The organism is Lysobacter sp. S4-A87, from assembly GCF_022637455.1.
GTDB lineage: Bacteria > Pseudomonadota > Gammaproteobacteria > Xanthomonadales > Xanthomonadaceae > Lysobacter_J.
In genome coordinates, this window is record NZ_CP093341.1 from 856733 (window position 1) to 913318 (window position 56586).

The 56586-nt window shown below is 67.3% G+C and carries 54 protein-coding genes and 2 tRNA genes (2 of these 56 only partly in view); 16 read left to right on the forward strand and 40 right to left on the reverse strand.

What is annotated here, in order from left to right:
* On the forward strand, positions 1–1021 hold the 3' portion of the coding sequence (locus tag MNR01_RS03820) for a HAMP domain-containing sensor histidine kinase (protein ID WP_241919657.1). It extends 254 nt beyond the left edge of the window; only the last 1021 of its 1275 coding nucleotides appear in the window; the start codon falls outside the window, past its left edge; the stop codon is at positions 1019–1021.
* Positions 1022–1164: 143 nt separating this feature from the next.
* Here MNR01_RS03820 and pnp read toward each other — a convergent pair whose 3' ends face one another.
* The 26 genes from pnp to tpiA form a co-directional block, all read right to left on the reverse strand.
* Entirely contained in the window at positions 1165–3273 is a 2109-nt protein-coding gene (pnp, locus tag MNR01_RS03825; RefSeq protein ID WP_241919658.1) for a polyribonucleotide nucleotidyltransferase, read from the reverse strand.
* Positions 3274–3455: 182 nt separating this feature from the next.
* Complete coding sequence (rpsO, locus tag MNR01_RS03830) at positions 3456–3716, reverse strand: 30S ribosomal protein S15 (RefSeq protein ID WP_115858221.1); 261 nt, start codon at positions 3714–3716, stop codon at positions 3456–3458.
* A 198-nt stretch (positions 3717–3914) separates the two neighbouring features.
* A complete protein-coding gene (truB, locus tag MNR01_RS03835; RefSeq protein ID WP_241919659.1) occupies positions 3915–4886 on the reverse strand; it encodes a tRNA pseudouridine(55) synthase TruB in 972 nt (323 codons plus the stop codon).
* Between the two features lie 195 nt (positions 4887–5081).
* Positions 5082–5459: a 30S ribosome-binding factor RbfA gene (gene rbfA / locus MNR01_RS03840; RefSeq protein ID WP_241919660.1), complete on the reverse strand. Its 378-nt coding sequence runs from the start codon at positions 5457–5459 to the stop codon at positions 5082–5084.
* Between the two features lie 5 nt (positions 5460–5464).
* Positions 5465–8071, reverse strand: coding sequence for a translation initiation factor IF-2 (gene infB / locus MNR01_RS03845; RefSeq protein WP_241919661.1), 2607 nt, complete (start codon positions 8069–8071; stop codon positions 5465–5467).
* A gap of 94 nt (positions 8072–8165) precedes the next feature.
* Positions 8166–9653, reverse strand: a complete 1488-nt coding sequence (gene nusA, locus MNR01_RS03850; protein ID WP_241919662.1) for a transcription termination factor NusA — start codon at positions 9651–9653, stop codon at positions 8166–8168.
* 62 nt (positions 9654–9715) lie between these two features.
* The gene (gene rimP / locus MNR01_RS03855; protein ID WP_241920518.1) at positions 9716–10318 is read right to left on the reverse strand and encodes a ribosome maturation factor RimP; all 603 of its coding nucleotides are present in this window, start codon (positions 10316–10318) and stop codon (positions 9716–9718) included.
* A 433-nt stretch (positions 10319–10751) separates the two neighbouring features.
* The gene (locus tag MNR01_RS03860; RefSeq protein WP_241919663.1) at positions 10752–11693 is read right to left on the reverse strand and encodes a fimbrial protein; all 942 of its coding nucleotides are present in this window, start codon (positions 11691–11693) and stop codon (positions 10752–10754) included.
* Positions 11694–12017: 324 nt separating this feature from the next.
* Positions 12018–12094, reverse strand: a tRNA-Met gene (locus MNR01_RS03865).
* Between the two features lie 87 nt (positions 12095–12181).
* Positions 12182–13636 (reverse strand): NADH-quinone oxidoreductase subunit NuoN, encoded by a 1455-nt coding sequence (gene nuoN / locus MNR01_RS03870; protein ID WP_241919664.1) that lies wholly within the window; start codon positions 13634–13636, stop codon positions 12182–12184.
* Positions 13637–13647: 11 nt separating this feature from the next.
* Complete coding sequence (locus MNR01_RS03875) at positions 13648–15144, reverse strand: NADH-quinone oxidoreductase subunit M (RefSeq protein ID WP_256451872.1); 1497 nt, start codon at positions 15142–15144, stop codon at positions 13648–13650.
* Between the two features lie 50 nt (positions 15145–15194).
* Positions 15195–17375: an NADH-quinone oxidoreductase subunit L gene (nuoL, locus tag MNR01_RS03880; RefSeq protein ID WP_241919665.1), complete on the reverse strand. Its 2181-nt coding sequence runs from the start codon at positions 17373–17375 to the stop codon at positions 15195–15197.
* Between the two features lie 19 nt (positions 17376–17394).
* Entirely contained in the window at positions 17395–17721 is a 327-nt protein-coding gene (nuoK, locus tag MNR01_RS03885; RefSeq protein WP_241919666.1) for an NADH-quinone oxidoreductase subunit NuoK, read from the reverse strand.
* Entirely contained in the window at positions 17718–18353 is a 636-nt protein-coding gene (locus MNR01_RS03890) for an NADH-quinone oxidoreductase subunit J (RefSeq protein ID WP_241919667.1), read from the reverse strand. The genes nuoK and MNR01_RS03890 overlap by 4 nt, the downstream gene beginning before the upstream one ends.
* Positions 18354–18363: 10 nt before the next feature.
* Positions 18364–18852, reverse strand: a complete 489-nt coding sequence (gene nuoI / locus MNR01_RS03895) for an NADH-quinone oxidoreductase subunit NuoI (RefSeq protein WP_200604913.1) — start codon at positions 18850–18852, stop codon at positions 18364–18366.
* 9 nt (positions 18853–18861) lie between these two features.
* Positions 18862–19932, reverse strand: a complete 1071-nt coding sequence (nuoH, locus tag MNR01_RS03900) for an NADH-quinone oxidoreductase subunit NuoH (protein ID WP_241920520.1) — start codon at positions 19930–19932, stop codon at positions 18862–18864.
* A complete protein-coding gene (gene nuoG, locus MNR01_RS03905) occupies positions 19929–22157 on the reverse strand; it encodes an NADH-quinone oxidoreductase subunit NuoG (RefSeq protein WP_241919668.1) in 2229 nt (742 codons plus the stop codon). The genes nuoH and nuoG overlap by 4 nt, the downstream gene beginning before the upstream one ends.
* Positions 22154–23521 (reverse strand): NADH-quinone oxidoreductase subunit NuoF, encoded by a 1368-nt coding sequence (gene nuoF, locus MNR01_RS03910; protein ID WP_241919669.1) that lies wholly within the window; start codon positions 23519–23521, stop codon positions 22154–22156. The genes nuoG and nuoF overlap by 4 nt, the downstream gene beginning before the upstream one ends.
* Positions 23522–23536: 15 nt before the next feature.
* The gene (gene nuoE, locus MNR01_RS03915; protein WP_241919670.1) at positions 23537–24064 is read right to left on the reverse strand and encodes an NADH-quinone oxidoreductase subunit NuoE; all 528 of its coding nucleotides are present in this window, start codon (positions 24062–24064) and stop codon (positions 23537–23539) included.
* Positions 24065–24092: 28 nt separating this feature from the next.
* Positions 24093–25379 (reverse strand): NADH-quinone oxidoreductase subunit D, encoded by a 1287-nt coding sequence (locus tag MNR01_RS03920; RefSeq protein WP_241919671.1) that lies wholly within the window; start codon positions 25377–25379, stop codon positions 24093–24095.
* A 17-nt stretch (positions 25380–25396) separates the two neighbouring features.
* On the reverse strand, positions 25397–26125 hold the full coding sequence (locus MNR01_RS03925) for an NADH-quinone oxidoreductase subunit C (protein WP_241919672.1): 729 nt from the start codon (positions 26123–26125) through the stop codon (positions 25397–25399).
* 1 nt (position 26126) lies between these two features.
* A complete protein-coding gene (locus tag MNR01_RS03930; RefSeq protein WP_158730667.1) occupies positions 26127–26699 on the reverse strand; it encodes an NADH-quinone oxidoreductase subunit B in 573 nt (190 codons plus the stop codon).
* The gene (locus MNR01_RS03935; protein ID WP_241920521.1) at positions 26690–27046 is read right to left on the reverse strand and encodes an NADH-quinone oxidoreductase subunit A; all 357 of its coding nucleotides are present in this window, start codon (positions 27044–27046) and stop codon (positions 26690–26692) included. Before MNR01_RS03935 ends, MNR01_RS03930 begins: the two co-directional genes overlap by 10 nt.
* A 160-nt stretch (positions 27047–27206) precedes the next feature.
* Positions 27207–27291, reverse strand: a tRNA-Leu gene (locus tag MNR01_RS03940).
* Between the two features lie 120 nt (positions 27292–27411).
* Complete coding sequence (secG, locus tag MNR01_RS03945) at positions 27412–27888, reverse strand: preprotein translocase subunit SecG (RefSeq protein WP_241919673.1); 477 nt, start codon at positions 27886–27888, stop codon at positions 27412–27414.
* 74 nt (positions 27889–27962) lie between these two features.
* Positions 27963–28715 (reverse strand): triose-phosphate isomerase, encoded by a 753-nt coding sequence (tpiA, locus tag MNR01_RS03950; protein WP_241919674.1) that lies wholly within the window; start codon positions 28713–28715, stop codon positions 27963–27965.
* A 97-nt stretch (positions 28716–28812) separates the two neighbouring features.
* Between tpiA and MNR01_RS03955 the strand changes: the two genes are divergently transcribed.
* Complete coding sequence (locus tag MNR01_RS03955) at positions 28813–29349, forward strand: DNA-deoxyinosine glycosylase (protein ID WP_241919675.1); 537 nt, start codon at positions 28813–28815, stop codon at positions 29347–29349.
* Positions 29350–29353: 4 nt separating this feature from the next.
* Here MNR01_RS03955 and MNR01_RS03960 read toward each other — a convergent pair whose 3' ends face one another.
* The 5 genes from MNR01_RS03960 to trpB all read right to left on the reverse strand — a co-directional run bounded on the left by MNR01_RS03960 (position 29354) and on the right by trpB (position 34762).
* Complete coding sequence (locus MNR01_RS03960) at positions 29354–30304, reverse strand: 2-oxoglutarate and iron-dependent oxygenase domain-containing protein (protein WP_241919676.1); 951 nt, start codon at positions 30302–30304, stop codon at positions 29354–29356.
* Positions 30305–30409: 105 nt separating this feature from the next.
* Positions 30410–31750 carry a phosphoglucosamine mutase gene (gene glmM / locus MNR01_RS03965; protein ID WP_241919677.1) on the reverse strand — a complete coding sequence of 447 codons (1341 nt, stop codon included), beginning with the start codon at positions 31748–31750 and terminating at the stop codon, positions 30410–30412.
* A complete protein-coding gene (gene accD / locus MNR01_RS03970) occupies positions 31747–32649 on the reverse strand; it encodes an acetyl-CoA carboxylase, carboxyltransferase subunit beta (protein ID WP_241919678.1) in 903 nt (300 codons plus the stop codon). Before accD ends, glmM begins: the two co-directional genes overlap by 4 nt.
* A gap of 81 nt (positions 32650–32730) precedes the next feature.
* On the reverse strand, positions 32731–33531 hold the full coding sequence (gene trpA / locus MNR01_RS03975) for a tryptophan synthase subunit alpha (protein ID WP_241919679.1): 801 nt from the start codon (positions 33529–33531) through the stop codon (positions 32731–32733).
* A gap of 4 nt (positions 33532–33535) precedes the next feature.
* A complete protein-coding gene (gene trpB / locus MNR01_RS03980; RefSeq protein WP_241919680.1) occupies positions 33536–34762 on the reverse strand; it encodes a tryptophan synthase subunit beta in 1227 nt (408 codons plus the stop codon).
* A 169-nt stretch (positions 34763–34931) separates the two neighbouring features.
* Between trpB and MNR01_RS03985 the strand changes: the two genes are divergently transcribed.
* Positions 34932–35819 carry a LysR family transcriptional regulator gene (locus MNR01_RS03985; RefSeq protein WP_241920522.1) on the forward strand — a complete coding sequence of 296 codons (888 nt, stop codon included), beginning with the start codon at positions 34932–34934 and terminating at the stop codon, positions 35817–35819.
* 40 nt (positions 35820–35859) lie between these two features.
* Here the strand turns inward: MNR01_RS03985 and MNR01_RS03990 are convergent, their stop codons facing one another.
* The 7 genes from MNR01_RS03990 to prmB form a co-directional block, all read right to left on the reverse strand.
* A complete protein-coding gene (locus tag MNR01_RS03990) occupies positions 35860–36495 on the reverse strand; it encodes a phosphoribosylanthranilate isomerase (RefSeq protein WP_256451866.1) in 636 nt (211 codons plus the stop codon).
* A complete protein-coding gene (truA, locus tag MNR01_RS03995; RefSeq protein WP_241919681.1) occupies positions 36492–37322 on the reverse strand; it encodes a tRNA pseudouridine(38-40) synthase TruA in 831 nt (276 codons plus the stop codon). The genes MNR01_RS03990 and truA overlap by 4 nt, the downstream gene beginning before the upstream one ends.
* A 57-nt stretch (positions 37323–37379) precedes the next feature.
* Complete coding sequence (locus tag MNR01_RS04000) at positions 37380–39245, reverse strand: FimV/HubP family polar landmark protein (protein ID WP_241919682.1); 1866 nt, start codon at positions 39243–39245, stop codon at positions 37380–37382.
* Positions 39246–39402: 157 nt separating this feature from the next.
* Positions 39403–40428 (reverse strand): aspartate-semialdehyde dehydrogenase, encoded by a 1026-nt coding sequence (locus tag MNR01_RS04005; RefSeq protein WP_241919683.1) that lies wholly within the window; start codon positions 40426–40428, stop codon positions 39403–39405.
* 108 nt (positions 40429–40536) lie between these two features.
* Positions 40537–41535, reverse strand: coding sequence for a D-glycerate dehydrogenase (locus MNR01_RS04010; RefSeq protein WP_241919684.1), 999 nt, complete (start codon positions 41533–41535; stop codon positions 40537–40539).
* Positions 41528–42631 carry a chorismate synthase gene (aroC, locus tag MNR01_RS04015; RefSeq protein ID WP_241919685.1) on the reverse strand — a complete coding sequence of 368 codons (1104 nt, stop codon included), beginning with the start codon at positions 42629–42631 and terminating at the stop codon, positions 41528–41530. The genes MNR01_RS04010 and aroC overlap by 8 nt, the downstream gene beginning before the upstream one ends.
* A gap of 107 nt (positions 42632–42738) precedes the next feature.
* Positions 42739–43683, reverse strand: coding sequence for a 50S ribosomal protein L3 N(5)-glutamine methyltransferase (gene prmB / locus MNR01_RS04020; protein ID WP_241919686.1), 945 nt, complete (start codon positions 43681–43683; stop codon positions 42739–42741).
* A 90-nt stretch (positions 43684–43773) separates the two neighbouring features.
* Between prmB and MNR01_RS04025 the strand changes: the two genes are divergently transcribed.
* A complete protein-coding gene (locus MNR01_RS04025) occupies positions 43774–44421 on the forward strand; it encodes an SCO family protein (protein WP_241919687.1) in 648 nt (215 codons plus the stop codon).
* A gap of 112 nt (positions 44422–44533) precedes the next feature.
* Entirely contained in the window at positions 44534–45376 is an 843-nt protein-coding gene (asd, locus tag MNR01_RS04030) for an archaetidylserine decarboxylase (protein WP_241919688.1), read from the forward strand.
* Between the two features lie 108 nt (positions 45377–45484).
* Here asd and MNR01_RS04035 read toward each other — a convergent pair whose 3' ends face one another.
* Positions 45485–47035 (reverse strand): transglycosylase SLT domain-containing protein, encoded by a 1551-nt coding sequence (locus MNR01_RS04035; protein ID WP_241919689.1) that lies wholly within the window; start codon positions 47033–47035, stop codon positions 45485–45487.
* Between the two features lie 235 nt (positions 47036–47270).
* Between MNR01_RS04035 and MNR01_RS04040 the strand changes: the two genes are divergently transcribed.
* From MNR01_RS04040 to MNR01_RS04060, 5 genes are all read left to right on the forward strand, one after another.
* Positions 47271–48815: a helicase HerA-like domain-containing protein gene (locus tag MNR01_RS04040; RefSeq protein ID WP_241919690.1), complete on the forward strand. Its 1545-nt coding sequence runs from the start codon at positions 47271–47273 to the stop codon at positions 48813–48815.
* Positions 48816–48982: 167 nt separating this feature from the next.
* Positions 48983–49405 (forward strand): hypothetical protein, encoded by a 423-nt coding sequence (locus MNR01_RS04045; protein WP_241919691.1) that lies wholly within the window; start codon positions 48983–48985, stop codon positions 49403–49405.
* 131 nt (positions 49406–49536) lie between these two features.
* Positions 49537–50049, forward strand: a complete 513-nt coding sequence (gene greB / locus MNR01_RS04050; protein WP_241919692.1) for a transcription elongation factor GreB — start codon at positions 49537–49539, stop codon at positions 50047–50049.
* A complete protein-coding gene (locus tag MNR01_RS04055; RefSeq protein WP_241919693.1) occupies positions 50036–50512 on the forward strand; it encodes a GNAT family N-acetyltransferase in 477 nt (158 codons plus the stop codon). The genes greB and MNR01_RS04055 overlap by 14 nt, the downstream gene beginning before the upstream one ends.
* Positions 50513–50637: 125 nt before the next feature.
* Positions 50638–51174, forward strand: a complete 537-nt coding sequence (locus MNR01_RS04060) for an outer membrane beta-barrel protein (RefSeq protein WP_241919694.1) — start codon at positions 50638–50640, stop codon at positions 51172–51174.
* Positions 51175–51255: 81 nt separating this feature from the next.
* Here MNR01_RS04060 and rimO read toward each other — a convergent pair whose 3' ends face one another.
* Entirely contained in the window at positions 51256–52605 is a 1350-nt protein-coding gene (rimO, locus tag MNR01_RS04065) for a 30S ribosomal protein S12 methylthiotransferase RimO (protein WP_241919695.1), read from the reverse strand.
* A gap of 218 nt (positions 52606–52823) precedes the next feature.
* On the opposite strand from rimO, the gene MNR01_RS04070 reads away from it, so the two are divergent.
* The 6 genes in view from MNR01_RS04070 to MNR01_RS04095 are tightly spaced (at most 47 nt apart) and all read left to right on the forward strand, a layout consistent with a single transcriptional unit that may run on beyond the window.
* On the forward strand, positions 52824–53492 hold the full coding sequence (locus tag MNR01_RS04070) for a dienelactone hydrolase family protein (protein ID WP_241919696.1): 669 nt from the start codon (positions 52824–52826) through the stop codon (positions 53490–53492).
* Positions 53489–53917 carry an HIT family protein gene (locus MNR01_RS04075; protein ID WP_241919697.1) on the forward strand — a complete coding sequence of 143 codons (429 nt, stop codon included), beginning with the start codon at positions 53489–53491 and terminating at the stop codon, positions 53915–53917. Before MNR01_RS04070 ends, MNR01_RS04075 begins: the two co-directional genes overlap by 4 nt.
* A complete protein-coding gene (gene pxpB / locus MNR01_RS04080) occupies positions 53914–54612 on the forward strand; it encodes a 5-oxoprolinase subunit PxpB (RefSeq protein WP_241919698.1) in 699 nt (232 codons plus the stop codon). The genes MNR01_RS04075 and pxpB overlap by 4 nt, the downstream gene beginning before the upstream one ends.
* Positions 54609–55568, forward strand: a complete 960-nt coding sequence (locus MNR01_RS04085) for a biotin-dependent carboxyltransferase family protein (protein ID WP_241919699.1) — start codon at positions 54609–54611, stop codon at positions 55566–55568. The genes pxpB and MNR01_RS04085 overlap by 4 nt, the downstream gene beginning before the upstream one ends.
* Before the next feature lie 30 nt (positions 55569–55598).
* Positions 55599–55763, forward strand: a complete 165-nt coding sequence (locus tag MNR01_RS04090; protein WP_199253068.1) for a DUF5668 domain-containing protein — start codon at positions 55599–55601, stop codon at positions 55761–55763.
* 47 nt (positions 55764–55810) lie between these two features.
* Positions 55811–56586: the 5' portion of a 5-oxoprolinase subunit PxpA gene (locus MNR01_RS04095; RefSeq protein ID WP_241919700.1), read on the forward strand. 22 nt of this gene lie beyond the right edge of the window; only the first 776 of its 798 coding nucleotides appear in the window; its start codon is at positions 55811–55813; the stop codon falls past the right edge of the window.

Consider the following 56586-nt stretch of genomic DNA (forward strand, 5'->3'; position numbering starts at 1 on the left):
GGCACTGCGCACGCTGGAACCGGGCGTGCACGACGACGTGATGCTCGACGGCATCGAACGCGTCGTACTGGTCCGTCAAGTGGAAGGCCGGCCGATCATGCTGGCCCTGGACATCACCGACCTGGAGCAGCGCGAGTTCGACATGTCGCTGACCGTCATCGGATCGGCGGTGACCATGATCGTGCTGCTGGGCGTTGCCATTGCCTGGAGCGTCAATCGACTGGTGCGACCGCTCAGCAACGTCGCCAAGGACATCGCCCGCCTGCAACCGGACCAGGCCGGCCAGCGCATCGAAGTGCCGGAGACGGCCAGTGGCGAACTGGTCGTGATCGCCGATGCACTCAACGACTACCTGCAGCGCAACGACCGCTTCGTCGAACGCGAACGCACCTTCATCGACAGTGCCAGCCATGAGCTGCGCACGCCCATCGCGGTGATCGCCGGCGCCACCGAGATCGCCCTGCAACAGGCCGATGTCCCGGCCGGCACGCGTGGCCAGCTCAACCGCATCCAGCGCACGGCCCGTGACGTCGAACAACTGATCTCGCTGCTGCTGGTCCTGGCCAAGGACCCGGCGCGCCTGGCCCGCATCAGCGACCGCGTCGAGCTGGACCAGCTGCTGCCGGAAATCGTCGACGACCACCGGCACCTGACACAGGACAAGGACCTGGTGCTGACGGTGTCGGCACTGTGGCCCTGCGAAATCCTCGCACCGTTGCCGATCGTGCAGGCTGCCATCGGCAACCTGCTGCGAAATGCGATCGAACACAGCGACCGCGGCGAGATTTCTATCCGCCTGGAAGCACCGGCGACCGTGGTCATCGACGACCCGGGCCACGGCATGACGCCCGAGGAGATCAGCGAGATCTACGCCAAGGTCGCCCGCGGCGGCGGTGAGCGCCATGGCGGCGGCATTGGCCTGGACCTGATCTCGCGCCTGTGCGAGCACCTGGGCTGGAAGCTCGACATCGCATCCGATGCCGGGCACGGAACGACGACGACCCTGCGTTTCGTGGCCTGACCCGAACCGGCGCGGCGCCCCTCATGCCCCGTAGCCATGGTTTGTAGCCCGGGTAAGCGAAGCGCACCCGGGGCTCCCGGAAACGCAAAGAAAAAGCGGGCCGAAGCCCGCTTTCTCAGATTCCAGCGATGCAGCAGTGCGGCTTACTCAGCCGGCACGCCCTCGCCTTCCTCGACGGCCTTGATCGACAGGCGGATACGGCCCTGCTTGTCGACTTCCAGCACCTTGACCTTCACGACGTCGCCTTCCTTGAGCTTGTCGGAGACCTTCTCCACGCGCTCGCTGGAGATCTGCGAGACGTGCACAAGGCCGTCCTTGCCCGGCAGGATCGTCACGAACGCACCGAAGTCCATGATCTTGGCGACCTTGCCTTCGTAGATGCGGCCCGGCTCGACGTCGGAGGTGATCTGCTCGATGCGTGCCTTCGCAGCCTGGGCGGCGGCGGCATTGACCGAAGCGATGACGATGGTGCCGTCGTCCTGGATGTCGATCTGCGTACCGGTCTCCTTGGTGATGGCCTGGATGGTCGAGCCACCCTTGCCGATCACTTCGCGGATCTTGTCCGGGTGGATCTTCATCGTCAGCAGGCGCGGCGCGAACTCGCTCAGCTCACCGCGCGGCGTGGTGATGGCATTGGCCATCTCGCCGAGGATGTGCAGGCGGCCGGCCTTGGCCTGGGCCAGTGCGACCTTCATGATCTCTTCGGTGATGCCCTGGATCTTGATGTCCATCTGCAGCGCGGAGATACCTTCCGAGGTACCGGCCACCTTGAAGTCCATGTCGCCCAGGTGATCTTCGTCACCCAGGATGTCGCTCAGGACGACGAAGTTGTCGCCTTCCTTCACCAGGCCCATCGCGATGCCGGCGACCGGTGCCTTGATCGGCACGCCCGCGTCCATCAGCGCCAGCGAGGAACCGCAGACCGATGCCATCGACGAGGAACCGTTCGACTCGGTGATCTCCGAGACGACGCGGATGGTGTACGGGAACTCTTCCATCGTCGGCATGACGGCGAGCACGCCGCGCTTGGCGAGACGGCCGTGGCCGATTTCGCGACGCTTCGGGCCCATCATGCGGCCAGCTTCACCGACCGAGAACGGGGGGAAGTTGTAGTGGAACAGGAAGTGTTCCTTGTACTCGCCCGAGACGGCGTCGATGATCTGGCCGTCGCGCGCGGTACCGAGCGTGGCAATCACGATCGCCTGGGTCTCGCCGCGGGTGAACAGCGAGGAGCCGTGCGTACGCGGCAGCACGCTCACCTTCGAGGCGATCGGGCGGACGGTGTCGAGGGCGCGACCGTCGATGCGGACCTTGGTGCTGAGCACCGAGTTGCGCATGGTCTGGTACTCGAGCTCGCCGAATTCCTTCGACAGCTCACCCGTGCTCCAGCCATCGGCTTCGGCGCGGCCGGCCAGCGACTGCAGCACGTCCTTCTTGATCGCCGAGATGGCGTCGCGGCGCTGCAGCTTGTCGCGGACCTGGAAGGCCTGCTCGAGCTGGGTGCCGACGGCTTCCTTGAGCGCGCCGATCAGGGCGTCGTTCTTGGCCGGAGCCTTCCAGTCCCACGACTTGGTGCCGGCTTCGACGACCAGTTCGTTGATGATGTTGATGACCTTCTGCATCTCGCGATGACCGAACATCACCGCGCCCAGCATCACGTCTTCCGACAGCACCTTGGCTTCGGACTCGACCATCAGCACCGCGCTCGAGGTACCGGCGACGACGAGCTCCAGCTCGGAGTCGGCCAGCTCGGACACGGTCGGGTTCAGCAGGTACTGGCCGTTCTTGTAGCCGACCTTGGCAGCGCCGATGGGGCCGTCGAACGGCGCACCGGTCAGGGCCATGGCAGCCGAAGCGCCGATCAGTGCCGGGATGTCGCCGTCGATCTCCGGGTTCATCGACATCACGGTGGCGATGATCTGGACTTCGTTGCGGAAGTCTTCCGGGAACAGCGGACGGATCGGGCGGTCGATGAGGCGGGAGATCAGCGTCTCCTTCTCGGTCGCACGGCCCTCACGCTTGAAGAAGCCACCCGGGATGCGGCCACCAGCGTAGAACTTCTCCTGGTAGTCCACGGTCAGCGGGAAGAAGTCCTGGCCTTCGCGCGCGCTCTTGGCAGCCACGGCGGTGACCAGCAGTACGGTGTCGTCCATCTTCACGAGGACGGCGCCGCCGGCCTGGCGGGCGATCTCGCCGGTTTCCAGCGTTACCTGATGGTTGCCGTACTGAAAGGTCTTGGTGATTTTTGCCACGTTGGGTTCCTATCGTTTCGATGCGTTCCGGTCGAGGCCCCTGCCCCGCTCCGGTCGGCCGACGGTGCGGCCTGGGATTCTTGGTGGTTCAAAAACGCATGCAGGCCGAGGTGGCCTGCAGGAAAACTTCGAAGCTCAAAAACAAACCGCGGCGCATCGCTGCGCCGCGGTAGGTAGTGCGTTTAGCGACGCAGGCCGAGTTTCTCGATCAGTGCCTTGTAGCGCTCGTTGTCCTTGCGCTTGAGGTAGTCGAGCAGGCTGCGGCGGCGGTTGACCATCTGGAGCAGACCGCGGCGGCTGTGGTGGTCCTGCTTGTGGACCTTGAAGTGGCCGGTGAGCTGCTCGATGCGTGCGGTCAGCAGGGCGACCTGGACTTCCGGCGAACCGGTGTCGTTGGCGCCGCGCTTGTTGTCTTCAATAACTTTGCTGGTGTCGATGGACATCGTTGAATTGCCTCGTAGATGCGTGGCCTGCAGAAAGAGAATCGGTCGCGGGGATTCCGCGCCAACGCACCGCCTGGCCCGCCGTTTTCTGGAATGGTGCTGAAGGGAATGCTGAAGTGCTTGAAAAGCGGCGAAATTGTATCAGTCCGCCCCGGCGATTGCGACCTGAATTGTGACAACCGACAAGCCTCCGGCCATTCAGGCCGACGGCGCCACCGGCTGTTCAGGCTCGCGCGTCGCGGCGGCCGCCCAGCGGAACAGGCGCTGCGGCGAAAGCTTGCCGCCCTCGCGCTGGGCCAGGCCCAGGCAGCGGCCGGTGAGCGAGGTGACCGCGACCAGCCCGTCTTCGCCCGTCTCGCAGTCGATGGTCTGGCCGTGGCCGAACCGCAGTGCAGCCTCTGCGTCGATCGCGACCCGCGGGAAGGAGCTCAGGCCTGCCTCGATCGGCAACAGGCAGCCATCGAGCACGGCCTCGCCCTGGGCGGCGATGTCGCGCAATGTTTCAAGCGTGAACATGCGCGGCTGGCTGAACGGATCGACCCAGAGCCGGCGCAGGCTGGCGACATGGGCGCCGCAGCCCAGCGCTTCGCCGAGGTCACGGACCAGGCTGCGCACGTAGGTGCCGGAGCCGCATTCGACATGCAGGTGCAGGCGCACGCCGTCGGGCCCCTGCTCGCGGCCAAGCAGGTCGAAGCGGTGCACCACGACATCGCGCTCGGGTGCTTCGATGGCTTCACCCCTGCGCGCCTTGGCGTACAGCGGCTCGCCGCCCTGCTTGAGCGCGGAGTAAATCGGTGCCCGCTGGCGGATAGCACCACGCAGCGGTGCCAGTGCCGCCTCGATGGCGGCGTCGTCGAGTTCGGGGACAGGGCGTTGCAGCAGCGGCGCGCCGTCGGCGTCATCGCTGTCGGTGGTCAGGCCCAGCACCGCGGTGGTTTCGTAGGCCTTGCTCGATCCCAACAGCAGGCCGGCGATCTTGGTCGCCTCGCCGAAGCAGATCGGCAGCAGGCCGGTGGCCAGCGGGTCGAGGCTGCCGGTATGGCCGCCTTTTTCCGCGCGGAACAGGTGGCGCACCTGCTGCAGGGCCTGGTTCGAGCTCAGGCCCTGCGGCTTGTCCAGCAGGACGATGCCGTCGAGCGCACGGAACACGGTACGGGGCTTTTTTCTCATCAGGTCCGGAATCGTGCGGGTCGGCCACTGGAATGCGCGTACGTTCCCGCGGATGCGGGCCGGCTGCAACTGGGGGGACTGGTCCCTTCCCCCCGCTGGCGGGAGAAGGTGCCCGAAGGGCGGATGAGGGGAGGCTTTCGCGCTTGCCCTCACCCCAACCCCTCTCCCGCACGCGGCAGAGGGGCTCAAGGCATCTCAGGTCTCTGCGTCGTCATCCGCCGGCGTCGGGCCAGCCTCATCACGCAGCAGATTGTCGATGCGCTCGCCACGATCGACCGAGTCGTCGTAGTGGAAGTGCAGCTCTGGCACGTGCCGCATCTTCACCGCGCGGCCGAGCTGGTAGCGCAGCTGCGGCGCCAGTTCCTTGAGCGCCTTGACGGCCTCGAGGGAACGCTCCTGCTGCAGCGCGGTGACGAAGACCTTGGCATGGGCCAGGTCACGGGTGATTTCGACATCGGACACGCTGACCGACGGCAGGCCGTGCTCGCGCACGGCCTGGTGCACGATCGTGCCCAGCTCCCTTCGGAGCTGGGCGGAAACGCGATCGGTGCGATGGAACGACTTGGTAGGCATGGCGATTACAGCGTGCGCTGGACTTCGATGCGCTCGAAGCACTCGATCTGGTCGCCAGGCTTGACGTCGTTGTACGCCTTCACGCCGATGCCGCACTCGGTGCCGTTACGCACCTCGTCGACGTTCTCCTTGAAGCGGCGCAGCGATTCCAGCTCGCCCTCGAAGACCACGGCGTTGTCGCGAAGCACGCGGATCGGCTTGTGGCGCTTGACCACGCCCTCAACCACCATGCAGCCGGCAACGGCGCCGAACTTCGAGCTGCGGAACACGTCGCGGACCTCGGCGGTGCCGATGATCTCTTCGCGGATCTCGACGCCGAGGATGCCCGAGGCCACCTGCTTCACCTGGTCGATCACGTCATAGATGATCGAGAAGTAACGCAGGTCGACGCCGTAGGAGTCGATCACCTTGCGGGCCGAGGCATCGGCGCGCACGTTGAAGCCGATCACGGTGGCCTTGGCGGTGGCCGCGGCGTTGGCGTCGGACTCGGTGATGCCGCCCACGCCGGAGCTGATCACATTGATGCGGATCTGGTCGTTGGACAGCGCAATCAGCGACTGGCGCAGCGCCTCGACCGAACCCTGCACGTCGGCCTTGATGACCAGGTTGAGGCTCAGCTGGCCCTCGCCCTTGCCCATCTGCGCCATGATGTCTTCCATGCGGTTGCCAGCGGCGGCGACCAGGCGCGACTCGCGACGCTTGGCGTCACGCTGCTGGGCGACGTCCTTGGCAAGGCGCTCGTCCTCGACCACGACGAAGTCGTCGCCGGCATCGGGCACGCCCGACAGGCCGAGCACCTGCACCGGGATCGACGGACCCGCGGACGGGACCTGCGAACCGGTTTCGTCGAACAGCGCCCGCACGCGGCCGTACTGCACGCCGCAGACGAGGTAGTCGCCCTTCTTCAGTTCGCCCTGCTGGACCAGCACGGTCGCGACCGGGCCGCGGCCCTTGTCGAGAGACGATTCGATCACCACGCCGGTGGCGCGGCCGGTGGCGACTGCACGCAGTTCGAGCACTTCGGCCTGGATCGAGATCGCATCGAGCAGGTTGTCGACGCCCAGGCCGGTCTTGGCGGAAAGCTCGACCATCTGGGTTTCGCCACCGAAGTCCTCGGCGACGACGTCTTCGCTGAGCAGCTCGTTCTTGACCCGCAGCGGATCGGCGTCGGACTTGTCGATCTTGTTGATTGCCACGATCAGCGGCACGCCGGCCGCCTTGGCGTGCTGCACGGCTTCCTTGGTCTGCGGCATGACGCCGTCGTCGGCAGCCACGACCAGCACCACGATGTCGGTCAGCTTGGCGCCGCGTGCACGCATCGAGGTGAAGGCGGCGTGGCCCGGGGTGTCGAGGAAGCTGATGACGCCCTTGTCGGTTTCGACGTGGTAGGCACCGATGTGCTGGGTGATGCCGCCGGCTTCGCCGGAGGCGACCTTGGTGCGGCGGATGTAATCCAGCAGCGAGGTCTTGCCGTGGTCGACGTGACCCATGATGGTGACGACCGGGGGACGCGCGATCTTGTCGCCCTGCGTCTCTTCGACGTGGGCCAGCAGTGCGTCCTCGGCGGAACCAGCATCGGCCTTGACCACGTTGTGGCCGAGTTCCTCGGTCACCAGCGCGGCGGTGTCATGGTCGATCGACATGTTGATCGTCGCCATCACGCCCATCTTGAACAGCGCCTTGACCACGTCGCCGCCCTTGAGCGCCATCTTCTGCGCGAGGTCGGCAACGGTGATCGTCTCGCCGATGGCGACGTCGCGCACGATCGGCGCGGTGGGGCGGGTGAAGCCGCTACCGGACCGGCTCTGCTCGCTCTGACGGCGCTGCGGCTTGGACTTGCCACGCGCATTGGTGGTGCGACGCGCGCGGTCGGAGGCACTGAGGTGCATCTGGCCGGCGAAGCGGTTGGTGCGGTCGTCGTCTTCGACGCCGGCGACCATCGCGTGCGAGCCGCGGGTCTTGTGCGCCGGAGCGCCACGGGCAGGTTCGGCGGCCCGCGGTGCGGCCGGCTTGGCCGGCGGATGGCCGTGACCGTGCGTGCTCGGCGGCTTGCGGACGGCAGCCGGCGCATCCTCGTCGGCGACGAGGACGCTGGCGTCGGCGAGCTTCGCCTTCTGCTCTTCCTCGGCCTTCAGGCGCGCTGCTTCTTCCGCCTGGCGACGGGTCGCCTCGACCGCGTCGGCACGACGCTTGTCGTCGGCAGCCAGCTTCTCCTGCTCGGCAAGATTGCGCTGCTTGGATTCCTCCAGCTTGCGCAGGATCTCGGCGCGCTCGTCGCCTGGCGACTGGCCTTCGCTGGGCTTGACCAGCGTGACCTTCTTGCGCACGACCACGTCGACCGTGGTCTTGTTCTTGCCACCGCCCACAGTGATTTCCTGTTTGCGGCTGCGATTGAGGGTGATCTTCTTCGCAGCGTCGTCGCTGGCTTCGACCTTTTCGGTCTTGCCATGGGCGCGCTTGAGGAAGCCGAGCAGCTTGACTTTCTCGATACTGGTCACGACCTGGTCGGGGCCGCTGAAAGTCATGCCGGCCTCGGCCAGCTGCTCCAGCAACTTCTCGACCGGCGTGTTCACCAGTTCGGCCAGCTTGCGGATGGTGGTTTGCTGCGACATTCGGATTCCGTGTCCTCGTGGCGCGGGACGAGTCCCGCGCGTGTGGGCGTCATTCTAGACCTGCGGCACTGGGCCGGTCAGATAGACGCGGTATTCATTCAAACCAGTGCTTGCGCGCTTCCATGATCAGGGCGGCAGCACGGGCTTCGTCGATACCTTCGATATCGGTCAGCTCGTCAGTCGCCATGTCGGCCAGGTCATCACGGGTCACCACGCCACGCGCGGCAAGCGCGAAGGCGGTGGCCTCGTCCATTCCATCCAGCTCCAGCAGATCGGCTGCCGGCTGGTGCTCGTCGAGCTCTTCCTCGGCGGCCAGTGCTTCGTTGAGCAGCGCGTCGCGGGCACGCGAGCGCAGCTCTTCGACGATGTCCTCGTCGAAACCTTCGACGGCGAGCAGCTCGCCGACCGGGACGTAGGCGATTTCCTCGACCGTGCTGAAGCCTTCCGAGACCAGGATGCCGGCGATCTCTTCGTCGACCTCGAGCTTTTCCTGGAACAGCGACTTGGCGGCGGTCTGCTCGGCCTCGGACTTGGCGGTGACCTGGTCCTGGGTCATCACGTTGAGCTGCCAGCCCGACAGGCGGCTGGCCAGGCGCACGTTCTGGCCGCCCTTGCCGATTGCCTGCGCCAGACGGTCCTCGGCCACGGCCAGGTCCATCGAATGCTTTTCTTCATCGACGATGATCGACTGCACTTCGGCCGGCGCCATCGCGTTGATGACGAACTGGGCCGGGTTGTCGGACCACAGCACGATGTCGACACGCTCGCCGTTGAGCTCGTTGCTCACGGCCTGCACGCGCGAACCGCGCATGCCGATGCAGGCGCCGATCGGATCGGTGCGGTTGTCGTGGGCGAGCACGGCGATCTTGGCGCGGTCGCCCGGATCGCGTGCACAGGCCTTGATCGACACCAGGCCCTGGCCGACTTCCGGCACTTCCAGCTTGAACAGTTCGATCATGAATTCCGGGGCGGCGCGGCTGATGAACAGCTGCGGGCCGCGCGGCTCGCTGCGCACGTCGAACAGGTAACCTCGGACGCGGTCGCCGGTACGCAGGACGTCGCGCGGGATGCCCTTGTCCTTCGGAATGATCGCTTCGGCGTTGCCGCCGAGGTCGACGTAGATGTTGCCGCGCTCGACACGCTTGACCACGCCGGTGACCAGCTCGCCGACGCGATCCTTCCAGCCGTCGACAACCTGCTGGCGCTCGGCCTCGCGCACGCGCTGGACGATGACCTGCTTGGCGGCCTGGGCGGCGATGCGGCCGAACTCCGGGTTCTCGATCTGCTCTTCGATGTAGTCGCCGACCTCGACGCCCTCGACTTCGTCGATCGCGTCCATCATGCGGATCTGGCGGTCCGGCGACTCCATGACGACGTCGTCGGCGACGACCTCCATGCGGCGGAAGGTCTCGTAGCTGCCGTCCTTCTGGTCGATCGCGACGCGCACGAGCACGTCTTCGTCGTGATAGCGCTTCTTCGCGGCCGAAGCCAACGCGGCCTCGATGGCCTCGAAGATGACTTCACGCGGCACGCCCTTCTCGTTGGCGACTGCATCCACGACCAGCAACAGTTCCTTGCTCATCTCGTTACTCCGCACGTTGGCGCTGACGCGCCGCCGGCAATTGGGTGGTTACCTAGGTTGATTTACTTCTTGCCTTTCGCAGGGCGGCGCTTTGCGGGCGCACCCTGTGCAGACGTGTCTTTTCCGGGCTTGACCGGAGCGAAACCCAAGGCGGCCCAATCCGGGACCAGGCGCGCCTTGTCGATGTTGCCGACCGCGACCGCGAACTCGTTCGCGTCGACCGGGTCGATTTGGACACCATCGATGTGAAACACCACGGTGTCGCCATCAACGCGGGCAATCTTCCCGGTCAGGCGGCGACGGCCGTCCTGCGGCAGCTTCAGGCCAACCTTCGCGGTCTCGCCGATGAAGCGCTTGTAATGCTCGAGCGTGAACAGCGGCCGATCGATACCCGGCGACGACACTTCCAGCGTGTACATACCGCTGATCGGATCCTCGACGTCGAGCTGCGCGGACACCTCGCGGCTGACCGCCTCGCAATCCTCGATCGTGACCGAGCGCGGCTGCCCGTTCTCGTCCGTCTCCTGACCCGCGGGCACGTCGATGTACAGACGCAGCACCGCGCTGCCGGGAGCCGGCAGGTATTCGGCACCGAGCAACTCGACCCCCAGCGACTGGACGGTCGGGGTGAGCAGCCTGGCGATTTCGACAGCTTTATCAGACACGCGTACGACTCCCGCGATAAACGATCCAGGGACCGGCCAAACCACTGCCAGACGATCCAGGGACTGAATTGCATGCAACGTTTGACCCGGTCTTGCGAACAAGCACGTGCGATCCGGACTACGAACCACGAACCAAGCCACGAACAACGAAAAAGGGCCCTTGCGGGCCCCTTGTCCGTACAGCTGGATGTCGGCGTGGTCGCGCTGGGCGCGGCCACAAAGCCCGGCCTTTGGCCTTGGGACCGCCCGGATTCCGGGTGGTCCGAGGGCACGGGGCCCTGGCCGAAGCTGGTAGCGGGGGTTGGGCCAGCGTCCCGAAGGACCGGTCACCAAACCGCTAGGCCGCACATGATACCGGGTTGCCCCGGGATGGTGCAAACCCTCTTCGCGCCGCCGGCAGCGGGCCGCCCCGCCTGGGCGCCCTCCCCGGACGCTACTCATACGTCAGCGTGAATGTTAGGGCGGTATTGGCCGTTCCCCCGACCACCTGCCCTGCTGTCTGGTAATAGCGGGCACGCAGTGGGATTTCATGGGCACCCGCCCCGACGGCACCGGTGAACAGCTGGGAGACGGACAACGGGTGCGGACCGCTCCCGCTGCCGTTGAGCAGCTGCAGACCCACGCCCGAGGCAGTCGAACCGGCATCGAGCGCGACCACCGACTGTGCGTCGTTGATCACTGTTGTCAGCGGATCCACCCGATAGCGGATGCGGCTCAGGCCCGTTGAGCACGCCAGGGATATCGAGAAGGACACCGAGGCCCCGGAACTGCCGACGCCCGACAGCTCCGAGGACCGGTGCGAGCCCATCGGGACGGTCACGTCGGACGTCGTGCACGAGGGGGTGACCACGGTGATCGCACTGCTCAGCCGCACCGCCCAGATGTCCAGCAAGCCGTATCGGCGCCTGCCCAGCTCGCCGGCGGGGATGACCGTGCCCGCCGCGACCGGCCCGGTCTTGACCAGCACCAGGCGCTGCCCCGTTCCCGCCGTCGAACTGTGCGAACCGCTCAGCGAGCTGGTGCCGTAGCTGGCCTCGAAGATGTTCCGCCCCCGGAAGCTCCACTCCCAGGACAGCCCCGTGGTTCCGATCGGCATCCTCGTCTGGCCAACGGCCGGCGTGGCCCCCACGCTGTTGACCAATCCATATGGGTCACCGCTGCAGGTGATCGTGACGGTGCTTGGGTTGCCACGCGTGAGCGGCGCGACCTGGGTGCCGTTGGGCAAGTCCCTAGGCACCATGATCGTTGACGGGAAGGCATAGGCGGCCGTTGCGAAAGAGCCCGGAGTGGCCGTGCAGGCAGCCCGCGCAGGCGCGGGAGACAACACGATCGTCAGTACGACCATCACCAGGCCATGCGCGATGGCTCGTTGCATCTAGTCTTGCGGCCCGGGGGTACGGCGTCCATCGTCTTCCTGACGTGATCCTTGCATGTCAGCTTCAGCTCCGACCGCAATCAGGCAGGACCTTCCATGACGCCTGCCGCATCAGAACGATGGGAGCACGCGACGATATGCCCCGCCATGAGAACAGTCCGAAAGCCGCTGAGCAGAACTGCCCAAAACCGCCCGTCAGAACAGACGACCAGAAGCGGTTAACCAGAAGCGGTTGGGGAAAAACAAAAACGGCGACCTCGTTGCCGAGATCACCGTTTCGTTTACTTCCGCGAAATCCTGCGGAGCAGGCAGGACTTCAAATAGTGGTAGCGGGGGCAGGATTTGAACCTGCGACCTTCGGGTTATGAGCCCGACGAGCTGCCAGACTGCTCCACCCCGCACCAGAACGACAATGTTAACGTGTGGCGCGAAACTTCGCAAGCCCGATTCAGAGTTTTCTGTTCAGGGCCTGCGAAATCAACGTCCGATCAGCCTGCGAATGCGCGCTGGCACCACGCCATGATCGGGCTCCACGCCAGGCCCAGCGCGAGCAGCGCCAGTGCGTTGACGCCGAACACGATGCGCAGCGGACGATCGTTGGTGGGCATCATCGGCTCGCCTTCCGGTTCGTCGAAGTACATCACCTTGATGACGCGCAGGTAGTAGAACGCGCCGACCACGGCGAACACCACGCCGACCAGGGTCAGCCACAGCATGTCGCCCTGCAGTGCTGCACGCAGCACGGCGAGCTTGGACCAGAAGCCAAGGAACGGCGGCACACCGGCCAGCGAGGCCATCACGCACAGCACCAGGCCGGCCATCCACGGGCTGCGGGCGTTGAGACCCTTGTAGTCGTCGATGCGATCGGCTTCGAAGCCCTGACGCGACAGCACGACGATCGCGCCGAAGGCCGCGGCCGACATGATCGCGTAGCTGATCGCATAGAACAGCGCCGCGGCAAACCCTTCGCGACCACCACCGGCGAGGCCGACGAACAGGAAGCCCACGTGCGACACGGTCGAGTACGCCAGCAGCCGCTTGAGGTTGCTCTGCACCATCGCGCTGAGGTTGCCGATCGCCAGCGACAGCACCGCGATGCCGGCCAGCAGCAGGCGCCACTGGTCCTCGAACGGGGCCGCACCGACTTCGAGCAGGCGGTAGGTCATGCCGAACGCGGCCAGCTTGGGCGCCGAACCGATGAACAGCGTGATCGGGGTCGGCGCGCCGTGGTAGACGTCCGGCAGCCACATGTGGAACGGCGCGGCGCCGAACTTGAAGGCGATGCCCGCGACCACGAACACCACGCCGGTGATCAGCATCAGCGACGAACCGTCGGCGACCTTGGCCTGCGCCACGGTGGCGATCTGGTCGAGCTGCAGCGAGCCGGTGGCGCCGTAGATCAGCGACAGGCCGTACAGCAGCAGGCCCGAAGCGAGCGCGCCGAGGACGAAGTACTTGATTGCCGCTTCCGAGGCCAGCGGGCTGTCGCGGTCGATCGCGACCAGTGCATACGAGCACAGCGCCAGCATTTCCAGGCCGAGGTAGACCATCACCAGGCTGCCCGACGACACCAGGAACATCATGCCGGCGGTGGCGAACAGCATCAGCACCGACACCTCGCCCTTGTAAAGCTCGCGGGCGCGCAGGTACGGCCAGGTGTAGATCATCGCCAGGATCGAGACGATCCCGATCGTGATCTTCATGACATCGGCCGCCGTGTCGCGAACGAACATGCCGCTGAGGAAGGTGCCGTGCTCGCCGACACCGCAGGCGATCAGCGTCGTCGCGACCGCCAGCACGGCGATGGCGAAGACATGGCTGATGACGCGGCGGCGCTCGTCGATGAACAGGTCGAGCATCAGCAGCGCGAACGCGCCCAGGATCACCACCAGCTCCGGGAGCAGCGGCATCAGGTCGGCGGCGGTGCGTACAGGCATGATCATGCGCTACAACCTCAAAGCTTCGACGAGGCGATCTGCGTCGCCAGATTCGCAATCGCGGGTTCCATCAGGTCCGTCAGCGGTTTCGGCCACAGGCCCAGCACCAGCACGCCGGCGGCAAACACGCCCAGCACGAAGGCCTCGCGTGCATTGATGTCTTCAAGTTCCGCGACGTGGGCATTGCCGACCTCGCCCCAGATGGTGCGCTTGACCAGCCACAGCGTGTAGGCCGCACCGATGATGAGCGTGGTGGCCGCGACGAAACCGATCAGCGGGTGCTGCTGGAACGAGGCCAGGATCACCATGAACTCACCGACGAAGCCCGACGTGCCCGGCAGGCCCGAATTGGCCATCGCGAACAGCACGATGAAGGCGGCAAACCACGGCATCACGTTGGCGACGCCGCCGTAGTCCTTGATCATGCGCGTGTGCATGCGGTCGTAGAGCACGCCGACGCAGCTGAACATCGCGCCCGAGACGAAGCCGTGGCTGATCATCTGCACCATCGCTCCCTGCAGGCCCAGGCGAGCGCCTTCGGTGTTGCCGGCCTCGCGGACCAGGGCGAAGGCGATGAAGATGCCCAGGGTGACGAAGCCCATGTGCGAGACCGACGAATAGGCGATCAGCTTCTTCATGTCGTCCTGCGCCAGCGCGACCAAGCCGACGTAGACCACCGCGATCAGGCTCAGCGCGATCACCAGCCAGGCCCACTCGGCACCGGCATCGGGAACGATCGGCAGGACGAAGCGGATGAAACCGTAGCCGCCGATCTTCAGCATGATCGCTGCCAGGATCACCGAACCGGCGGTCGGCGCCTCGACGTGCGCATCCGGCAACCACGTGTGGACCGGGAACATCGGCACCTTGACCGCGAAGGCGATCAGGAAGCCGAAGAACAACCACATCTGCTCGGTCGCCGTCAGCGACAGCGAGTACATGTCCGACAGCTGCCAGCTTCCGCCCTTGAGGTACAGGTAGATCAGGCCCAGCAGCATGAACAGCGAGCCCAGGAACGTGTACAGGAAGAACTTGATCGAGGCGTACACGCGACGCGGGCCGCCCCAGACACCGATGATGATGAACATCGGGATCAGCATGCCTTCGAAGAAGACATAGAACAGCATCGAGTCCAGCGCCGAGAACACGCCGATCATCAGGCCTTCCAGGATCAGGAAGGCGGCGTAGTACTGGCTGACGCGCTTGTCGATGGAGGTCCAGGCGCCGACCATCGCCAGCAGCGTGGTCAGCGTGGTCAGGCCGATCAGCGCTGCCGAAATACCGTCCACGCCGAGGTGGTAGCGGATGTCGTAGGCCGGGATCCAGGCCTTGTTCTCGACGAACTGCATGACCGGCGTGGCCATGTCGAACGCAGTGAACATGGGGATGTTCACCGCCATCGTCACCAGCGCCACGGCGGTGGCGAACCAGCGTGCGGCACCGGCGCGCTCGTTGCCGAACGCGAGGGTGGCGAAGCCGCCAAGGATCGGCAGCCAGATCAGCAGGCTGAGCAGGAAGGAGGTGCTCTGCAAGGGCTCGGAGCTCACGTCGGGTCCTTGTCGGATTAGCGCCAATAGCGGATGAGGATGGCCAGGAGTGCAATCAGGCCGATGATCATCGCGAAGGCGTAGTGGTAGAGGTAACCGGACTGCATCCGGCGGGTCAGGCGTGCAACCAGGTCGACGACGCGGGCGCTGCCGTTCACGGCGGCACCGTCAATGACATAGGTGTCGACCGCGCGCGAGGCCTTGCCCAGACCGAGGCCGCCACCGGCGAAGCCGTCGATCCACAGGTTGTCCATGCCGTACTTGTTCTCAAGCACGCGCACCGGCCAGGCGAACAGCTTGCGGGCCTTGGCCGGCAGCTCCGGCTTCCACCAGTACATGACCGTGGCCAGGGCGAAGCCGGCGAAGGCCAGCCAGAACGCCGGCGCCATGAAGCCGTGCAACGCGAACGCGACCGGGCCGTGGAATTCTTCGGCCAGCTTGCCGATCACGTCGTGCGCTTCGGGCACGTCGATCGAGCCGAGGAAGAACGGCAGCTGCTTTTGATGACCCGTGACGTCCGTGCCGAACAGCATCGGGCCGACGCTGAAGAAGCCGATCAGGATCGACGGGATCGCCAGCAGGATCAGCGGCACCGTCACCACCCACGGCGACTCGTGCGGGGTGTGGGCATGGTCGTCGTGGCCGTGGCCATGGGCACCGTGGCCATGATCGTCGTGCTTGCCATGTCCGCCATGACCGTGCTCTTCGGCCAGCGCGGTCTCGTGCTCGGACGAATCCGCTTCCGGCGCGACGTAATGGTCGGGCACCGGATCGTGGAAGCGCTCCTTGCCGTGGAAGGTCAGGTACAGCAGGCGGAAGCTGTAGAACGCCGTCACGAACGCACCCAGCAGCACCGCCCAGTAGGCGTAGGTGGCGATCCAGTTGTGCGCTTCGTGGGCGTTGTGCGCGGCGGCCTCGATGATGGTGTCCTTCGAGTAGAAGCCGCTGAAGAACGGCGTGCCGACCAGGGCCAGCGTGCCGATCAGCATCGTCCAGTAGGTGATCGGCATGTACTTCTTCAGGCCACCCATGCGACGCATGTCCTGCTCGTGGTGCATGCCGATGATCACCGAGCCGGCACCGAGGAACAGCAGCGCCTTGAAGAAGGCGTGGGTCATCAGGTGGTAGACGCCGGCGCTGTACGCCGACACGCCCAGGGCAACGGTCATGTAGCCCAGCTGCGACAGGGTCGAGTACGCGACCACGCGCTTGATGTCGTTCTGGACGATGCCGATCAGGCCGGTCCAGAAAGCGGTCGTGGCGCCGATGAACAGCACGAAGTTCAGCGCCGTCTGCGAGTGCTCGAACAGCGGCGACATGCGGGCGACCATGAAGATGCCGGCGGTGACCATCGTCGCGGCGTGGATCAGTGCCGAAATGGGGGTCGGGCCTTCCATCGAGTCAGGCAGCCACACGTGCAGCGGCACCTGCGCCGACTTGCCCATCGCACCGATGAACAGGCACACGCAGATCAGCGTGAACATCGACCAGCCGGCCATGCCGGCGGTCCAGCCGGTCGCCGTCAGGGTCGGCCAGAAGTGCTGCATCTGCGCGCCGACGAAGCGCGGTGCGTTGGCGAACACTTCCGAGTAGTCGAGCGTGCCGAACATCATCAGCACGCCGGCGATGCCCAGCAGGAAGCCGAAGTCACCGACGCGGTTGACAAGGAACGCCTTGAGGTTGGCGAACACCGCGGTCGGGCGCTTGAACCAGAAGCCGATCAGCAGGTACGAAACCAGGCCCACCGCTTCCCAGCCGAAGAACAGCTGCAGGAAGTTGTTGCTCATCACGAGCATCAACATCGAGAAGGTGAACAGCGAGATATAGCTGAAGAAGCGCTGGTAGCCGTCGTCCTCGGCCATGTAGCCGATGGTGTAGATGTGCACCAGCAGCGAGACGAAGGTGACCACCACCATCATCATCGCGGTCAGCTTGTCGACCATGAAGCCGACGTGCGCCTCGAAGCCGCCGACCTGGAACCAGGTGTAGACGTTCTCGTTGAACGGCGCGGCACCCTGCCCGACCAGCTGCCACAGCACCTGGATCGACAGCAGGCAGCTCACGGCCACGCCGATGATCGTCACCCAGTGGGCGCCGGCACGGCCGACCTGGCGGCGGAACAGCCCGGCGATGATCGCGCCGAGCAGCGGCGCGAGGACGATCGCCAGCAGGACCGACTTGGAGAGTGCGTGCTCCACGATAACGTTGTCCACCGCGTCAGCCCTTCATCGAATCGATTTCGGCGACGTTGATCGTGCGCCGGTTGCGGAACAGCGTGACCAGGATGGCCAGGCCGATGGCGGCCTCGGCCGCGGCCACGGTCAGGATGAAGAACACGAACACCTGACCGGCCGGATCGGCCAGCTCGCGCGAGAACGCGACGAAGTTGATGTTCACCGCCAGCAGCAGCAGCTCCAGCGACATCAGCAACATGATCACGTTCTTGCGATTGAGGAAGATGCCGGCAACGCTGATGCAGAACAGTACCGCGCCGAGGGCGAGATAGTGGCCGAGCGCGAGGCCGGCGCCGAAGAATTCGCTCACGGCTTGCTCTCCTCTGCGGGTGCATCGACAGCGGCCGGCACCGGCCGCACCGCATCCATCTTGACCATGCGCAGGCGGTCGCCGGCACGCACGCGGGCCTGGGCCGACGGGCTCTGGTGCTTGGCACCGGGGCGACGGCGCAGGGTCAGCGTGACCGCCGCGATCACCGCCACGGTCAGGATCACCGCGGCCAGTTCGAACGGCAGCAGGAACTGGGTGAACAGGGCGCGCGCCAGCCAGGCGGTGTTGCCACCTGTCGTGACATCGGCGGTGAAAGCCGTGGCGACCTTGGCCTTGACCCCGATCAGGGTCAGCATCTCGACCAGCATCACCACCGCCACCACCAGGCCGACCGGCAGGTAGCGCACATAGCCCTCGCGCAGCGGGGCGACGTCGATGTCGAGCATCATCACCACGAACAGCAGCAGCACCATCACCGCGCCGACGTAGACCAGGATCAGGGCCACGCCGAGGAACTCGGCGCCGGCGATGATCCAGGTGCAGGCGACCGAGAAGAAGGTCAGCACCAGGAACAGCACGGCGTGCACCGGGTTGCGCACGCTGATGACGCCGACCGCGGCAGCGGTGGCTACCGCGGCGAATACGAAAAAGGAGATCTGGGCGAGATCCATGCTTCAGGCCTCAGCGGAAAGGTGCGTCGGCAGCGCGGCGCTCGGCGATCTCGGCTTCGAGACGGTCGCCGATGGCCAGCAGCTGCGGCTTGGTGACGATGTTCTGTCCGCGCTTGTCGAAGTGGTACTCGTGGATGTGCGTCTCCACGATCGAGTCGACCGGGCAGGACTCCTCGCAGAACCCGCAGAAGATGCACTTGAACAGGTCGATGTCGTAGCGCGTGGTGCGGCGGGTGCCGTCCTCGCGCTTTTCCGAGTCGATGGTGATCGCCAGCGCCGGGCACACCGCCTCGCACAGCTTGCAGGCGATGCAGCGCTCTTCGCCGTTGGGGTAGCGGCGCAGCGCGTGCACGCCGCGGAAGCGCGGCGATTGCGGCGTCTTCTCCATCGGGTACATCAGCGTGTACTTCGGCTTGAACAGGTACTTGCCGGTGAGGGCAAGCCCTTGCGCGAGCTCGATGAGCAGCAGGCTCTTGAAGTAGGAAACGATGCGATTCATGCCTTTCCCTTACACGCCCGGCTCGAAGATTTTGAAGTACGCCATCAGCGCGACCACGCAGATCCAGGCGATGGTGAGCGGGATGAACACCTTCCAGCCCAGGCGCATGATCTGGTCGTAGCGGTAGCGCGGGAACGAGGCGCGGAACCAGATGAAGCAGCTGGCGAAGAAGAACACCTTGGCCAGCAGCCACCACCAGCCGTTCGCCGACAGCAGCGGGATGCCCCAGCCCTGGAACGGGCTCAGCCAGCCGCCGACGAAGAAGATCGAGACCAGGAAGCTGATCAGGATCATGTTGGCGTACTCGGCCAGGAAGAACAGCGCGAACGCCGAGCCCGAGTATTCAACCATGTGGCCAGCGACAATCTCCGACTCGCCTTCCACCACGTCGAACGGCGCGCGGTTGGTTTCGGCCACGCCGGAGATGAAGTAGATGACGAACAGCGGCAGCATCGGCAGCCAGAACCATTCCAGCGCGCCGGCGTTGCCGGACTGCGCCATCACGATGTCGGTGAGGTTGAGGCTGCCGGCGCCGACCATCACGCCGACCATGGCAAAGCCCATGGCGATTTCGTACGAGACCACCTGCGCCGCGGCGCGCATGGCACCGAGGAAGGCATACTTCGAGTTCGACGCCCAGCCGGCGAGGATGATGCCGTACACGCCCAGCGAGGTCATCGCCAGCAGGTACAGCAGGCCGGCGTTGGCGTTCGAGAGCACCACCTGGTAATCGAACGGCACCACCGCCCAGGCGGCGAACGCCGGGGCCAGCGCGATCAACGGCGCCAGCTTGAACAGGAAGGGCTCGGCCTTGGTCGGCTGGATCACTTCCTTGAACAGCAGCTTGAAGACGTCGGCGAAGGCCTGCAGGATGCCGCGGCCGACGTACATCGGTCCGTGGCGAACGTGCATCCAGCCGATCAGCTTGCGCTCCCAGACGACGTAGAACGCCACCGTGATGATCACCGGCATGGCGATCAGCAGGATCTTCAGCACGATCCACAGCAGCGCGCCGATGTTGCCGAACGAAAGCATCCAGTCGCGGAACGGGTCGATCACATGTGTCGAAAGCATGCTTATGCCCTCCCCGCCTGCACGCGACCGGACATTGGCGCAGTCGCGCCATGCCCGCTTTCGACCCACACCGTGCCGCGCGCGACCTTGTCGCTGACGGCGACCGGCAGCGTCGCGGTACCTGCGGCGGTACTGAACCTGGCGACCACGCCGTCGGCCAGGCCGAGGCCTGACGCGTCCTGCGGATTGAGCACGGCCTTGGGCTCGACGTTGAGCGGATGCGACTGCAGTGCCGGGGCCCGACGCACCACCGCATCGCTGCGGTAGATGCCGATGCTGGCGGCGACTTCGAGGCCGTCGCCCGCGGCCGACGGCGACTTGCCGGCGACGACCTGGGTGTCGCGCATCTTCATGCTCGCGCGCAGGCCGACCAGGTCGGTGAAGCCGAAGCCCTTGGCCTCGAGCTCGCCGCCGAGTGCACGCAGCACGCGCCAGCCCGGACGGGCCTCGCCCGGCAGCTTGGCGCCGGACACGGCGACCTGCTGGCGACCATCGAGGTTGGTCAGGGTGGCGTCGATTTCGGGCAACAGGCCAATCGGCAGGATCACGTCGGCGACGGCGCGGGTCGAACGGCACGCGAAGGTGCTGAACGCCACGACCTGGGCCGGGTTGAGCGCCTTCAGTGCGGTCGCAGTGTCGGCGAAATCCAGGCCAGGCTCGATGCCGTACAGGATGTAAGCGGTACGCGGGTCGGCCAGCATCGACTGCGCATCGCGCGCGATGGGCAGCACGCCGTAGTCGGACAGGCCGAGCGCGTTGGCGCCCTGCGGAACGCGGTTGAGCGCGGCACCGGTGACGGCGGCGAACTGCGTGGCGGCCTTGCGGATCGCGGCTGCGTGGACACCGTTCTCGGCAAGGGCGCCGACGATCACCACGGCGCGCGAGGCGTTCTTGGCGACGTCGGTCAGGCCGGCGTCGGCAAGGGTCGCGGCGATCTGCGAAGGCGCAACGATGTGCTTGCCGGCGATGTCGAAGGTGAAGTCGAAATCGACCGGGTTGACCACGTGCACCTTGGCGCCACGGGTCCAGGCCTTGCGCACACGCTGGTGCACCAGCGGCAGTTCATGGCGCAGGTTGGAACCGACGATGACGATCAGGTCGGCATGGTCGATGTCGTTCACCGGCGTCGCGAACGGCGCGGCGATGGCGGCATCGCTCAGGTCATGCTGGCCGATGCGGTGGTCGATGTTGCCGGTGCCCAGCGCTTCGGCCAGGCGCGCCAGCAGCACGCCCTCTTCGTTCGAGGTCGACGGATGGGCGAGGATGCCGAGGCTGTCGGCACCGTTGTCGCGCAGGATCTTCGCGGCCTTGGCCAGCGCTTCTTCCCACGAGGCGTCGCGCCACTCACCGTTCTCTTTCACCATCGGCGAGGTCGCGCGGTCCTGCGCGTACAGGCCCTGGTGCGAATAACGGTCGCGGTCCGACAGCCAGCATTCGTTGACCGCTTCGTTGTCGCGCGGCACGGTGCGCAGCACTTCGCCGCGACGCACGTGCAGGTAGAGATTGCTGCCCAGCGAGTCGTGGTAACCGAGCGACTCGCGCGCGGTCAGCTCCCACGGGCGCGCCTTGAACTGGAACACCTTGTTGGTCAGCGCGCCGACCGGGCAGACGTCGATGACGTTGCCCGACAGCTCGGTCGTCAGCGGCTTGCCGTCGAAGGTGCCGATCTGCAGGTTCTCGCCGCGGTACATGCCGCCCAGCTCGTAGGTGCCGGCGATCTCAGCGGTGAAACGCACGCAGCGCGTGCACTGGATGCAGCGCGTCATCTCGGTGGCGACCAGCGGACCGATGTCCTCGTCTGGCACTACGCGCTTGCGCTCGGAGAAACGGCTGACCGAACGGCCGTAGCCCAGCGACAGGTCCTGCAACTCGCACTCGCCGCCCTGATCGCAGATCGGGCAGTCGAGCGGATGGTTGATCAGCAGGAACTCCATCACGTTGCGCTGCGACTTCAGTGCCTTCTCGCTGCGCGTGGTGACCTTCATGCCTTCCATGACCGGCGTGGCGCAGGCCGGTGCCGGCTTGGGCATCTTCTCGACTTCGACCAGGCACATGCGGCAGTTCGCCGCCACGGCCAGCTTGTCGTGGTAGCAGAAGCGCGGAATCGGAATGCCGGCCTTGTCGGCGGCATGGATGATCATCGAGCCCTTCGGCGCGACCATCGCAACGCCGTCGATCTCGATCGAGACATGATCGGGCGGTACGTTCGGGTTCACGGGCTGCGCGCTCATGCCGCCACCTTCTCGACCACGGTGCCTGCGAGCTGGTCATCGACCAGGAAACGCTTGTTCACGATCGCGTACTCGAACTCGTTCCAGTAGTGGCGCAGGAAGCCCTGCACCGGCCACGCCGCGGCTTCGCCGAAGGCGCAGATGGTGTGGCCTTCGATCTGGCCGGCTGCGGCGCGCAGCATCTGCAGGTCGTCCAGCGTGGCCTGCTTCTCGACGATGCGCGTCAGCATGCGGTACATCCAGCCGGTGCCTTCGCGGCACGGCGTGCACTGGCCGCAGCTTTCCTTGAAGTAGAAACGGGCGATGCGCTGGCAGGCACGGACCATGCAGGTGGTCTCGTCCATCACGATCACCGCGCCCGAACCCAGGCCGGAACCGGCCTTCTGGATCGAGTCGTAGTCCATCGTCAGGCCCATCATGGTCTCGCCCGGCAGCACCGGCATCGAGGAACCACCCGGGATCACCGCCTTGAGCTGGCGGCCGCAGCGCATGCCGCCGGCCATCTGCAGCAGGTCGGCGAACGACGTGCCCAGGCGGATTTCGTAATTGCCCGGGCGGGCGACATGGCCCGACACCGAGAACACCTTCGGCCCGCCGTTGTTCGGCTTGCCCAGGTTGAGGAACCACTCGGCGCCGTTGCGGATGATCGCCGGCACCGAGGCGTAGGTCTCGGTGTTGTTGATCGTCGTCGGCTTGCCGAACAGGCCGAAATTGGCCGGGAACGGCGGCTTGTAGCGCGGCTGTCCCTTCTTGCCTTCCAGCGACTCCATCAATGCGGTTTCCTCACCGCAGATGTACGCGCCGGCGCCGAGCGCACCGTAGATGTCGATGTCGACGCCGCTGCCGAGCACGTTCTTGCCCAGCCAGCCGTTCTCGTACGCTTCCTTCAGTGCCTGCTCGAAATGCTCGAACGGCTCGTGATGGAACTCGCCACGCAGGTAGTTGTAGGCCACCGTCGAGCCGGTCGCGTAGCAGGCGATCGCCATGCCCTCGACCACCGAATGCGGGTTGTAGCGCAGGATGTCGCGATCCTTCGCCGTGCCCGGCTCGGACTCGTCCGAGTTGCACAGGATGTACTTCTGGGTGCCGCTGCCCTTGGGCATGAAGCTCCACTTCAGGCCGGTCGGGAAGCCTGCACCGCCACGGCCACGCAGGCCGGAGGCCTTGACCATGTCGATCACCGCGGCCGGATCCATCTTCTCGGTCAGGATCTTGCGCAGGGCGGCATAACCACCGGTCTTGAGGTAGTTCTCATACGACCACGGGGTGTCGTAGTGCAGCGTCGTGTAGACGACGTTGTGCTCCTGCGGAACCGGGCCGACCGGACCGTAGCCCTGCGAGTAGTCGTGGTGCGAGTGCGCCATGGGTCGTCCTAAGCCTCACTTCAGACCGTCGAGCAGCTCGTCCACCTGAGCGGTGTCGAGCTTCTCGTGGTAATGCCCGTTGATGACCACCACCGGGGCGCCGCAGCACGCGGCCAGGCACTCTTCCTCGCGCTTGAGGAAGATGCGGCCGTCGGCAGTCGACTCGCCCAGCTTGCAGCCCAGCTTCTTCTCGGCATGGCGGACGAGGTCCTCGGCGCCATTGAGCCAGCAGCTGATGTTGGTGCAGAAGGCGACGTTGTTGTGGCCAACCTTCTGCGTCTCGAACATCGAATAGAAGCTGGCGACCTCGTAGGCCCACACCGGCGGCAGCTCGAGGTACTTGGCCACGGCGGCGATGAGCTCGTCGCTGAGCCAGCCGTTGTTCTGTTCCTGCGCGGCGTGCAGGCCCTGCAGCACGGCCGAACGCTTGCGGTCCGGCGGGAACTTGGCCAGCCAGTGGTCGATATGGGCGCGGGTCTTGTCCGACAACGCGACCATCGGGTCGACGTGCTGGCAGGCCTCGAAGTTTCCGGTTGCCTTCATCTGTTCAGATCCTCAACGGCCGCCGCGATCAGCGGTCGACCTCGCCGAACACGAGATCGTAGGTACCGATCATCGCCACGACGTCGGCCAGCATGTGGCCCTTCACGATTTCGTCCATCGAAGACAGGTGCGCGAAACCCGGCGCACGCAGCTTCACGCGGAACGGCTTGTTGGCACCGTCCGACACCAGGTAGCAGCCGAACTCGCCCTTGGGCGCTTCGACCGCACAGTAGGTCTCGCCGGCCGGCACGCAGTAGCCTTCGGAGAACAGCTTGAAGTGGTGGATCAGCGCTTCCATGTCGTCCTTCATCTCCTCGCGGGAGGGAGGCGCGACCTTGAAGTTGTCGACGATCACCGGGCCGGGATTGGCCTTGAGCCACTTCACGCACTGCTGGATGATGCGGTTGGACTGGCGCATCTCGGCCACGCGCACCAGGTAGCGGTCGTAGCAGTCGCCGTTGGTGCCGACCGGGATGTCGAAATCCACGGCGTCGTACTTGGCATACGGCTGCTTCTTGCGCAGGTCCCAGGCGACGCCAGAGCCACGGATCATCGCGCCGGTCATGCCCCAGGCCAGGGCCTGCTCGGGCGAGACCACGCCGATGCCGACGGTGCGCTGCTTCCAGATGCGGTTCTCGGTCAGCAGCGTCTCGTATTCGTCGACGCGCGCCGGGAAATCCTTGGTGAACGCTTCCAGGTAATCCAGCAGCGAGCCTTCACGCCATTCATTGAAGCGCTTGAGCTTGCCGCCCTTGCGCCACGGCGATTCCTTGTACTTGGGCATGCGGTCCGGCAGGTCGCGGTAGACGCCGCCCGGACGGTAGTAGGTCGCATGCATGCGCGCGCCGGAGACTGCCTCGTAGCAGTCCATCAGCTCTTCGCGCTCGCGGAAGGCGTACAGGAACACCGCCATCGCGCCCAGGTCGAGCGCGTTGGATCCGATCCACATCAGGTGGTTCAGGATGCGGGTGATCTCGTCGAACATCGTGCGGATGTACTGGGCACGCTCGGGCGCCTCGATCCCCATCAGGGTCTCGATCGCGCGCACGTAGGCGTGCTCGTTGCACATCATCGACACGTAGTCGAGTCGGTCCATGTAACCGATCGACTGGTTGAACGGCTTGGACTCGGCCAGCTTCTCGGTGCCGCGATGCAGCAGGCCGACGTGCGGGTCGGCACGCTGGATCACTTCGCCGTCCATTTCCAGGATCAGGCGCAGCACGCCGTGCGCGGCCGGATGCTGCGGGCCGAAGTTCAGCGTGTAGTTGCGGATCTCGGCGTTGTTGAGGCCCGAGGTGTTCGATGCTGCGTTCATGCCGGACGGAGTGGCGCTCACTTCTTCACCTCCGCGCCCTGCGCGGCTTCGCCGGCAGCGGTCTGGTAGCGCGCGTCATCGCGGATCACGCGCGGCACGCCGACACGCGGCTCGATCGACACGGGCTCATAGACCACGCGCTTCTTGTCGGCGTCGTAGCGCACTTCGACATTGCCGATCAGCGGGAAGTCCTTGCGGAACGGATGGCCGACAAAACCATAATCGGTGAGGATCCGGCGCAGGTCCGGATGGCCTTCGAAAATGATGCCGAACAGGTCGAACGCCTCGCGCTCGAACCAGTTGCTGCCCGGCCACACCGACGTCAGCGAGTCCACGACCGGCAGGTCGTCGTTCTCGGCGAAGGTGCGCAGCCGCACGCGGCGGTTGTGCTGGTACGACAGCAGGTGCGCGACCGCGGCGAAGCGGCGCTCTGGCGAAGCGGCGGCGCCGTTGACCTGCTCGCCCCAGGCGAAGCGGCCGGCACTCTTGCCTTCCACGCCACGCGAGAAACCCTCGGACGACACGTCGGTGTCCCACTCGTCGCTGCCGTAGCTGAGGTAATCGACGCCGCTGACGTCGACGAGCTGCTCGAATCCGAATTCGTCGCGCAGCGCGAGCGCCGTCGCGAGCCACTGCGCGGCGGCGACGTCGATGGTGACTTCGCCACGCGGCTGCGCAATCACGACCAGCGCGCCGTCGAAACGGGCGGCCAGGCGGTCGACAAAGGCTTCCACAGTCTCAGCCATCTCAGCGCACGCCCTGGATGTTTTCGCCGAAGTTGGTGCCACGGCGGATCTTCTTCTGCAGCTGCAGGATGCCGTAGATCAGCGCTTCGGCCGTCGGCGGGCAGCCCGGCACGTAGACGTCGACCGGCACGATGCGGTCGCAACCGCGAACGACCGAGTACGAGTAGTGGTAGTAGCCGCCGCCATTGGCGCAGCTGCCCATCGATATCACCCACTTCGGACCGGGCATCTGGTCGTAGACCTTGCGCAGCGCCGGGGCCATCTTGTTGACCAGCGTGCCGGCGACGATCATCACGTCGGACTGGCGCGGCGACGGGCGGAACACCACGCCGTAGCGGTCCAGGTCCAGGCGCGCGGCGCCGGCGTGCATCATCTCGACCGCGCAGCAGGCCAGGCCGAACGTCATCGGCCACATCGAGCCGGTGCGTGCCCAGTTCCACAGTGCATCGAACGAGGTGGTCACGAAGCCGTTCTGCAGCAGCGGGTTGTCACCTTCCGGGCGCAGGATGTCGTCCAGCCGCCCTTCGGGCAGCGGGTTGTGCATCAGCTCGGAAACATTCTGGATCACTCCCATTCGAGTGCTCCCTTCTTCCAGACGTAGACGAAGCCGAGCAAGAGCATGCCGGCGAAGATGCCCATCTCGATCAGGCCGATGACACCGAGTTCGCGGAACACGGTGGCCCAGGGCACGATGAAGATGATTTCCAGGTCAAAGATGATGAACTGGATCGCGATCAGGTAGTAGCGCACGTCGAACTGCATGCGCGCACTTTCGAACGCCTCGAATCCACACTCGTAGGGCGAGAGTTTTTCGGGGGTCGGGCGCTGGGGGCCGAGCAGTTGGCCCACCACCAGCAGGGCGACGCCGATACCTCCGGCGACGATCAGGAACAGCAGGGTCGGCAGGTATTCGGCCAGCACTAGTTGTTCTCTCGCTTCGTTTAGCTCGGCCGCCATTGCGACCTTGGCTCGGCGTGTTGCCGCCTGGTCATCCCCGCGCGGGATTCGGCACGCCGTGCGCGCCGCACCCGCGTCGGTGGTGCTGTTTGCTGCAGTACGTTTTTGCGTGTCTGTATAGGTGTGGTGCCCAAGGGGGGACTCGAACCCCCACGACTTACGTCGCTACCACCTCAAGGTAGTGCGTCTACCAATTCCGCCACCTGGGCAATCAAACCTTTTGTCGTCCTGACGCGACCACGCCGATGCAGGCCTGATCGTTGCCGGTCATCGCTGACCGTACCCGGCAATCCGTGCCGGGCCGATGAAAACCAATGGTACCCCTTCGATCAGCCGCCAGCCGGGGGCTGCGGCTTTGCCGGCTCGGGCGACTGGGTCGCGGCCGGGGCCTGCGTTGCCGGAGCCGGCGCAGCGTCGGTCGCGGCCGGAGCCTGCGGAACGCTGCTGGCGGGCGCCGGCTGGGCCACGGGGGCCGCCGGCACTGCCGAATTGTTGTTGCCCGATGCAGCCGGAGCCGCCGGAACCTGCTGCGCCATCACGCCGGCAGCCGGGGCCGTGGCGGTGTCGCCGGTTGCACGGTGCATCGCCTGCCAGGCCATGAACAGGCTGATCGCGAAGAACGAGATCGCCAGCCACTTGGTGGCCTTGGTCAGGAAGTTGGCCGAGCCACGCGCGCCGAACACGGTCGCCGAGGCACCGCCACCGAAACCGGAGCCGGCCTGCGCACCCGCGCCGCGCTGCATCAGGATCAGCGCGACCATCGCAATCGCGATAAGCACGTAGATGACGTTGAGTAACAACAGCATCGTTGGATTCTGCTAGTTCACTGAAGCTCGTGGAACGAACCGGGACTGACCCATGGGACCGGGTCCGCGACTCGTCAGGGTGCCGCCGCTACCGCGATGGCGTGGAAATCGGCCGCGACCAGGGAGGCCCCGCCGACCAGGCCGCCATCGACGTCCGGCTGCGAAAACAGCGCGGCGGCATTGTCGGCCTTGACGCTACCGCCGTACAGGATCGGTAGCGAGCCAGCGATTCTAGCATCGTGTGCGGAGATTTCGCTACGGATGAATGCGTGGACGGCCTGTGCCTGTTCGGGCGTGGCGGTCTTGCCCGTACCGATCGCCCAGACCGGCTCATAGGCGAGGATCGCGCCGTCCAGCGCCTGCGCGCCGGCAAGCTTGAACACCGGCTCGAGCTGCTCCTGGATACGCCATTCGGTCTGGCCATCCTCGCGCTCGCGCAGGCTCTCGCCCACGCACAGGATCGGGGTCAGGCCGGCGGCCTTGCAGGCCACGAACTTGCGCGCGACCAGCTCGCTGCTTTCGCCGTGGTACTGGCGACGCTCGGAGTGGCCGACCAGACCGTACAGGGCGCCGACGTCCTTGAGCATCTCGGCAGAGACCTCACCGGTATAGGCGCCCTTCTGGTTGACGCTGACGTCCTGGGCACCGAAGGTCAGGCCCTTCTCGCCGTAACGGGCGATCAGGCCGGCCAGGTACGGCAGCGGCGGCAGGATCAGCTGCTCGACCCCGGCCGGGGCCGGCGTGGCGACCAGCGCGTCCAGCAGCTCCAGGGCGAAATGGCGATCGCCATGCAGCTTCCAGTTTCCGGCGACGATTCTGCGGCGCATGGCCACTCCTTGATTCCTGGCTGGGTCCAGGCGCCATCGGCACGCTGAACGAAGGGCGCAAAGTTTACCTCACGTCGGCGAGAATCGATCCATGGCAATGCCCTCTTCCGCCCCTACACGCCTGTTGAAAGGCTTCCCGCCGGTCAGTGCAAAGGATGCGCGCGTGCTGATCCTTGGCAGCATGCCCGGGACCGCTTCATTGCAGGCACACCAGTACTACGCGCATCCGCACAACCGCTTCTGGCCGATCATGGGCGAGCTGGTCGGCGCCACGCCTGCCCTACCCTATGCGCAGCGATTGTTGCGTCTGAAGCAATCCGGCATTGCGCTGTGGGACGTGTTCGATCGCTGCGAGCGCGACGGCGGCCTGGATTCGGCGATCCGCGACGACACGGCGCAGGCCAACGATTTCCCAGCGTTCTTCGCCGGGCACCGTGGAGTTCGCACGGTGCTGTTCAATGGCGCCAAGGCCGAAAGCGGGTTCCGGCGGCTGGCCGGCGTGCAGCCCGATGCGCTTGGAGTGCAGTGCGTGCGGTTGCCGTCGACCAGTCCGGCCAATGCGTCGATCGCGCCGACAGTGAAACTGGCCGCGTGGAGGCATGCACTCGCGCAGGCGGGAGTTTCCGTGTCGTAGCGCGTTATTTCAGCTTGATTTCGCGCAGGCGCTCTTCGAGGTAGCCGTGGGCGGTGATCGCTTCCGGGTAGCGGCTCGGGTTGCCCGCGCTGACGCACGACGGCAGCACGTCGATCAGGAAATCCGGATTGGGGTGCAGGAAGAACGGCGTCGAATAGCGCGGCTGGCGCGCCTTCTCACCCGGCGGATTGACCACCCGGTGCGTGGTCGACGGGTACACATGGTTGGTCAGGCGCTGCAGCATGTCGCCGATGTTGACCACGATCGTGTCGGCGTCGGCCGTGAATGGCACCCACTCGCCCTTGCGCGAACGCACTTCCAAGCCCTCGGCACTGGCACCGACCAGCAGCGTGATCAGGTTGATGTCCTCGTGCGCGCCGGCGCGCTCGTTGGGGATGTCGTCGGACGTGATCGGCGGGTAATGGATCGGACGCAGGATCGAGTTGCCGGAATTGGTCTTGTCGGCGAAGTACGACTCCGGCAGGCCGATATGCAGCGCAAGCGCGCTGAGCACGCGCGAACCGAGCTGGTCGAGCGATTGGTACAGGCCATACGCCTGCTCGCGGAATTCCGGGATCTCCTGCGGCCACAGGTTCGGCGGCATGACGTCGGCATACCTCGAATCGCGCGGAATCTCGCGGCCGACGTGCCAGAACTCCTTGAGGTCGAAATGCTTGGAGTCCTTCGCCGTCTCCACGCCGAACGGCGTGTAGCCGCGGGCGCCGCCGCTGCCGGCGACGTGGTACTGCATCTTCACCGCCTCGGGCTGGTCGAAGAAGCGCTTGAACACGTCATAGGACGCGTCGATCTGGCTGGACGGGATGCCGTGGCCACGGATTCCGGCGAAACCCCATTCGCGGTAGGCAGCGCCCAGTTCGGCCACGAAGGCGTCACGGTCGCCGGCACTGATGGGCTGGCTGAAACGGCGGATGTCGAGGGTCGGAATGCGGTTCACGGGGCGTCCCTGTGTGAGCTGTGTGCAACTGGGAAAATGATACGGCTGCCGGGGAAGGGCAGGATCCGGCGTGCCGGCTCCTGCAGTGCGCGACGCGGGCGGCGTTCAGGCCGCGGCGCGCACGGCCTCGGCGAGGCGGTCCAGCGTGTCCTGCATCAGCGTCGCGTCGTCGGCCTCGACCGTCACGCGCACCACCGGCTCGGTGCCGGACGGACGCAGGAACGCGCGACCGCGACCGGCCACGGCCGCCTGCGCCTGTGCCAGCGCCGCCTGCACCGACGGCGCTTCGGCCGGCTTGGCGCCGCCCTGGAAACGCACGTTCACCGTCTTCTGCGGCAGCTTGCTGAAGCCGGCGAGTGCCTCGCCCAGGCTCATGCCGCGGCGCTTGAGCACCTCCAGCACCTGCAACGCGCTGACGATACCGTCGCCGGTGCTGGTGCGGTCCAGGCACAACAAGTGGCCCGAAGCCTCGCCGCCGAGCACGGCGTTGTTGGCGTGCAGCTGCTGGTGGACGTAGCGGTCGCCGACCTTGGCGCGGACGAAGCCGATGCCACGCTCGGCCAGCGCGCGCTCGAGCGCGTAGTTGGTCATCAGCGTGCCGACCACCGGCCCCTGCAGGCGCCCGGTCTGCTGCCAGTCGCAGGCCAGCACGTAGATCAGGTCGTCGCCGTCGCGGACCACGCCGTCGCCGTCGACGAACAGCACGCGGTCACCGTCGCCGTCGAAGGCGATGCCGAGGTCGGCATCGGTGGACTTGACGTGCGCGGCCAGCGTTTCCGGATGGGTCGAGCCCACGCCGTCGTTGATGTTGATGCCGTTGGGATCAATGCCGATCGGATCGACACGTGCGCCCAGCTCGCGCAGCACCAGCGGGCCGAGCTGGTAGGTCGCGCCGTTGGCGCAGTCCATGGCGATGCGCATGCCGCCCAGGTCGAATCCCTTCGGCACCGAACCCTTGCAGGCTTCGATGTAACGACCGAGCGCGTCGCGGGTGCGCACGGCCTTGCCGAGCTGCTCCGACGGCACGGTGCGGAACGGCTGTTCCAGTGCCGCCTCGATCGCCAGTTCGGTGGCGTCGTCGAGCTTCTCGCCTTCGGCGGAGAAGAACTTGATGCCGTTGTCGTGGTGCGGGTTGTGCGAAGCGGAGATCACGATGCCGCCATCGGCGCGCATCGAGTGGGTCAGGTGGGCGACGGCCGGAGTCGGCATCGGGCCCATCAGCTGCACGTCGACGCCTGCTGCCACCAGGCCGGCTTCCAGCGCGGCCTCGAACATGTAGTTCGAGATACGCGTGTCCTTGCCGATGATCACCACCGGGTTGCGCCAGTCGCGGCGCGGCAATGCGTGGCCGTAGGCATTGCCCAGGCGCATCACGAAGTCGGCCGAGATCGGACCCTCACCGACGCGTCCGCGGATGCCGTCGGTGCCGAAGTACTTGCGACTCAAGCGCGGCTCCTATCGAGGATGGTCTCTTCGTCCACGGGCTGCGGTTGCTTCATCATCAACGCGAACAGCGTGGCCAGGCGGTCGCGCATCTCGCGGCGGTCGCAGATCTGGTCGATGGCGCCGTGCTCGAGCAGGAACTCCGAGCGCTGGAAGCCTTCAGGCAGGGTCTCGCGCACGGTCTGCTCGATCACGCGCGGACCGGCGAAGCCGATCAGGGCTTCGGGCTCGGCGAGGTTGAGGTCGCCCAGCATGGCGAACGAGGCCGACACGCCGCCGGTGGTCGGATGCGTCATCACCGAGATGAAAGGCAGGCCCTTGGCGCGCATGCGGCCGAGCGCGGCCGAGGTCTTGGCCATCTGCATCAGCGAGAACAGGCTTTCCTGCATGCGCGCACCGCCGGTGGCGGTGAAGCAGACCATCGGGCAGCCCAGCTCGACCGCGGTTTCAGCGGCGCGGGCGAAACGCTCGCCGACCACCGAACCCATCGAACCGCCCATGAAGGCGAAGTCGAAGGCGCAGGCAACCAGCGGCCGCTGCTTCAGGGTGCCGCTCATGGCGACCAGGGCATCGCGCTCGCCGGTGGACTTCTGCGCGGCCTTGATGCGCTCGGCGTATTTCTTCTGGTCCTTGAACTTCAGCACGTCGACCGGGCCGAGCTCCGCCGCGATTTCGGTGGTGCTGCCGGCATCGAGCAGGGCGGTCAGGCGCACCCGCGCCCGGATCGCCATGTGGAAGCCGCACTTCGGGCAGACCTCGAGGTTTTCCTCGAGCTCGGGGCGGTAGAGCACGGCGCCGCAGCGGTCGCACTTTTCCCACAGACCTTCCGGCACGCTGCGGCGCTTGGAAGCGCCCGTCTCGGTGCGGATGCCCGAAGGCATGAGTTTCTTGAGCCAGGACATGCGTTGCGTGTTCCCCGTTCAGGCTTGGTGAGTGCCGGAGTGGGGTCCGGCCGAGCGGGCCAGTTTAGCGCAGTGGGATGCTCAGGCCGGCAGGGCGTCGAGGGCAGCCCGCAGCGGTTTGAGAAAGTCCTTGGCCTGACCGGCCGGGTCCACCGCCTCCGCCAGCGCCGCCACCAGGGCGCTGCCGACCACGACGCCTTCGGCTTCGCCGGCCATCGCCGCCGCGCTGGCGGCGTCCTTGATGCCAAAACCGGCCACGACCGGGACCCGACTGCGGCTGCGGATCTCGTGCAGGCGCGCGTTGGCGGCGCCGGTGTCGAGCCGGTCGGCGCCGGTGACGCCGGCGAAGCTGACGTAGTAGAGGTAGCCCTGCGCCTGTTGGCACAGCACGTCCATGCGGGCGTCGGTGGTGGTCGGCGAGGCCAGCAGGATCAGGGCCAGGCCGTGGGCCGAGAAGGCCAGCCGGAACTCGCCGGACTCCTCCGGTGGCAGGTCGACCAGCAGCACGCCGTCGACGCCGGCCGCCACCGCCTCGGCGGCGAAGCGCTCGGCGCCGGGGATCTCGACCGGATTCAGGTACCCCATCAGCACCACCGGCGTGTCGCGGTCGTGCTCGCGGAAGCGGCGGACGCAGTCGAACACGAACGCCCGCCCCGCCCCGCGCGCCAATGCGCGCTCGGAACTGCGCTGGATGGTCGGGCCATCGGCCATCGGGTCGGAGAACGGCACGCCCAGCTCGATCACGTCGGCGCCGGCCTCGACCAGCGCGTGCATGACGGGCACGGTGGCTTCGAGCGATGGATCACCGGCCGTGACGAAGGGGATCAGCGCCTTGCGGCGCTGCGCCTTGAGTGCGGCGAAGCGGACGTCGATGCGGTTCATGGAGTCATCCAATGGAGATGCCTTCGCGCGCGGCAATCGTGTGCACGTCCTTGTCGCCACGACCGGACAGGTTGCACAGCACGATCGCGTCCTTCGGCAGCTCCCGCGCAAGCTTGGTCGCCTGCGCGATCGCATGGCTGGATTCCAGCGCCGGCAGGATGCCCTCGCAGCGCGCGAGCTGGTGGAAAGCAGCCAGCGCTTCGTCGTCGCTCACGCCGACGTACTGCGCGCGGCCGGCATCCTTGAGGAACGCGTGCTCGGGGCCGACGCCGGGGTAATCGAGGCCGGCCGACACCGAATGCGTCTCGATGATCTGGCCGTCGTCATCGCACAGCACGTAGGTGCGGTTGCCGTGCAGCACGCCCGGACGCCCGGCGGCCAGCGATGCCGCATGGTGACCGGTGGCGATGCCCTCGCCCGCCGCTTCGGCGCCCACCAGGCGCACATCGCGGTCGTTGAGGAAGGCGTGGAAGATGCCGATCGCATTGCTGCCGCCGCCGACGCAGGCGGTGACGGCATCGGGCAGGCGGCCGTACTCGGCCAGCATCTGTGCACGCGCCTCGCGCCCGACGATGGCGTTGAAGTCGCGGACCATCCGCGGATACGGGTCCGGGCCGGCAACGGTGCCGATGATGTAGAACGTGTCGCGCACGTTGGTGACCCAGTCGCGCATGGCCTCGTTGAGCGCGTCCTTGAGCGTGGCCGAACCGCTGGTCACCGGCACCACGGTCGCGCCGAGCAGGCGCATCCGGTAGACGTTGATCTCCTGCCGCTCGATGTCGGTGGCGCCCATGTAGACCACGCATTCCAGGCCCAGTCGCGCGGCGACCGTGGCGCTGGCCACGCCGTGCTGGCCGGCGCCGGTCTCGGCGATGATCCGGGTCTTGCCCATGCGGCTGGCCAGCAGCGCCTGGCCGATGGTGTTGTTGATCTTGTGCGCGCCGGTGTGGTTCAGGTCCTCGCGCTTGAGCAGGATGCGCGCACCGCCGACTTCCTCGCTCAGCCGCTGGGCGTGATAGATCGGGCTGGGACGGCCGACGTAATGGGCCAGGTCGCGGTCGAACTCGGCGACGAAAGCCGGATCGACGCGGGCGGCATCGTAGGCCGCGGCCAGTTCCTCGAGCGGACCGATCAGGGTCTCGGCGACGAAGCGGCCGCCGTAGCGACCAAAGTGACCGGAGGCGTCCGGGTAGGCATGGAAGTCCACGGTGGTGAAGTCCACGACGCTCATTTCATTTCCCTGGAAGCTGCGAGAGGCAGGAGTCCAGCTTGCTGGCGACTGGGGAGGGGGCGCCACCAGCAAGCTGGGCCTGCAACAACGGCTCTCACCTTATCGCACGGCGCCGGCCACAAAAACCTATAAAATCGGCCAGACCTGTCAGGAAATCTCACAGTTGATGATCACCCGGGACCTGCCCCCGCTCAATGCCCTGCGCGCGTTCGAAGCCGTCGCCCGGCTGGACAGCGTCAGCCGCGCGGCCGACGAACTGCACGTCACCCACGGCGCGGTCAGCCGCCACCTGCGTGCCCTGGAGGAAACGCTTGGTGCCGCGCTGTTCGTGCGCCAGGGTCGTGGCCTGGCCCTGACGCCGGCCGGCCGGCGCCTGCACGAAGCGGCCGAAGCGGCGTTCGAGCCGCTGCGCGGTGCCTGGGCGGAGCTGCGGCGACGACCGCAACAGGCACCGCTGGTGCTCGGCTGCCCCGGCAGCGTGCTGGCGCGCTGGATGATCCCGCGCCTGGAGCGCCTGGCGCGCGAGTTGCCCGATCTCAAGCTGCACCTGTCGGCGAGCGAGACGGCCCCGGACGCGCAATTGAGCGGACTCGATGCGGCACTGCTGATCTCGCAGGCGCCGTGGCCGGCGGACTGGCAGGTGCATGAGCTGGCGCCCGAACGCATCGGCCCGGTGCTCAGCCCGCGCCTGGAAGGTCACCAACGGCTGCTGGCGTCGCCTGCAAACGCGCTCCTCGGGGAGCCGCTGCTGCACACGACGTCGCGACCTCAGGCATGGCAGGACTGGGCTGTTCGCATGGGGCTGGATCCGGCCGCGCTTGCGCTGGGCACCGGCTTCGAGCACCTGTACTACCTGCTCGAAGCCGCGCAGGCAGGACTGGGCGTGGCGATCACTCCCGAGCCGCTGGTCACCGAGGATCTCGCTGCGGGACGGCTGCTTGCGCCCTGGGGCTTCGTGGCGACGGACGGTTGCTGGGCGCTATGTGCACCCAGACGCAGCAACGATCCGCGCGTGGCGCGCCTGGCGAACTGGTTGCGCCAGGAGCTGACGCCGTAAGGCCGGCGAGCGCTTCCGCGGGACATGTCAGCAGGTCAGGTCAGCGCGACAGGTCAGCGCGACGCACTTCCTCGACGAAGCGCCGCATGCGCGCCTCGTCCTTGATCCCCGGTGCGCCCTCGATGCCGCTCGAAACATCCACGCCCCACGGCTGCACGACTGTCACGGCCTCGAACACGTTTCCGGGCACCAGGCCGCCGGCCAGCAGGAAGGGCTTTCCCGATCGCGCCGGAATGCGGGACCAGTCGAACGTGTGGCCGCTGCCACCGGCACCGCCGACGGCATGGCTGTCGAGCAGCAGCGCCGTCGCATCGGGATAGCGGGCGGACCAGTCGATGCCCTGCCCGCCTTCTTCGCCCATGGCGATCGCTTTCATGTAGGGCAGGCCGAAGCCGCGACAGAACGCCGCGTCCTCGAGGCCGTGGAACTGCAGCAGCGTCGGGCGCACCTGCGCGATGACGTCGTTTACTTCGTCGGCGGCGTTGTCCATGAACAACGCGACGGTTTCGATGCCGGCGGCAACGTCCGTCCTCAACACCGCGGCCTGCGCGATCGCGAGCCGACGCGGGCTGCGCTGCGCAAACACCATTCCGATCGCGTCCACGCCCAGGCTGCAGGCCAGGCGGATGTCGTCGGCGCGGGTCATGCCGCAGAACTTGATGCGGGTGTGGCTCACAGCGTGACCTCGGCCGGCAGGCCCCACTGCGCCGGATAGCGCGGACCGAGGAACACCAGCCCCGCCGACGGCGCGGTCGGACCGGCCACCGTGCGGTCGCGACCGGCGAGCAGCTGCGCGATCCACGACTCGGGCTGTTCGCCGCTGCCGACCATCAACAGGCTGCCGACGATATTGCGGACCATGTGATGCAGGAAGGCGTTGGCCTGCACTTCGACTTCGACCACCTCGCCATCGCGGCGCACGCCGATCGCCTGCATCTCGCGCATCGCGTGCGGCGCCTGGCAATGCACGGTGCGGAAGGCGGAAAAGTCGTTCTCGCCAAGCAGCGCCTGCGCGGCGCGATCCATGGCATCGACATCGAGCGGACGCCGCTCCCAGCTCAGGTACTGGCGACCCAGGGCCGGACGCACCGGGCGGTTGAGGATGCGGTAGCGATAGCGGCGCGCGCGTGCCGAGAAGCGCGCATGGAAGTCGTCCGGCATCGGCTGGCACCAGCGCACGCACAGTTGCGGCGGCAGGCGGCTGGTGACGCCCAGCATCCAGCCGCGCGGATCACGTACCGCGGTGCTGTCGAAGTGGACGACCTGGCAGGCGGCGTGCACGCCGGCGTCGGTGCGACCGGCACAGACCACCTCGACCGGATGTCCGGCGACGAACGACAGCGCCTGCTCGAGCGCGGCCTGCAGGGTCTGCTCGCCCTCCCGCTCCGGTTCGCCATGCTTGCTCAGCCGTTGCCAGCCCGAGAACCCGCTGCCGTCGTATTCGACGCCGAGGGCATGGCGCCGCGACGGGGGGGCGTCGCCGGCGGTTGCGGTGTCAACCACGCTTCAATCCAGTTGGGTCAGTCCGGCGGTGGCAGCCCGGCACTCAGACCAGAACCATCAGTCTAGTTCCTGCAGCATCCGCGAGGCGCGCTGGCGGGCGGACAGGTCGCCATTGATCACGACTTCGGCGAGCAGCTGGCGTGCGCTTTCGCGGTCGCCCAGGTCCAGGTAGGCACGGGCAAGTTCGAGACGCTCCTGGCCCGGCTGCGTCGCCATCGACGGCTCGACGCGGCCCTTGGTGTCGGCCGATGCGACATGCCATGCCGGCGCCGACGCGCTGGGAGCCGGTGCTGTGGCGGCTGCCGGAGCAGACGCCCACTGCAGTTCGAGAACCGGTACCGCGGGCTCTTCCTCCACGCGCAGATCCGCTTCGGCCTGGACCGGGGCGCGCTGCTGGGCGGGGAACGAGGACTCGGTGAACGAGTCAGCGATCGAGGGCGCGGCGGCGGCATCGCCGGGCAGCGGCGCGCGGAACACCGGCTTGACCGGACGGCGGCGCAGGAACCAGCCGCCGGCCACGACCAGCAGCAGCACGCCGCCGCCGATCAGCCACGGCATCGCCGAAGCGACCTGCATCGCCTGGTCCTTCTGGTTGCTCTGCGCCAGGCGCTGCTGGGCGGCAGCCAGCTCGCTGTCCTTCATTGCGATCAGCTGCTGCTGCTTGCTCTGCAGCTGCTCCAGTTCGGCGACGCGGCCCTTGAGCTCCTGCAGCTCGGCCTCGCGTGCGGCGAGGGTTTCGGTGTTCTGTTGCAGTTCCTGACGCAGCATGTCGCCCTCACCACCGGCGTTGATGCCGGATTGTGTATCTCCCGCCTGGGTAGCGCTGCTGGCGCCAGGCGGAACGATTTCCAGACGCGCATCGGCGCTGCGCGGGTTGGCCGCTGCAGCCGTCGCACCTGTCGCCACCGGCGACGTCGCCGCCGATGCGGCGATGCCGGCTTCGAGCGCCGGCTGCGGCACCGCGCGACGCGCATCGCGCCACTGCCGTACCTGGCTGCTGACCAGCTGGCTCGCCTGCGCCGCATCGACGCTGGCCAGCTGCTCGCTGGCCGGCACGGCGAGCACCGCGCCGGCCTTGAGCCGGTTGACGTTGCCACCGATGAACGCTTCCGGGTTGGCGCGCAGCAGCGCGATCATCGTCTGGTCGAGGGTGAAGCCCTCGCCCTGCACGCGACCGGCGATCTGCGAAAGGGTGTCGCCACGACGCACCGAGTACTCGCCGGCGAGGTCGCCCGCGGGCGCTGCTGCCGGCGCGACACTGGCCACCTGCGCCGGCGCGCTGGCCGGCTCCGCGGCCTGGGTCGGTGTCGGAGGAATGGCGTTGGCGTCAGCGTTGTTGTCGCTGTCGGGACCTGCGGCAACCGATTCTTCAGCCGGAGCGGCCTCGGTGGGCGCGTCGGCCGGGGTCGCAGCCACTTCCGGTTCGAGCGGGCGCTCGACGATGTTGGGTGCGGAGACCACGGTCTCCTCGATCTGCGGCTGCAACGGCGCCGAGACCGTGCGCGGGGTGTCCAGCAGCGCCGAGTACTCGCGCACCAGCCTGCCCTGCCCCCAGTCGACCGAGACCAGGAAGGTGAGCAGCGAGTCATTGACCGGCTGCTCGCTGGTGACGCGGATCACCGGCCGGCCGGACGAATCCAGTGCCGACGAGAAGCGCAGCTCGGAGACGATGCCGGTGGGCGGCTGCAGGCCGATGCGGGCAAACACCAGCGGCGAGGCCAGCTCTGCCTGCAGGTTCTCCAGCTCCGACGGATCGTTGGAGACGATCGGAATTTCAGCCAGGAACGGCTGCCCGATTCTCGACTTCACCTCGATCTGGCCCAGGCCCAACGCCGACGCGGCGCCGCTGGCAAGGGCCAGCGCCAATGCCAGCACTGTGCGCGAGCCGCGCCTGGCTGGCTGTTTCACTTGACGTTGTTTCACTTCGGATCCCGATGCCGTCCCCCGGCGGCGACTCTAGCCTTCGCCGGGGTCGGGAGCAATTGAAACCGTCGCCGAGTGCGATCGCGGCGACGGATTGAGGGCCGCGGGCGCTTCGGGGGCGGCCGCGCCGCCCCCGGCCGTGCTCAGTCGCGCATCCTCAGCGGCGCTCGGCCCAGACCAGCTCGGCCAGCTGGACGGCGTTCAGCGCCGCACCCTTGCGGATGTTGTCCGAGACGATCCACAGGTTGACCGCGCGCGGGTGCGAGAAGTCGTCGCGGATGCGGCCGACATAGACCGGGTCGTTGCCCGAGGCATGGGTCACCGGCGTCGGGTAACCGCCGGCCCTGGGCTCGTCGACCACTTCCACGCCCGGCGCGGTCAACAGCATCTCGCGCACCTGCGCCGCCGTGATCTTCTCGCGGGTCTCGACATTGACCGCCTCTGAGTGGCCGTAGAACACCGGCACGCGCACCGCGGTCGGGTTCACCTGGATCGAGTCGTCGCCGAGGATCTTGCGCGTCTCCCAGACCAGCTTCATCTCTTCCTTGGTGTAGCCGTTGTCCTGGAAGTCGTCGATGTGCGGGATCAGGTTGAAGGCGATCTGCACCGGGAAACGGTCCGGCTGCGGGTCCTGGAAGTTCAGCAGCGCGCCGGTCTGGCGGCCGAGTTCCTCCAGCGCCGAGCGACCACCGCCGGACACCGACTGGTAGGTCGCCACGTTGATCCGCTCGATGCCGACCTTGCGGTGGATCGGCGCCAGCGCGACCAGCATCTGCATCGTCGAGCAGTTCGGGTTGGCGATGATGCCGCGCGGGCGGTTGGCCACCTGCTCGGGATTCACTTCCGACACCACCAGCGGCACGTCGTCGTCGTAGCGGAACGCCGAGGAGTTGTCGATCACGACTGCGCCGGCGGCGGCGAACTTCGGTGCGTACTGCTTGGAGATGCTGCCACCGGCCGAGAACAGCGCGATGTCGACGCCAGTCGGGTCGAATTTGGCCAGGTCTTCCACCACCAGTTTCTTGGCGCCGAACTCGATCTTCTCGCCGGCCGAGCGTTCGCTGGCAAGCACGTGCAATTTGCCGATGGGAAACTGACGCTCGGCGAGGATCTTGAGCATGGTCTCGCCGACCGCGCCGGTGGCACCGACGATGGCAACGTTGCAGGAGTTCTTGGCGTTCATTGGTTCCTTGTGGTCCTGGTTGGTGGGAGCAGCCGGGAATGATCCGGCGGGTGGGGTGACGGCATTATCCGCCAACAATGGCCGATCTCCCGCTGACGGGAGCGGGACTCAGCGTTTGAGCTGATCGGCGTTGACCGGCGTCGGCGGACGGCCGGCGTCGGGCCCGACGCCCAGCGCGGCGATCAGGTTGTCGACAGCCAGGCTGACCATCGCCCGGCGGGTGGCGAGGCTGCCACTGGCGATGTGCGGGGTCAGCACGACGTTGCGCAGGGCAAGCAGGCGCGGATTGACCGCCGGCTCGCCTTCGAACACGTCCAGGCCGGCGGCGGCCAGGCGCCCGGCGGACAGCGCGTCCGCCAGCGCATCCTCATCGACCAGACCGCCGCGGGCGATGTTGGTCAGCGTCGCGGTCGGCTTCATTTTCGCCAGCGCCGCGGCATCGACCAGGTGGTGCACCTGCGGCGAATACGGCAACACCAGCAGGAGGTGGTCGGCCTGCGCCAGCAGCGTGTCGAAATCCACGTACTGCGCGCGGCAATCGCGCTCGACCGCTTCCGGCAGGCGGCTGCGGTTGTGGTACAGCACGCGCATGTCGAATCCGGCGGCACGACGGGCGATGCCCTGCCCGATCCGCCCCATCCCGAGGATGCCCAGCGTCGAGCCGTGCAGGTCGCTGCCGAGCAGGGTCTCGAAACTCCACTGCCGCCATTGGCCCTCGCGCAGCCAGCGCTCGCCCTCGGTGATGCGCCGCGCCGCGGCCATCATCAGGGCGAAGCCGAAGTCGGCGGTGGTTTGCGTCAGTACCTCGGGCGTGTTGGTGACGACGATGCCGGCGCGGGTCAGCGCTGGCACGTCCAGGTTGTTGTAGCCGACGCCGACGTTGGCGATCGCGCGCAGGCGACCGGCCCCTGCCACTTCGGCCGCGCCGATCGGATCGTTGAGCGTGACCAGGGCGCCGTCGCTGTCGGCCAGCGCGGCCGCAATGGCCGCCGCTCCGTGCTGGGTCACCTGCGCGGTGTCGACGACATCGAAATGCTCGCGCAGGCGCGCGACGATATCGGCAAACAGGGGTTGCGACACCCATACGCGCGGCCGCGCTTCAGCCATCGAGCGAACCTGCGATGCGCGGCGTCGGCAACGCCACGTCGCCGCACTGGGCGCGGTGGCGCAGCGCCTGGTCCATCAGCACCAGCGCGACCATCGCTTCGCAGATGGGCGTGGCGCGGATGCCGACGCAGGGATCATGGCGACCGGTGGTGACGACCTCGACCACGTTGCCGTGGACATCGAGGCTGTCGACCGGCAGGCGCAGGCTCGAGGTCGGCTTGAAGGCGACCGAGCAGCGCAGCGGCTGGCCACTGCTGATGCCGCCGAGGATGCCGCCGGCGTGATTGGAGGCGAAGCCCGCGGGCGTCATGTGGTCGCGGTGCTCGCTGCCCTTCTGCGCGACCACGCCGAAGCCGTCGCCGATCTCCACGCCCTTGACCGCATTGATGCTCATCAGCGCGCTGGCCAGTTCGCCGTCGAGCTTGCCGTAGATCGGCTCGCCCCAGCCCGGCGGGACGCCGGTGGCGATCACGTCGACGCGTGCACCCACCGAATCGCCGGACTTGCGCAGCGCGTCCATGTACAGCTCCAGCTCGATGACCTGGCGGGTGTCGGGCCAGAAGAACGGGTTGTCCTCCACTGCCGCCAGATCGAAACCGTTGGGCACGATCTCGCCGATCTGCGACAGGTAGCCGCGGACCTCGACGCCGTGGCGGTCGGCCAGCCACTTCTTGGCGATCACCGCGGCGGCCACGCGCATGGTGGTCTCGCGCGCCGAGGAGCGGCCGCCACCGCGCGGATCGCGGATGCCGTACTTCTGCCAGTAGGTGTAGTCGGCGTGGCCCGGGCGGAACTGCTCGGAAATCTTCGCGTAGTCCTTGCTGCGCTGGTCGGTGTTGCGGATCAGCAGCGCGATGGGCGTACCGGTGGTGACGCCTTCGTAGACACCGCTGAGGATCTCGACCTCGTCGGCCTCGTGGCGCTGCGAGGTGTGGCGGGTGCGGCCAGTGGCGCGACGTTCGAGGTCGTGGCGGAAGTCGTCTGGCGCGATCGCGATGCCGGGGGGACAGCCATCGACGACGCAGCCGATCGCCGGGCCGTGGCTTTCGCCGAAGGTGGTTACCGAGAGCAGCTTGCCGAAGGTGTTGCTGGACACGGGGGATCCTGTTGTCTGGACCGGTGCACTCTAGCAATCGGAAATGGTTGCTGCCGGAACCAGCCCGCTCGAGCCCTTCTCCCGCGCGCGGGAGAAGGGAAACACCCTCAGCCGCGCGCGTCCGCCAGGGCCTTGATCTTTGCGTGGTGCTCGACCATGTCGCTGCGCTCGACCACGAAGATGCCCATCTGGCCGACCTTGAACTCGACCCAGGCCATCGGCAGTTCCGGCAGCAGTGCCACCAGGGCCTGCTCGGCTTCGCCGACTTCGCAGATCAGCAGGCCGTGCTCGCTGAGGTGGTCGGGGGCGTCGCGCAGGATCCGCAGCGCCAGGTCGAGGCCGTCGTCGCCGGCGCGCAGGCCCAGGTCGGGCTCGTACGAGTATTCCTTCGGCAGCGCATCGGTCTCGTCGTTGGTGACGTACGGCGGGTTGGTCACGATCAGGTCGTAGACCTCGCCCTGCAGTCCCTTGAACAGGTCCGACTTGCGCAGCGTGACGTTGTCGGCATGCAGGCGCGCCTTGTTCTCGTGCGCCAGCGACAGGGCGTCGTCGTTGATGTCGGCGCCGTCGACCTGCCAGTACGGGTGGTAGTGGCCGGTGGCAATGGCGATGCAGCCCGAGCCGGTGCACAGGTCGAGTACGCGCTCGACTTCGCGACCGCCCAGCCACGGCTCGAAACCGGTGGTGATCAGTTCGGCGATCGGCGAGCGCGGCACGAGGGCGCGACGGTCGCTCTTGAAGCTCAGCCCGGCGAACCAGGCCTCGCCGGTCAGGTAGGCGGCCGGAACGCGCTCAGTGATGCGGCGCTCGAACAGCGCCAGCACCCTGGCCTTCTCGTCGGCGGTCACGCGCGAGGTGCCGTACACCGGGCTCAGGTCGTGCGGCAGGTGCAGCGCGTGCAGCACCAGCTGGGTGGCTTCGTCCAGGGCGTTGTCGTAGCTGTGGCCGAAGGTCAGGCCCGACTCGTTGAAGCGGCTGCCGCCGTAGCGGATCAGGTCGATGATCGAGACCTGTTCGAACTGAACGGCCGGGAGGTTGGCGGAGCCGGACATGGCGAGGCCTTGCATTGGGGGTCGGCGATTATACCGGGCGACCGGTATCATGCCCGCGCGCCCAGCCGGGGCGGCCGTTCCAGAGGCGTCATGTTCAATCGCACCACCGTGCTCATCCTTATTGCCGCCCTCGCCGCCGCCCTGGGGCTGTGGGCCGCGCAACGCCATTTCGGTCCGGTCACCGCCTCCAAGTGGCCGCAGACCCAGGCCGTGCGCCTGTTCGAGCCGGCCCGCGAACTGCCTTCCTTCTCGCTGCGCCAGTCCGACGGCACGGCGCTGGTGCCGGGTGAGCTCAAGGGTCACTGGACCCTGGTCTTCCTGGGCTTCACCCATTGCCCGGACGTGTGCCCGACCACCCTGGCGGAGATGGCGCGCGCCCAGAAGCAGTGGGCGGCCCTGCCGGAGGCCACCCGCCCGCGCGTGCTGTTCGTCTCGGTCGATCCCGAGCGCGACACGCCGGACCGCATCGGCGAGTACGCCCACGCCTTCCACCGCGACACCCTGGCCGCCACCGCCGACATCCCGGCGCTGGAAGGCTTCGCCAAGTCGCTGAGCATGGTCTTCGCCAAGGTGCCGGCACCGGAGGGCGCCCCGGCCGACCAGTACAGCGTCGACCACAGTGCCTCGATGGCGGTGCTCGACCCGCAGGGTCGCATGGCCGGCATCGTCCAGCCGCCGCTGGACCCGAAGGCGATCGCCGCCGACATGACCGCGCTGACGCAGGCGGCAGGCAAGTAATCCATTCCGCCGTCATTCCCGCGCAGGCGGGAATCGAGCACCCTTCGACGGTGCATGGCGGCATCAGAGTCACTGGACCCCCGCCCTCGCGGGGATGACGAGCAAAGAGCACATGAGCCTGGTCACCGCCCTCACCTACATCCTGCCGCACCGCCTGCTGTCGTCGATGGCACGCTCGCTGGCGTACTCGGACGCGCCGCGGGTGAAGCAATGGCTGATCGACACGGTCACGCGCAAGTTCGGCGTCAACCTCGCCGAAGCCGCCGAACCCGATCCGCGCGCCTACCCGACGTTCAACGCCTTCTTCACCCGCGCGCTCAAGCCCGGCGCCCGCGTTGCCGACGCCGATCCGCGTTCGCTGCTGATGCCCGCCGACGGCCGCATCAGCCAGTGCGGCCCGATCGAGGACGGCCGCATCTTCCAGGCGAAGGGCCAGTCGTTCACCGCCGCCGAACTGCTCGGCGACGAGGACGCTGCCGAGCCGTTCAACAACGGCCTGTTCGCCACCGTGTACCTGTCGCCCAAGGACTACCACCGCGTGCACATGCCGTGGGGCGGCAAGCTGCGCGAAACCGTGCACGTGCCCGGCCGCCTTTTCAGCGTTGGCCCGGCCGCGGTGCAGAACGTGCCGCGCCTGTTCGCGCGCAACGAACGCCTGGTCTGCCACTTCGACACCGACTTCGGGCCGATGGCGATGGTGATGGTTGGTGCGCTGCTGGTCTCGGGCGTGCAGACGGTGTGGAGCGGCGTGGAGATTCCGCGCTATGGCGACACGGTCACCGTCAAGGACTACCGTGGCGCCGACATCACGCTGGAGCGCTTCGCCGAGATGGCGCGCTTCAACTACGGCTCGACCGTGATCGTGCTGCTGCCGCCTGGCGTGGCGGCGCTCGATCCGGCGTTGCAGGGTGAGTCGGCGGTGCGGCTGGGCGAAGTGCTGGCGCGCCGGGTCTAGCCGCTTCGGAAACGTTGACCCGGGTGCGCTTCGCTTACCCGGGCTACGCGTGACGTTTGTAGCCCGGGTAAGCGCAGCGCACCCGGGAGCGTCACGCAAGCAGGGCTGCTAGCCCTCGCAGCCGTCCAGCTTGATCTTCTGACCCGGCCTGATCGCGTAACGCGGCGCCTTGAGCTTGTTGGCCTTGGCCAGGTCGCCGGTGTCGCATTGGAACTTCTGCGCGATCGCGGTCAGCGTTTCGCCGCGCTTGACCGTGTAGGACGCCGGCTTGGACGACTTCTTCGGTGCAGGCTTGGCCGCTGCCACCGCGCCGGACGTACCGGTGCCCGCGCTCTCGGCCTCGTACACCACGTCGCTCGAATCAACCGGCGTGACCGGCCCGGTCCGTACGATCGCCGAGCTGGCATCGCTCATCACCAGCGTATGCGCCAGGTCGGCGCGCTGGCCCTGCACGCACCAGCGGTTGTACAGGCCGACGATCTTGGTGGTGGCATTGAGCGTGGTGCCGGCAGGCAAGTAGCGGTCGGCCTCGTAACGCGGGTTGAGGTTGCGCAGCGCGCGCATGTAGCCGTCGCGCGAACCGTTGCTGCCCAGGCAGATGGTCAGCTCGTAGATCGAGCTGGGCTTGCTCAGGCGCAATCCGGCCGCGCGTGCGTCGACCTTGGGGAAGGTCAGGCCGTATTCCTTGGGATGCAGGAACAGCCACGCCGCGGCAATCACCATCGGCACGTAGTCGCGGGTTTCGGCCGGGAACTGGTTGTAGACCGACTCGTCCCAGAAGTTGCGCCCGCCCGAGCCGTTGTAGACGCGCAGGGCGCGACCCTCGCCACCGTTGTAGGCGGCCAGCGACAGCTCGATGCTGCGGTTGAGTTCGCCCAGGCGCTCGTTGAAGTAGGACGCGGCCGCCTGTGCCGATGCGCGGGCGTCGTAACGGGTATCGAAGCCGGTGCCGTCGTCACCCAGGCCGAAGCGGCGGCCCGTGCCGTACATGAACTGCATCGGCCCGGCCGCGCCGGCGCGCGAGGTGGAATGGACGCGGCCGTTGGATTCCTTGGCCATCACGCCGAACAGCAGCGCCTCGGGCAGGCCGGCGCGCTCGAACTGCGGCCACATCGACTGCCGCAGGTACTGGTAGTTCTCGTGGGTGTCGATCAGCGCCGGGCGCATGTCGGTCAGCCAACGGCGGATGCCGGCCTGCACGGCCGGGTTGTACTGCACCATCTTCACGAAGCGCTGGCCGTCGGCACTGAGCAGCGCCGCCGCGCGGGCGGCCTCGGGCACGTCGGCGGTGATGCTGCCGGCGCCTTCGTCCTCGTTGTCCTCGGGCAGGTCGTCGCCCGAAGCCAGGTCGGCGTTCTGCTTCAGCAGGCGCTTGTAGGCGGTCAACATGGTCGTGGGCGAGCAGCCCTTCTGCTTCACGCAGGCGGCCATCACGTCTTCCATGTCCTCCAGCGCGGCATCGACCTCGGTGCGACCGGACGGATCGGCGTTGCCGACCTTGACGATGCCCTGGCGGTAGCGGGCCTCGGCGGCCTGCATGCGCTGGTCGAGTGCCTCCACGGCTGCCTGGTCGCGCTTGGAGAGGGCATGCGCGCTCGGCGCAAGTGTGGCGAAACCGAGCGCAAGCAGCGCGACGGAAGGACGAACCAGTGCGGGCATGGACGACAACTGCAAGCGGGGGACTGGGAGGGTAGCGTTGCCTTGCGAACGCGGGCAAGCACTGTTGCAGCCGGAGTGCGTGAATGGGGATATGCGTGGCAAATGCGGCCCGCATCCGCTCCGCCATCGCCCCGCCGGGAAACTTTCCCGCTGTCCGTGCGCGCCCGAGCAGCATCCGGCGACGCCGCATAGAATCGTCCGCACTTCCCCACTGCCCCCGAGCACGGACCCGGACATGGACCCGACCACAGGCACGATCCTCATCGGCAAGGCCGTCACCACGCCGACCTCCCTGCCCGACAGCCACGGCCAGGTTTACCTGCTGCCCAAGTTCGGCAACCGTCATGGACTGGTCGCAGGCGCCACCGGCACCGGCAAGACCGTGACCCTGATGACCCTGGCCGAAGGCTTCTCGCGCCTGGGCGTGCCGGTGTTCCTGGCCGACGTGAAGGGCGACGTCGCCGGCCTGGCGATGGCCGGCGCCGGCGGCGACAAGCTGCAGGCCCGCGTCGCCGAGATCGGCATCGGCGATTACGCCAGCCAGGCCAGCCCGGTCGTGTTCTGGGACCTGTTCGGCAAGCTCGGCCATCCGGTGCGGACCACCGTCAGCGAGATGGGCCCGACCCTGCTGGCGCGCGTGCTCGAACTCAACGACACGCAGTCGGGCGTGCTCGACATCGTCTTCAAGCTCGCCGACGACCGCGGCCTGCTGCTGCTCGACCTGGAAGACCTGCGTGCCCTGCTCGGCCTGGTCGCGGCCGAGCGCAAGGACATCTCCACCAGCTACGGGCTGGTCAGCGCGCAGTCGATCGGCGCGATCCAGCGCTCGCTGCTGCGCCTGGAACAGGAAGGCGGGGAGATGTTCTTCGGCGAGCCGGCGCTGGAACTGGCCGACCTGATGCGCACGCAGCCCGACGGTCGCGGCGTGATCAACATCCTGGCGTCCGACCAGCTGGTGCTCAAACCGCGGCTGTACTCGAGCTTCCTGCTGTGGCTGCTGTCGGAACTGTTCGAGAACCTTCCCGAGGTCGGCGACCTCGACAAGCCCAAGCTGGTGTTCGTCTTCGACGAGGCCCACCTGCTGTTCGACGACGCCCCGCCGGCATTGCAGCAGCGCGTCGAACAGGTGGTGCGCCTGATCCGCTCCAAGGGCGTGGGCGTGTACTTCTGTTCGCAGTTTCCCGATGACGTGCCCGACAACATCCTCGGCCAGCTCGGCAATCGCGTGCAGCATGCGCTGCGGGCGTTCACGCCGCGCGACCAGAAGGCGGTGAAGACCGCGGCGCAGACCTTCGTCGCCAATCCGGCGCTGGACGTGGCCGAAACCATCTCCCAGCTCGGCACCGGCGAGGCGCTGGTGTCCACGCTGCAGGAGAAAGGCGTGCCCATGCCGGTCGAAAAGACCCTGGTGGCGCCGCCGCGTTGCCGGATGGGGGCGATCACCGAAGCCGAACGCGCACAGGTTCGCGCCGGCAGTCCGGTCGGGCCCAAGTACGACACCCGCATCGACCGCGACTCGGCCGCCGAGGTGCTGGCGCAGAAGGCAACCGCCGCGGCCGAACAGGCCAAGGCGCCACCGGCGCGCACGCGCGAGCAGGACGATGCCGACGAAGGCGGTTTCAGCCAGTCGGTGAAGGATGCGGTGTTCGGCACCAAGCGCCGCCAGGGCATGGTCGAGACGATGGCCAAGCAGACCGCGCGAACGGTCGGCAACCAGATCGGCCAGCAGATCCTGCGCGGCCTGCTGGGCGGGATCTTCGGGGGCAAGAGTCGGCGCTGACGGGTGGTCCGCTACTGACGCCCGCTGTCCGCCCGTCCCACTGCGCCACGTTGTCTCCTGCGCGCGCCAGGATCGGGGAACTGCGCCGTGCGTGTCGACATCACGGCCGGAGGCGCCGACACGCCCCCGCTCCGGCCGCTGCGCCCGTGAGGCGCCTGGAGACTTCCATGTCACGCACCCCGCTGTTGCTGCTCACCCTGGCCTGCGCCTCAGCCATGGCCCTGGCGTTCCCGGTCCGCGCCCAGCAAACCAGCCGCGCCGTCGTCGCGATCTACCATGTCGCCCCCGGCAAGCAGCTCGAATTCCTCAAATGGATGGCCGCGCGCGAAGCCATCGACCGCGAGGCCGGTGTCGGCGCCACGCAGTGGTATGCCCACCTCAACGGCGACAGCTGGGACTACGTCGCGATCTCGCCCGACGTCGACGACGCCACTTCCGACAAGGTCGACGAAATGGCGCGCAAGAAGGGACTCAGGGTCGGACCGCAGGGTGGACTGGAATTCCGCGCGATGGTCGCCTCGCACACCGACACCCTCGCCGCCGGCCCGATGTCGGCCGCACAGCTGGTCGAACGCGCCGGCAAACCCTGATCGAACGCCCGGCGGCGGTGCGTGCCGCTGCCGGGACGTTCATCGCGTGCGTTCGCCTGCCGCCGTCGCAGCGTACTTGAGCCGCGTGGGCGGCTCTGCGATAACGGTCGCCCGCCCCCACTGACTCGACGATGTCCCGCTGGCGTCCCCCTGCCGAGAAAAGCACCGCCCTGATCACCCGTGGCGGGCACGATCGCCTCAAGTCCGAGCTCGATGAGCTGTGGCGCATCAAGCGTCCGGAGGTGGTCAAGGCGCTGGCGGCGGCCGCCGCCGAGGGCGACCGCTCCGAGAACGCCGAGTACACATATAGAAAGAAGCAGCTCGGCGAGATCGACCGGCGCGTGCGCTACCTGAGCAAGCGCCTGCCCTCGCTGCGCATCGTCGATACCGTGCCGACCGATCCGGAAGCGGTGTTCTTCGGCGCGCGCGTGGAAGTGGAAAACGTCGCCAGCGGCGAAAGCCAGCGCTATCGCATCGTCGGCCCGGACGAGACCGATGCGCGTGCAGGCTGGATCAGCATCGATTCGCCACTGGCGCGGGCGATGCTCAAGAAGCGGCTCGACGACGAATTCGAAGCGATGCTGCCCGGCGGCGCCGCGCGTTTCGTCATCGTCGACGTCGGGTACGGTGATGACGCCGGCTGAGCCGGTCGTCCTGCGCCAGGCCACGGTCGCGGATGCCACCGCGATCAGCGCGCTCGTCTGCGATCTGACGCAGCGCTGGATCGCGGCGGACTGCACGCCTGACGGCGCGGCGAGGCTGCTGCAGATGCTCGCGCCCGGGCCCACGGCCACACGGCTGGGTGAGGGCTATCGCTATGTCGTGGCGCAGCGCGGCCAGTCCCTGGTCGGCGTTGCCGCGTTGCGGCTGCCTGCTCATCTGTTCCATCTTTTCGTCGCCGATGACGCCCAGCGACAGGGCCTGGCCCGGCGGATGTGGCGAACCGTGCAGGCGTGGGTGGACGGACCGTCGCCGATCACGGTCAACGCTTCCCGGCATGCGCTTGCGGTCTACCGCAAGTTCGGATTCGAGGCGATCGCCGGGGAAGTCAGCGAGCACGGCATCGTGTTCACGCCGATGGAGTGGAGACCCGACGGCGAAGTGTGATGCCTGTCACCTCCGGGGCACACGAGACTATTTCGCGTTGACGCAGTTTTAACATTTCCCCTACCGTCCCCTCGCCTTGCGGTGCTGCTGCGCCGGAGGGTCATCTCTCAAGGGGAGTTTCAAAAATGGGGAAGTTCAAGATCCTGGTCCTGGCGCTCGCCATGGCCGGTGCAAGCACTGCCGCGTCGGCTGCCGAGGGGTCGGGAGTCTATGTGCGTGGTGAAGTCGGCAATTCCACGCTGTATGTCGATGGCGACTCCGCTGTCGATACCGCGATGAACGGCTGGCTCGGTTACAGCTTCAACTCGCTGATCGGTGTCGAGGCCCATTACGGCTCGCTCGGCAAGGACAGCGACCAGGGCTCGACCATCGAAATGAACGCAACCGGCATCGGCCTGCGCCTGAAGCACGAGTTCGCCGGCGGCGGTTACTACATCGCCGGTCGCGCGGGCATGGAGCGCGTCGAAAGCCAGTTCACCGACAACAGCTTCGGCGTCCATCTCACCGAAGAAGACGACAACCCGTACGCCGGCCTGGGCATGGGCTACAACGTCAACCAGAACTTCGCCCTGACCGCTTACTGGGACACGCGCACCGTGCCGTTCTTCGTCGATGACGAACGCGTCGATACGCTGACGGTCGGCGGCGAATACCGCTTCTGATCGAATCGCCGGCAACGGCTGGCGGACCCGGCAATGGCCACCTTCGGGTGGCCATTGTCGTTTTGCGACTCAGTCTGCGACTCAGTCGTCGAAGGCGACTTCGCCGAACAGGTCGTGCTCGTCGCTGCCCATGATCTCGACGTCGACGAACTCGCCCGGTTTGAGGCCGGCCATGAAGCCGTTCTGGATCTGCACCAGGCCATCGATCTCCGGCGCGTCGGCCATCGAGCGCGCGATCGCCAGTTCGCCGTCGAGCGCATCGACCAGGCAGCGCTGGGTGGTGCCGACCTTGGCCTCGAGCTTGGCCGCGGAAATCTCCGCCTGCCGCTCCATGAAGCGCGCCAGGCGCTCGGCCTTGACCTCTTCCGGCACCGGATCGGGCAGCGCGTTGGCGCTGGCGCCCTCGACCGGCGAATAGGCGAACGCGCCGACGCGGTCGAGCTGGGCTTCGTCGAGGAAGTCGAGCAGCTCTTCGAACTCGGCCTCGGTCTCGCCGGGGAAACCGACGATGAAGGTCGAGCGGATGGTGATGTCCGGTGCGATCGCGCGCCAGCGCTGGATGCGCTCCAGCGTCTTGTCGACCGCGCCCGGGCGCTTCATCAGCTTGAGCACGCGCGGGCTGGCGTGCTGGAACGGGATGTCCAGGTACGGCAGCAGCTTGCGCATGCCGTTGGCGCCGGTTTCGGCCATCAGCGGGATGATGTCGTCGACGTGCGGGTACGGATACACATAGTGCAGTCGGGTCCAGATGCCCAGCTCGCTCAGCCCCTCGCACAGCGCCTTCATCCGCGTCTGGTAGGACTTGCCGCGCCACTCGTGCTGCGCGTACTTGACGTCGACGCCGTAGGCCGAAGTGTCCTGCGAGATCACCAGCAATTCCTTGACCCCGCCCATCGCCAGCTTTTCGGCTTCGCGCAGCACCTGGTCGACCGGACGGCTGACCAGGTCGCCGCGCATCGATGGGATGATGCAGAAGCTGCAACGGTGATTGCAGCCTTCGGAGATCTTCAGGTAGGCGTAGTGCTTGGGCGTGAGCTTGATGCCGGTGTCGGGGACCAGATCGAGGAACGGATCGTGCTTGGGCGGCAGTGCGGCATGCACCGCGCTCATCACGCTGCCGTAGTCCTGCGGCCCGCTGATCGACAGTACGCCCGGGTGCGCCTCGCGGATCTGCTCGGGCTTCTTGCCCAGGCAGCCGGTGACGATCACCTTGCCGTTCTCGGCGATCGCCTCGCCGATCGCATCCAGCGACTCGGTCACGGCCGAGTCGATGAAGCCGCAGGTGTTGACCACGACCACGTCGGCATCGTCGTAGGTCTGGACGATGTCGTAGCCCTCCACGCGCAACTGGGTGAGGATGCGTTCGGAATCGACCAGCGCCTTGGGGCAACCGAGGCTGACGAAACCGACTTTGGGATTGGCTAGGGACATTAAGAGAACCGGGCTTGTCGAGTTGCAGTCGCGCCCAGCGCAGCGAGCGACCTGCTGGCCACGCATTCGGCGGCTACGGCAGGTCCCTCGCTGCGCTGGGACGACAGGATGGCTGCGGATTATAGCGCCGGCGCTAGAATCAGCCTGCCCCCGATGGTGAATGACGCCGTGAACCTGAATACGCCGGTCATTCCCGCCAACTGAATGGATCTCTCCCCATGGCCCACTGGATCGATCTGGACACCCCGCATGGCCCGGTCAGGGCCTGGCGCGCCGAACCGACCGGCCCCTCGAAGGGCGCGGTGATCGTGTTGCAGGAGATTTTCGGCGCCAACGCCCACATCCGCAGCGTCGCCGAGCGCTTCGCCGCGGCAGGCTTCGTCGCCCTTGCCCCGTCGCTGTACGACCCGGTGGCGCCCGGCGCCGAGCTGGATTACGACGAGGCCGGTACGCAGCGCGGTGCTGCCCTGCGCAACGAACTGGGATTCGACCGCGCGGTCGACATCATCAGCGAGGCGGCCGATGAGCTGCACCGCGAGGGACTGCGCGTCGGCGTGGTCGGATTCTGCTGGGGCGGCAGCCTGGCGTTCCTGGCCAACACGCGCCTGGGACTGCCGGCGGTGTCTTATTACGGCGCGCGCACGGTGCCCTTCCTCGACGAACCGTTGCGTGCGCGGATGATGTTCCACTTCGGCGAAAACGACAGCAGCATCCCGGCCGAGGTGATCGAGCAGCATCGCAGCAAGCAGCCCGGCGCGGTCGTATACGTCTATGCCGGCGCCGGGCATGCTTTCAATCGCGACGTCGACAACCACGTCCACGACCCTGCCAGCGCCGAACTGGCCTGGCGTCGCACCCTCGATTTCCTGGCGGAGAACCTGCGATGAATCGCTCTGGTAACCCGGGCGCCTGGCAGCTGCATGCGCAGCTGGCCGAGGACACGCATCCGGTCGCCCATTTCGCCCTGAGCGAACTGCGGCTGATGGACGATGCAAACCACCCCTGGCTGATCCTGATCCCGCGCGTGGTCGACGCGGTCGAGCTGGTCGACCTCGACGAGGCGCAGCAGGCCACGCTGATGGGCGAGATCAGCGCTGCCAGCCGTGCACTGCAGGTGCAGTTCAAGCCGCAGAAGATCAACGTCGCCGCGCTCGGCAACGTCGTGCCGCAACTGCACGTCCATGTCATCGCACGGTTCCATGACGACATCGCCTGGCCGCGGCCGGTCTGGGGCACCGCCAGCGCCCAGGCCTATACGCCCGAAGCGCTGGTGGCGCGCATCCAGCAACTGCAGGGCGCCCTGCCGCAGTGAACGATTCGTTCGTCTGCGACATCGAAGCGCTCGCAGACGACGCCTGGCTGCTTCGCTTTGGCGACCGGCTCGACCCGCAGCTCAATGACCGCGTGCATGCGATTGCACGCCGGCTGGGCGAACACAGGCCGCATTGGCTGCGCGGGCTGGTGCCGGCGTTCGCCAGCCTGGGCGTGTTCTTCGATCCGGCTGCCGATCCGGCGCGGATCCACGAGGAGTTGCTGGCATTGCTCGCGCTGGACGAGGCACCGGTGGTTGGTACGAGCGCGCAGGCATCGCGGACGGTCGAGATTCCCGTGGTCTACGGCGGGGAGTTCGGCCCGGACCTGGAAACCGCGGCGGCAGAGCTGCAGCTGACGCCGCAGCAACTGATCGCGCGCCATTCCGGCGGCGAATACACAGTGGCGATGATCGGCTTCGCACCTGGCTTCCCCTATCTGGCGGGGCTGGATCCGGCGCTGGCGCTACCACGCCTGGCGACGCCGCGGGCCCGCGTGGCGGCCGGCAGCGTCGCCATCGGCGGCGCCCAGACCGGCATCTACCCGCGCGAGAGCCCGGGCGGCTGGCGCCTGCTCGGGCGCACGCCGAAGGTACTGTTCGATCCCGCGCGGGCGACGCCCTCGTTGCTGCTGCCGGGCGATCGGGTGCGCTTCGTCGCCATCCAGGCAGGGCGTTTCGCGGACGCAGGCCAATGAGAAGATCCCGCCCTGGCCTGCGCGTGCTGCGCCCGGGCTTGCTCACCACCGTGCAGGACCTTGGCCGCACGGATTGGCGTCACCTCGGCGTTGCCCACGCCGGAGCGCTCGACAGCGACGCGGCGCGACTGGGCAATCGCCTGGTCGGCAACCGCGCCGGTGCCGCCGTGCTGGAACTGACCCTGCACGGCCCGACGCTGCAGCTGGAAGCACCCATGCGCATCGCCCTGACCGGCGCCGCGGTATCGGCGCACTTCGACGGCGAACCGGTTCCCTGCGGTCGCCCGGTGCTGCTGCCGGCAGGCACGCTCGACCTCGGCGCGATCCGTGGCGGCGCCCGCGCATGGCTGGCGATTGCCGGTGGCATCGACGTGCCCGACGTGCTCGGAAGCCGCAGCACCGACCTGCGCGGCGGCTTCGGCGGCCTGGACGGACGCGCGCTGCGCAGTGGCGACAGGCTGGCGCTGGGCGACGCCCCTGCGGCCGAATGCACGCGCCTGCAAACCGTGCGCTGGTGGATCGACCCCGGTCACGACGAAGACCCGCGCGCGCCGATCCACTACCTGCCTTCGACGCACGCCTGGTCAGCGCCGCTGGCGCGACGCGCTTGGAAGGTCAGCGCCAGCAGCAACCGCCAGGGCCTGCGGCTACAGGGCGACGCATTGCCGACACCGCAGGCCGACGGCATCTCCGAACCGGTCGCGCCGGGCACGATCCAGCTGCCGCCCGACGGCCAGCCGATCATCCTGCTGGCCGATGCCCAGACCGTCGGCGGCTACCCGCGCCTGGGCCATGTCATCGCCGCCGACCTGCCGCGGCTGGCGCAGTGCATTCCGGGACAGACCCTGCACTTCGCTGCCGTCGATGCCACCACCGCCTACCGTCTGGCTTGCGCGGCGCGGGCACGGGTCGCCAGAATCGGGGTGATGATCGACGCGCGCGTGCCCGCGGTCTGACCCCTCCAACTCCTTACCTTCCGGAATTCCATGAAATCCAATGTCGTCGGCGCGCTGGTGCTGGTTGTGATCGGCACCCTTTTCCTGCTCAACAACCTTGGCTACACCGACATGAGCCTGGGTCGAATGCTGATGACCTGGTGGCCGGCGATCCTGATCGTGGTTGGCCTGGGAATGCTCTTCAAGCGCGGCTGAGGCCGCATCTGGCCGTGACGTGAGCAGCATGACGTGAGCAGCATGACGTGAGCAGGCGCATCGACTTCAACTGCGATCTCGGCGAAGGCTGCGGCGACGACGCGGCGATCCTGCCATGGGTCAGCTCGGCCAACATCGCCTGCGGCGGACATGCTGGCGACGAGGCGACCATGCGGGCGACGCTGCGCCTGTGCCGCGCCCATGGCGTGTCGGCCGGCGCGCACCCCTCGTTCGACGATCGCGAGCATTTCGGCCGGCGTGCCCTGACCTTGCCGGCCACCACCATCGCGCAGACGGTGCGTGCGCAGATCGAGCGTCTGGCCGCGATCGCGGCCGAAGAAGGCGTGCCCCTGACCCACGTCAAGCCACACGGCGCGCTCTACAACGTCGCCGCCGACGACCGGGGCATTGCCGATGCGATTGCCGAAACCGTCAGGGCGTTCGACCCGTCGCTGGTGCTGTTCGGCCTGTCCGGCTCGGCGCTGACCGATGCCGGCAGCGCGCACGGGCTGCGGGTCGCCCACGAAGCGTTCGCCGAGCGCGGCTATGACCGTCGCGGCCGGCTGCTGCCGCGCGGCAGCGAGGGCGCGGTGATCGAGTCGCTCGATGCGGCGATCGTGCAGGTACGGCGGCTGGCCACGCGCGGCGAAGTGGTCGCCGCCGACGGCAGCGTCGTGCCATTGCGCGCCGACACGCTGTGCCTGCATGGCGACCGCAGCGATGCGGCGGTGTTTGCGCGGGCAGTGCGCGATGCGCTGGAGGCGGATGGCATTGTCATCGCTGCGGTTGGGAGCATGTCCTTGGATTCCCGCCTGCGCGGGAA

Bases quoted from the DNA above. Each gene is read 5' to 3' on its own strand.
- rpsO (WP_115858221.1), bottom strand. From the start codon at position 3,716: ATGTCCATCGACACCAGCAAAGTTATTGAAGACAACAAGCGCGGCGCC.
- truB (WP_241919659.1), bottom strand. From the start codon at position 4,886: ATGAGAAAAAAGCCCCGTACCGTGTTCCGTGCGCTCGACGGCATCGTC.
- rbfA (WP_241919660.1), bottom strand. From the start codon at position 5,459: ATGCCTACCAAGTCGTTCCATCGCACCGATCGCGTTTCCGCCCAGCTC.
- infB (WP_241919661.1), bottom strand. From the start codon at position 8,071: ATGTCGCAGCAAACCACCATCCGCAAGCTGGCCGAACTGGTGAACACG.
- nusA (WP_241919662.1), bottom strand. From the start codon at position 9,653: ATGAGCAAGGAACTGTTGCTGGTCGTGGATGCAGTCGCCAACGAGAAG.
- MNR01_RS03860 (WP_241919663.1), bottom strand. From the start codon at position 11,693: ATGCAACGAGCCATCGCGCATGGCCTGGTGATGGTCGTACTGACGATC.
- nuoN (WP_241919664.1), bottom strand. From the start codon at position 13,636: ATGATCATGCCTGTACGCACCGCCGCCGACCTGATGCCGCTGCTCCCG.
- MNR01_RS03890 (WP_241919667.1), bottom strand. From the start codon at position 18,353: ATGGATCTCGCCCAGATCTCCTTTTTCGTATTCGCCGCGGTAGCCACC.
- nuoI (WP_200604913.1), bottom strand. From the start codon at position 18,852: ATGAATCGCATCGTTTCCTACTTCAAGAGCCTGCTGCTCATCGAGCTC.
- nuoG (WP_241919668.1), bottom strand. From the start codon at position 22,157: ATGAGCGCGCAGCCCGTGAACCCGAACGTACCGCCCGATCATGTCTCG.
- nuoF (WP_241919669.1), bottom strand. From the start codon at position 23,521: ATGGCGCACTCGCACCACGACTACTCGCAGGGCTACGGTCCGGTCGGC.
- nuoE (WP_241919670.1), bottom strand. From the start codon at position 24,064: ATGAAGGCAACCGGAAACTTCGAGGCCTGCCAGCACGTCGACCCGATG.
- MNR01_RS03920 (WP_241919671.1), bottom strand. From the start codon at position 25,379: ATGAACGCAGCATCGAACACCTCGGGCCTCAACAACGCCGAGATCCGC.
- MNR01_RS03925 (WP_241919672.1), bottom strand. From the start codon at position 26,125: ATGGCTGAGACTGTGGAAGCCTTTGTCGACCGCCTGGCCGCCCGTTTC.
- MNR01_RS03930 (WP_158730667.1), bottom strand. From the start codon at position 26,699: ATGGGAGTGATCCAGAATGTTTCCGAGCTGATGCACAACCCGCTGCCC.
- secG (WP_241919673.1), bottom strand. From the start codon at position 27,888: ATGCTGTTGTTACTCAACGTCATCTACGTGCTTATCGCGATTGCGATG.
- tpiA (WP_241919674.1), bottom strand. From the start codon at position 28,715: ATGCGCCGCAGAATCGTCGCCGGAAACTGGAAGCTGCATGGCGATCGC.
- MNR01_RS03955 (WP_241919675.1), top strand. From the start codon at position 28,813: ATGCCCTCTTCCGCCCCTACACGCCTGTTGAAAGGCTTCCCGCCGGTC.
- accD (WP_241919678.1), bottom strand. From the start codon at position 32,649: ATGTCCTGGCTCAAGAAACTCATGCCTTCGGGCATCCGCACCGAGACG.
- trpA (WP_241919679.1), bottom strand. From the start codon at position 33,531: ATGAACCGCATCGACGTCCGCTTCGCCGCACTCAAGGCGCAGCGCCGC.
- trpB (WP_241919680.1), bottom strand. From the start codon at position 34,762: ATGAGCGTCGTGGACTTCACCACCGTGGACTTCCATGCCTACCCGGAC.
- MNR01_RS04005 (WP_241919683.1), bottom strand. From the start codon at position 40,428: ATGAACGCCAAGAACTCCTGCAACGTTGCCATCGTCGGTGCCACCGGC.
- MNR01_RS04010 (WP_241919684.1), bottom strand. From the start codon at position 41,535: ATGGCTGAAGCGCGGCCGCGCGTATGGGTGTCGCAACCCCTGTTTGCC.
- prmB (WP_241919686.1), bottom strand. From the start codon at position 43,683: ATGTCCGGCTCCGCCAACCTCCCGGCCGTTCAGTTCGAACAGGTCTCG.
- MNR01_RS04025 (WP_241919687.1), top strand. From the start codon at position 43,774: ATGTTCAATCGCACCACCGTGCTCATCCTTATTGCCGCCCTCGCCGCC.
- asd (WP_241919688.1), top strand. From the start codon at position 44,534: ATGAGCCTGGTCACCGCCCTCACCTACATCCTGCCGCACCGCCTGCTG.
- MNR01_RS04035 (WP_241919689.1), bottom strand. From the start codon at position 47,035: ATGCCCGCACTGGTTCGTCCTTCCGTCGCGCTGCTTGCGCTCGGTTTC.
- MNR01_RS04040 (WP_241919690.1), top strand. From the start codon at position 47,271: ATGGACCCGACCACAGGCACGATCCTCATCGGCAAGGCCGTCACCACG.
- MNR01_RS04045 (WP_241919691.1), top strand. From the start codon at position 48,983: ATGTCACGCACCCCGCTGTTGCTGCTCACCCTGGCCTGCGCCTCAGCC.
- greB (WP_241919692.1), top strand. From the start codon at position 49,537: ATGTCCCGCTGGCGTCCCCCTGCCGAGAAAAGCACCGCCCTGATCACC.
- MNR01_RS04055 (WP_241919693.1), top strand. From the start codon at position 50,036: ATGACGCCGGCTGAGCCGGTCGTCCTGCGCCAGGCCACGGTCGCGGAT.
- MNR01_RS04060 (WP_241919694.1), top strand. From the start codon at position 50,638: ATGGGGAAGTTCAAGATCCTGGTCCTGGCGCTCGCCATGGCCGGTGCA.
- rimO (WP_241919695.1), bottom strand. From the start codon at position 52,605: ATGTCCCTAGCCAATCCCAAAGTCGGTTTCGTCAGCCTCGGTTGCCCC.
- MNR01_RS04070 (WP_241919696.1), top strand. From the start codon at position 52,824: ATGGCCCACTGGATCGATCTGGACACCCCGCATGGCCCGGTCAGGGCC.
- MNR01_RS04075 (WP_241919697.1), top strand. From the start codon at position 53,489: ATGAATCGCTCTGGTAACCCGGGCGCCTGGCAGCTGCATGCGCAGCTG.
- MNR01_RS04085 (WP_241919699.1), top strand. From the start codon at position 54,609: ATGAGAAGATCCCGCCCTGGCCTGCGCGTGCTGCGCCCGGGCTTGCTC.
- MNR01_RS04090 (WP_199253068.1), top strand. From the start codon at position 55,599: ATGAAATCCAATGTCGTCGGCGCGCTGGTGCTGGTTGTGATCGGCACC.